Raw genomic sequence first — 54,124 nt, 5'->3', positions numbered from 1 at the left:
CTTCGGCGAAAACTACCTGCAGGAAGCGCTCGACAAGATGCAGGAAGTGGCGCGCCTGCAACCGGATACCCCCATCGGCTGGCATTTCATCGGTCCGATCCAGAGCAACAAGACGCGCCCGATCGCCGCCCATTTCGATTGGGTGCACACGGTGGAGCGCCTGAAGATCGCCCAGCGCCTGTCCGAACAGCGTCCGGCGCAGCTGGGCGCGCTCGACATCTGCCTGCAGGTGAACATCAGCGGCGAAGCCAGCAAGAGCGGCGCCAGCGAAGCGGAACTGCCGGAGCTGGCGCGCCAGGTGGCCGCCTTGCCGAACCTGCGCCTGCGCGGGCTGATGGCGATCCCGGAAGCGAGCAATGAGCCGGCGCAGCAGCGCGCCGCCTTTGCCCGCCTGCGCGGCCTGTTCGACGATTTGCGCGCCGGCGGCCTGGCGCTCGACACCCTGTCGATGGGCATGTCGGGCGACCTGCCGGCCGCCATCGCGGAAGGCGCGACCATCGTCCGCATCGGCAGCGCCATCTTCGGCGCCCGCCATTACGAGCAATAAAAAAGGAACAGCATGAAGATTGCATTCATCGGCGGCGGCAACATGGCCACCGCCCTGATCGCGGGCCTGGCCGGACAACTCACCGGTGCCGGCAGCCTGCATGTGGTGGACCCGAACCTTGATGCGCTCGCGCGCCTGGCCAGCCAGTACGGCGTGAGCACGGCAGCCGCCATCGACGTGCAGGTGGGAGCGGCCGACGTCGTCGTGCTGGCCGTGAAGCCCCAGCAGATGCGCGAGGTCGCGGTGGCGCTCGAACCCTTGTTGGGCGCCCAGCCGCTGGTGCTGTCGATCGCGGCCGGCATCCGCATCGCCGACCTTTCGCGCTGGCTGGGCGGCTACACCCGCATCGTGCGCGCGATGCCGAACACCCCGGCGCTGATCGCCATGGGCATCACCGGCATGGTGGCCGGGCTGGACGTCGACGAGGCCCAGCGCCAGGCCGCCGACCAGGTGATGCGCGCGGTCGGCCAGACCGTGTGGCTGGAGGACGAGAGCCTGATCGATCCGGTGACGGCAGTGTCGGGCAGCGGCCCGGCCTACGTGTTCTACTTCCTGGAAGCGATGCAGCAGGCGGCGCTGGAAATGGGCCTGGACGCGCAGCAGGGCAGGCAGCTGGCGCTGGCCACCTTCACCGGAGCGGCCCAGCTGGCGGCGCAATCGGGCGACCCGGTCGAGGTGCTGCGCCAGCGCGTGACCTCGAAAGGGGGCACCACGCATGCGGCGATCAGCAGCATGGAAGCGGCGGGGGTGAAGGAAGCGATCGTCGCGGCGATGAAGGCGGCGGCGGATCGCGGGCGCGAGCTCGGGGACGAACTCGGCAAGGATTGACGTAGGGTGGACGGCACAGCCGTCCACCCTACAAAAGCCTCAGTGGACTTCGAAGCCTCGCCAGCGCAGCACAGGCAGCAGCTTCTGCGCGAACTTGTACGCCGAAACGACCGCCGTCACGCTGCCCACCGCCCACTTGGGCTTGGTGAGGAACAGGCCGGCGGCCACGCCGGCCACGATCAGCGCCGTTTTCCGGTGCCTTGCCGCATAGGCCGGGATCAGGCCCAGCGTCTGCGGCGAGGAGAGCATGGCCACTTCCTGCGCCACCAGCGCGCGCTGGTCGGCGCACCTGGCCACCAGCGCCTCGCGGCGCGCGGCCAGGTCCGTTGATTTAGAAGCCATCGGCCGCTCCTCCCTTGAGCGCCTCGGCATCCTTGCGCAGTTCCGCCAGGGTGGCCGGCAGCATCGGCGGGCGCGCGGCCAGGCCGGCGCGCAGCCTGGCCACGGCGAACAGGGTGCCCACGATGAACAGGACCGCCATGCCGCCGACCGCCGCCAGGCGATGGGTGTCCCAGAACAGGACCAGCACGAACAGGATGACCAGGCCCACCGCGAACAGCCCCAGCACCGCGGCCGCGATGGCCCAGGCGAGGTAGCCGAACAGGCGGTGCGCGCCTTCCTGCAGCTCGATGGCGGCCAGCTCGAGGCGCGTGCGCGCCAGGTCGAGCACGTTGGCCGCAATTCGTCCAACCGCCGCCGTGATACTCATCTTAGCGGCGGGCGATCAGCATGCCGATCACGACGCCGACGGCGGCGCCCAGGCCCACGGACTTCCATGGGTTCTCGTGCACGTATTCGTCGGTGACGCGCGCCGCTTCCCTGGTCTTCTCGACCACGGTGTGCTGGTATTCGCCCAGGCTTTCCTTGGCCGCCGACAGGGTCTGCTCGAACTTGGCCTTGGCGGCCTTCAGCTCGTCACCGGTCAGCTGGCCGCCGTTGCGCAGCCAGACTTCCGCGTCCTGGATCACGGTCTTCAGGTCGGACATCAGTTGCTCGCGGGTGCCGGTTTGGGTCGGGATTTTTTCCATCATGGTAGGCCTCGTCAAAGGTGGAATAAATGGGAGTGAATGCATTTTGTGCAATATTACCTGAATGCATAGTCTAGCGCGACACCAATGAACAGTGCGGCGCCAAGCCAATTGTTGTGGCGAAAAGCCTTGAAGCAGGCCATGCGTTCGCGATCGCGGATCAGGGTGTAGTGGTAGAGCGCCATGCAGGCCGCGACCACGACGCCGCCCACGAACCACCAGCGCAGGCCCAGATACCAGCCGCACACCAGGTCGATGGCCAGCGCCGCCCCGTAGCACAGCATGACCGCGGCCACGTCGAAGCGCCCGAAGGTGATGGCCGAGGTGCGCATGCCGATCTTGAGGTCGTCGTCGCGGTCGACCATGGCGTATTCGGTGTCGTAGGCGACGGCCCAGAACACGTTCGCCAGCAGCAGCCACCAGGCCACCGCCGGCACCGTGTCCTGCACGGCGGCCCAGGCCATCGGGATGCCGAAGCCGAACGCGATCCCGAGGTAGGCCTGCGGGATCGCGAAGAAGCGCTTGAAATAAGGGTAGGTCCCAGCCACGATCACGGCCGCCACCGACAGCTGCTTGGTCAACGTGTTCAGCGGCAGGATCAGCAGGAAGGAAAGCAGCGCCAGCACCGCCGCCACCATCAGCGCTTCCCAGGCGCGGATCTTGCCGCTGGTGAGCGGGCGGTCGACGGTGCGCTTGACATGCTTGTCGAAGTCGCGGTCGGCGTAGTCGTTGATGGCGCACCCGCTTGACCGCATCAGGGCGGTGCCGAGCACGAAGATCGCCAGCACGGTCATGTCCGGTACCCCGCCGGATGCCATCCACAAGGCCCACAGGGTGGGCCATAGCAGCAGGAGAATCCCGATCGGCTTGTCGGCACGGATCAGGCGGAAGTAGAGCGCCAGCTTGTTCATGATGTTGCGTCTTGTCGAGTAAGAACTGTTGAGCAGAAGACAGGGATTCTAAAGCCTTTTGGCGAAAGCAGCGGCTGAGCGCGTCCAATCCGGGAAGTTGCCATTTTGTTGTCATTGAGCCGACATTTTTGTTTGTTCTAATGCATCAGCCGCACCTTTCGACCCATCACACATCGGAGAAGCACAGCATGACTGACAAGGACATTTCGCCAGAAGTGAGTTCGCCAACCCGGCGCAATCTGCTCAAGGGACTGGCCGGCTCCACCGCGCTGCCCTTCATCGGCGCCTTTGCCGCACTGCAGGCGCAGCAGGCCATGGCCGCCAATGGCGCCACCACCCTGGTCGACAGCCCCTATGGCCCGATCGCCCCGGTCAGGGACCTGACGACCGGCCTGCCGCTGCTGCAGCTGCCGGCCGGCTTCACCTACAAGAGCTTTGGCTGGCGCGGCGACCTGATGACCGACGGCAAGGCCTGTCCGGGCGGCCATGACGGCATGGGCGTGGTCCTGTCGCGCAAGCTGGGCCGCAGCACGGAATTGGTACTGGTGCGTAACCACGAAATCGGCAGTGCCTCCCCGGGCAACTTCCTGGATGCGCCCGGCGTCTACGACAGCGGCACCGTGAGCAGCGGCACGAGCAACCGCTTCGGTGGCGGCACCACCAACCTGTTGTTCCGCGACGGGAACTGGGTCGGCATGACCCCCAGCCTGGGCGGCACCCAGACCAACTGCGCGGGCGGCATCACTCCCTGGGGCACCTGGCTCAGCTGTGAGGAAGTCGGTTCGGACAATGTCAGCGCCTCCGGCAAGAAACACGGCTATGTGTTCGAAGTCCATGCGGACCCGGCGCTCACCACCGGCCAGCCGATCAAGGGCATGGGCCGCTTCGCGCACGAAGCCGCCGCCGTCGACCCGGTCACCGGCATGGTCTACCAGACCGAGGATTCCTCGGGCAAGTCGGGCTTCTACCGCTACGTCCCGGACATCCGGACCGGCGCCTACGGCTCGCTGGCCCTGGGTGGCGTACTGCAGATGGCCAAGGTCAAGGGCGTCAATAACGTCAACCTCGCCACCATGCCGGTCGACGCCACCGTGGAACTGGAGTGGGTGAACATCGCCGACCCGGACGCCAACCGCGGCGACGCCATCGGGCCGAGCGGCGTGCGCATCCTGAACGCCGCCGGTCCTTTCGTGCAGGGCTGGGTGCAGGGCGCCGCGCGCATGAATCGCGGCGAGGGCATCTGGTACGCGGCCGGCAAGGTGTACGTGATGGACACTGCCGGCGGCGCCGTGTCGCGCGGCACCATCTGGGAACTCGACCTGGCCACGCAGGTGCTCAAGTGCATCTACTCGAGCCCGAGCGCCCTGGTGGGCAACATGGGCGACAACCTGACCGTCAGCCCGCGCAACGCCATCCTGATCTGCGAGGATGCCTCGACCGCCGCTACCGACGCCTTCGGTTTTGGCCAGCGCCTGATGGGCCTGACCGGCGCGGGCGACGCCTATATCTTCGCCAAGAACAACATCAACCTGAGCGAAGCCCAGCTGACAGGCGCCGGCAAGCTGGCCTCGCTCGCGGGCGACCGGCGCGGCAACGAATTCGCCGGCGCCTGCTTCGACCCGACCGGCCGCTACCTGTTCGTCAACATCCAGACCCCGGGCGTCACGTTCGCGATTACCGGTCCGTGGGCCCTGGGTCCTTTGTGAGCGCATTCCAGACCAATCGGAGAACCCCATGAAATTGACTCAACTGTGTGCATTCGCCGGCGCCCTGCTGCTGTCCGGCGCCGCCAACGCCGCCCTCCTGACCGGCAGCGCCGGCGCCAATCCTGTCGAGGATTTCAGCGGGGCGGGCAGCGTGGCCTTCAACCTCGACCTGCGGGACTTCAGCAGCACTACGCTGAACTTCGTGCTGGAAGCCGATGACCTGCAGGGCCCGCTCAGCTTCGATGCGCTGGTGCGCAACCTGGCCGGCGCCGACCTTGGCCGCTTCACTTTCAGCCTGCAGGGCATCCGCTTCGCCGGCGCCGGCAGCGTCACGCCAGCCTTCGGCAGCATCAAGGCGATCGAAGCGGGCGCCACCGCCGCAGTGATCGACTTCGCCACGCCGGAGTACGCCGAGTTCCAGTTCGGCGACGTGTTCGGCGCTACCGGCCAGGCCGACTGGCTGCTCGACACCGCCGGCCTGCAGGCAGGCGACCGCTTCAGCATCACCGCCACCGTGCCGGAACCATCGACCGCCGCGCTGGTGCTGCCGATGCTATGCATGGGTCTGATGGCCGCCGCGCGCCGCCGCAAGAAGGACTGAGTACGCGCCAGGAGTGCAGGGAAGGGCTTGCCGGTACAATCGGTCTCCTGCCGACAAGCTCTTTTTCATCATGCATATCTGGGTCGATGCCGACGCCTGCCCTGGCGTCATCAAGGACATTCTTTTCCGCGTGGCCGAGCGCCTGCAACTGGACGTCACGCTGGTGGCCAACCAGCTGATCCGGGTACCCGGCTCGCGCTTCATCCGCGCCCTGCAGGTGCCGAGCGGCCCGGACGTGGCCGACGCCGAGATCGTCGCGCGCGTGCACCCGGGGGACATCGTCGTCACCGGCGACATCCCGCTGGCGGCGCAGGTGCTGGAAAAGGGCGGCCTGCCGCTCAATCCGCGCGGCGAGTGGTACACCAAGGACACCATCGCCCAGCAACTGACGATGCGGGCCTTCATGGAAGAGCTGCGCGGCAGCGGCGTCGACACCGGCGGGCCGGCGGCCTTCAGCCAGGCCGACAGCCGCAATTTCGCGAATGCGCTGGACCGGCAACTGGCCCGCTCACACACCCGTAGGGCGGGCGGCTCCACTCCTACGACTTGACCATCCGCGCCACTGCTGCCGCCCACGCGTTCAGCTCCCTCTTGAGCAGACGCGCCGGCTGTTCGTATTGTGCTTGAACGCGTGGGCGGCTCCACCATGCTGGCTGATCCAGCCATCAGGTATAGCCGCCCACCCTACAAAAGCGATAGCGCTCCGGTCAGGCGGCCGCTTCGAGCGCCACCATGTCCACGCCGGGCAGCTTGCACTCGCCCACCGCCGCCGCCACCGCGTCGATCGCCGCGCGGCGCGTGAAGCTCTTGCGCCAGAGGATGACGACCCGGCGCGAGGGTGCCGGATGGGAGAAGGGCACGTAGGTCAGCAGGCCGTTGGGGTCGTGCATGTCGGCCACCGAGGCGCGCGGCAGCACGGTCAGGCCGATGCCGCTCGCCACCATGTGGCGGATGGTCTCCAGCGACGAGCCTTCGAAGGTGCGCTGCATGCCGTTGCCGGGAGACGAATAGCGCGCCATCTCCGGGCACACTTCCAGTACCTGGTCGCGGAAGCAGTGGCCCGCGCCCAGCAGCAGCATGGTTTCCAGCTTCAGGTCGTCGGCCGGGATTTCCTTGCGCTTGGCCCAGGGGTGCGAGCGCGGCATCGCCACCACGAAGGGCTCGTCGTACAGGGTCTGCATCGACATGCCGTGGTCGGGCAGGGGCAGGGCCACGATGGCGGCATCGAGCTCGCCCTGGCGCAGCAGTTCGAGCAGCTTGTGGGTGTAGTTCTCCTGAAGCACCAGCGGCATCTGCGGCACGGTGTCGATCAGCTTCTTGACCAGCGGCGGCAGCAGGTAGGGGCCGATGGTGTAGATCACCCCCAGGCGCAGCGGCCCGGCCAGCGGGTCCTTGTTCTGTTTCGCCAGTTCCTTGATGGCGGCGGTCTGCTCCAGCACGCGTTCGGCCTGGGCCACGATCTGCGCGCCCAGCGGCGTGACGGAGACTTCGGAGCCGCCGCGCTCGAACAGCGTCACCCCCAGTTCGTCCTCGAGCTTCTTGATGGCGACGGAGAGGGTGGGCTGGGCGACGAAGCAGGCTTCGGCGGCATGGCCGAAGTGCTTGGCGCGCGCCACGGCAACGATGTATTTCAGCTCGGTCAGTGTCATAGGTTTTTTCCACGATGTCACGGCTGGTATGCCGTTTATCCTGACACAATGTTGGCATTTAGTCAGCCAGGATTTCATCACCCCCTCATCATAGTCGATATAATTGCCGGGCAGGATTTCCGCCTGCGTTTACGCGAGGTACCCATGTCGTCGACCTTCGGCCCGGCGGAAGCCCAGGCCTACATCCACAAGCTGCTGACGGTGATGCACCACCAGGGCGGCTCCGACCTGTTCATCTCCAGCGATTTCCCGCCCAGCATGAAGCACCAGGGCGCCATGAAGCCCCTGAGCCAGCAGCGCCTGTCCGGCGAGGTCACGCGTGCGCTCGCCCTGTCCTTGATGAACGAGCGCCAGCGCGCGGAATTCGAGGCCGAGATGGAGTGCAACTTCGCGATCTCGCTCCCTGGCGTGTGCCGCTTCCGCGTCAACGTCTTCGTGCAGCAGCAGAGCGTGGGCATGGTGGTGCGCACCATCGCCTCCGAGATTCCGAACTTCGAGAAGCTCGACCTGCCCGAGGTGTTGAAGGACGTCGTGATGACCAAGCGCGGCCTGGTGCTGGTGGTCGGCGGCACCGGTTCCGGCAAGTCCACCACGCTGGCGGCGATGATCGACTACCGCAACAGCCACTCGCACGGCCACATCATCACCGTGGAAGACCCGGTCGAGTACGTCCACAAGAACAAGCATTGCCTGGTCACGCACCGCGAGGTGGGGGTGGATACGCATTCCTGGCACAACGCCCTGAAGAACACGCTGCGCCAGGCGCCGGACGTGATCCTGATCGGCGAGATCCGCGACACCGAGACCATGGAGCACGCGATCGCCTTCGCCGAGACCGGCCACCTGTGCCTGGGCACCCTGCACGCGAACAACGCCAACCAGACCCTGGACCGCATCATCAACTTCTTCCCGGAAGAGCGCCGCAACCAGCTCCTGATGGACCTGTCGTCCAATTTGCGCGCGGTGGTCTCGCAGCGCCTGATCCGCACGGAAGACGGCAAGGGCCGCAAGGCGGCCATCGAGATCCTGCTGAACACCCCGACCATCGGCGAGATGATCCTGAAGGGGAACTTCCAGAACATCAAGGAGATCATGCACAAGTCGCGCGAGCTCGGCATGTGCACCTTCGACCAGGCCTTGTACGAGTTGTACAACAAGGGCTACATCGGCTACGACGAAGCGATCCGCAATGCCGACTCGGCCAACGGCCTGCGCCTGCAGATCAAGCTCTCGGGCGAGCGCAAGGGGCCGGACGGCGGCGGGGGCAAGGCCACCGAGCTGTCGATGGCGATCGAGGAAGAACCGGAAGACGACGCACCTGCCACAACCTGAATTTTGTAGAAACCATGCCAGCATTCGAAAACAAGATCTGCACGCGCGCCGAACTGGCGCAGCGACTCTCCCAGTTGCCCAAGCCGGTGGTGCTGACCAACGGCGTGTTCGACATCCTGCACCGCGGCCACGTGACCTACCTGGCGCAGGCGCGCGAACTGGGCGCGTCGCTGGTGGTCGCGGCCAACACCGACGCATCCGTGAAACGCCTGGGCAAGGGCGACGACCGCCCGCACAATACGCTGGCCGACCGCATGGCGGTGCTGGCGGCGCTGGAATCGGTGAGCCTGGTGGTGGACTTCGACGAGGACACCGCGCTCGAGGTGGTGCTGGAAAGCCGCCCGGACATCTATGCCAAGGGCGGCGACTACGACATGACCCAGATCCCGGAAGGGCAGGCGGTGCTTGGCTACGGCGGGCGCGCGGTGGCGATCGATTTCGAGCACGACCGCTCGACCACCAAGCTGGTGGCCAAGATCCGGGGCTGAATACCCCATTGCCGCATCCGGATGTGGAGGAAGAGATGAAGGAAGCGCCATGCTGATCGCCCAAGTCACCGACCTGCACCTGCACGCGGATCCCGGACATCCGAACCTGGCGCGCTTCACGCGCGTGCTCGACCACCTGCTCTCGCTCCAGCCGCGGCCCGATCTGCTGGTGCTGAGCGGCGACCTGGCCGACGACGGCGCGCTGGAGAGCTACCGGCATCTGGAGGGCGCGCTGGCGCGCTGGCCGCATCCCGTGCGGTTCGCGCTGGGCAACCACGACAGCCGGGCGCACTTTCGCGCCGTGTTCGGCGAAGGGCAGGTCGCCGGCGGTTTCGTGCAGGGACGCGACCGGTTCGATTCCTTGCAGGTGCTGGTCCTGGACACCCTGGAAGAAGGCCGCCACGGCGGCGCCTTCTGCGAGGCGCGCGCCGACTGGCTGCGCCAGGCCGTGCGCGACAGCCGGGACGCGCCGCTGCTGGTCTTCCTGCACCATCCTCCCGTCGACGTCGGCATCGCCTGGATCGACCCCGGGCCGCGGCAGGACTGGATCGCCCGCCTCGACGACGCGCTGCAAGGGGCGCAGGTCGCGGCCATCTGCACCGGCCACGTGCACCTCGGCGGCGTGTTTTGCTGGCGCGGGCGGCAGGTCGTGACCTGCCCGTCCTCGTCCTCGGACCTGAGCCTGGGTTTCGCGCCGATGCCGGCCGGGCAGCCGGATGGCCGGCCGCTGGTGGAGCAGGGCGAGCCGGCTTTTGCCCTGCACCGCTGGCAGGACGGCGCGCTGGCGACGATCTTCGGCCGCTGCCCGCAGCGCCTGCTGGCGCGCTGGGATGCGGCCACGCAGCCCATGGTGGCGGCCATGCAGGCCGAAAAAAACCTTCCCTAGGCGCCAATGGCGTTCAGTTAGCGTATGAACGTCATTCCGGCGAAGGCCGGAATCCAAGTTGTGCGTACGCTATCGAAGCGCTTGCCTTGGGCTCCGGCCTTCGCCGGAGCGACATTTTTTCTGTTAACTGACCGGCATTACCCCTAGGTGCGCCTGTCGCTCTCGATGCGGCCGTCCACCAGGGTGATGGTGCGGTCGCATTGCTCCGACAGGCGCGGATCGTGCGTCACCAAGAGCACCGCGCAGCCGAACTCCCGGTTGAAGCGACGGAACAGCTGGAACACTTCGGCGGCGGATTTGCTGTCGAGGTTGCCGGTCGGTTCGTCCGCCAGCAGCAGGGCCGGGCGGGTGACCAGGGCGCGCGCCACGGCCACGCGCTGCTGCTGGCCGCCCGAGAGCTGGTCGGGCTTGCGCGCTTCCATGCCCGCCAGCCCCACCTCGGCCAGCAGGGCGCGCGCGTGATCGGCTTGCGCGCGGGTTGGCTTGCCGCTCACGGCCATCAGGGGCATCAGGACGTTCTCCAGCGCGGTGAAGGCCTGGATCAGGTGGTGGAACTGGAACACGAAGCCGATCGTGCCGCCGCGCAGGGCGGTGCGGCGGGCGTCGTCCATGGCGCTGGTCGGCTCGCCGAGCAGGAGCAGCTCGCCCGCCGTGGGCCGGTCCAGCAGGCCGATCAGGTTGAGCAGCGTGCTCTTGCCGGACCCCGAGGCGCCCACCAGGGCGGCGAAGTCGCGCCGCTCCAGGCGCAGGTCGATACCGTGCAGCACCTCGACCTCGGTCGGCTTGCCGACGTTGTAGCTCTTGCGCAGGCCGTCCAGGCGCAGCACTTCCTGGCCGGCGTCGTGCCGGGAATCGGGTTCAGACATGGCGAATCGCCTCCACCGGATCGAGGGCCGCCGCGCGCCGCGCCGGCACCGCCGCCGACACGATCCCGGTCACCGTCGCCAGCGCCGCCGCGCCCGCCAGCAGCGCGGGATCGAGCGGGATGGTGAACAGCTTCGGCCCGAAGGTGTTGAACGCGCCCACCAGGGCGTAGCCGGCGGCGCCGCCCAGCAGCGAACCGGCCAGTCCGAGCAGCGCGCCCTGCACCAGGAACACGCGCAGCATCTGCCCGCGCGTGATGCCCATCGCGCGCAGGATCCCGATCTCGCGGGTGCGCTGCACCACGCTGACCGACAACACGCTGGCGATGCCGAGGGCCACGCTCAGGGCCACGAAGGTGCTGATCATCCGCGTCGACAGGCTCTGCGAGCGCAGCGCGTTCATCAGTTGCGCATTGGTCTCCATCCAGCTCTCCACCTTCAGGCCGGTCAGGCGGGCGGTGCGCGCGGCGATCTCGCGCGCCGCGAAGATGTCGTCCACCGTCAGGTCGATCACGGTGGCGGCGCCCGGCAGGTCGAGCAGCGACTGGGCCTGCTTCATGTCCAGGTAGACGTAGCGCGCATCCAGCTCGCGCACGCCCAGTTCGAAGATGCCGGCCACGTTCACCACGCTCTCGCGCCCCTGGCCGCCGTCCAGCCGCAGCTTGTCGCCGACCCGCATGCCGAGGTCCTTGGCCAGCTGGCTGCCGATCACGGCGTCGCCCGCGCCGATGCGAAAGGCGCCTGCCACGATGTCGTCCTGGATCGGGATGATGCGCTGGTAGCGCGGTGGGTCGATGCCCACCAGCGCCACCGACTGCAAGGCATCGCCGCGCCGCGCGAAGGCCGGTCCCGAGATCAGGGGCGAGACCGCCGTGATGCGCGGCAGGGTATCGAGCACGTCGCGCACCTCCTGCCAGTTGTTGATCGAGCGCAGGCGCTGGGCGCGCTTGCTCTCCAGTACCAGCTGGGTGGTGCCGGCGGCCGGCGCCAGCACCTGGTTGTGCTCTTCGGTGGGCTGGACCTTGATGTGGGCCTGGGTCCCCAGGGTACGGTCGATGATGTTGGCCTGCAGCCCGTTGATCAGGGCGGTCAGGAACACGATCACGGCGACGCCGACGCCGATCCCCACCAGGATCAGGATGCTCTGCGCCCTGCCTTCGCGCAGGAAGCGGGTGGCGATGGTCCACTCGAGCCACATGGATCAGTCCAGTTTGGCCGGCAGTTCCCTGCGGGTGGACGCGTCGGCCGGCATCGCGGCCTGCGCCAGCCGTACCCGGTCGCCGGCCTGCAGGGTGGCGGGCGGATCGGCCAGCACCCAGTCGCCGGCGCGCAGGCCGGCCGTGACCTCGGTCTGGACCAGACCGCGCAGGCCGAGCTGGACGCGGCGCCGCTCGGCCCGGCCATCCGCCACCACCCAGGCCTCGGCTTGCCGGCCCTGCACGGCAAGCAGGGCGTCGTTCGGGACCACGATGGCGCGCGCGCGCCGGCCGGTTTCCACGTTCACCGAGACGGTCATGTCCTGGCGCAGGAAGGCCGGCGCCGGATGCACCGCAAGGCGCAGGTCCACGGTGCCGCGCTGGGGATCGACGGCGGGGGCGATGAAATCGACCCGCGCCCCGAAGGGCTGCAGGGGATAGGCGTCGGCGACGCAGGCGGCCTCCTGGCCGACGGCCAGCACTTCGAGGTTCTTCTCGTCCACCGGCACCAGGATCTCGGTGTCGCCCACGCGCGCGATCTCGAACAGGATGCGGCCCGGCTGCACCAGGTCGCCCGGCTCGGCGTTGCGGGTCAGGACGGTGCCGGCGACTTCGGCGCGGATGGTGGTCTTGGCCAGCTGGGCCCTGGCATTGGCGAGCCGCGCGCGCGCCGCCAGTTCGCCGGGATTGCCCGGCACCAGCGCGCGCGCCGCCAGGCGCGCCTGCTCGGCCGCGATGCGGGCCACGGTTTCGGCCTGCGCCGCCTGTTCCATGGCTTCGCGCGTGATCATCTGGCGCTGGAACAGGTCGCGCCGGCGCGCCGCTTCGCGGCTGGCCTGGGCCAGCCGCGCCTCGGCTTCGCGCAGGCTGGCCTGGGCCTGCGGCCGGGTCGACTGCTGCAGCTGGGCCAGCTCCGCCTCGGCTTCGCGTACCGCCGCCTCGAGGTCGTCGGCGCGCAGGATCGCCAGCACGTCGCCCGGACGCACCGCGTCGCCTTCGCGCACGCGCCGTTCGAGTACCACCGCGGTCACCGAACTGCCGACCTGGGCGCGCGAGACCGCCGCCACCCGGCCGGTAGCGACCACGGTCTGCACCATCGGCCGCTCGCGCAACTGGTAGGCGGCCAGCGCCGGGCCGCGCGTGACGTGGAACAGCCACCAGGCCAGCGCAGCCAGGACCAGGGCGAAAGCAATGACGAGCAGTCGGCGTCGTTTCACGGCATTCTTTTTATTGGAATTGATGAACTTCATTCTAAACGAAGGAGCGCGGGGCAGGAGCCTGCAGCTCGTCGGCAAGCCCGGTATAGACAAGCGATGTCCCTTCGCTGACCCGGTTTCGTATGAAGTTTTAAGCGTGCGTCGCGTGTATGAACCTATATTTAATGTCAGAGCACCGTAATGAACCGCTTACATATACAAATCGCCATGATGTATCACTTCACCGGAGAGTCGACATGACACTGCAAGGTTTCCTCAAATACGGGCTGGTGGTCGTTGCCTTCGCGGGCATCCTGGCCGGATGCGGCAGCAGCGACGACGACGACATGGCGCCGGTGGCGATGCAGAAGAACATCTCCGAGGTCGCGCGCGAGCAGGGCTTTACCGCGTTGCTAGCGGCGTCCAGCAAGGCCGGCATCGCCACCACGCTGGCCGACCCGAACGCCCAACTGACCGTGTTTGCGCCGACCGACCGTGCATTCGGCGACCTGGCCACCCGGCTCGGCTTCGCCAGCGCGACGGCGATGGTCGAGGCGCTGCCCGCCAGCGCCTTGCAGAACATCCTGAACTACCACGTGCTTACCAGCCGCAAGGCTTCCGGCGACCTGGCCGCGGGCGGCGCCACCCAGCAGACCGCCTATACCTATGCGGGCGCGCCGAGCCGCCTGAACTTCGACTTCGGCAGCGGCGTGAAGATCACCGACGCCGCCCTGACCAGCGCCACCGTCACCACCCCGAACGTCGGCGCCAGCAACGGCGTGATCCACGTGGTCGACAAGGTGCTGGTGCCGCCCGGCGTGCTGAACATCGTGCAGATGGCCCAGGCCAATCCGGTATTCAGCTCGCTCGTCAATGCCGTGGTCGCGAGCAACCTGCAGGGCACGCTCGCCGGCGCCGGCCCCTTCACGGTGTTCGCGCCGACGGATGCCGCCTTCGCCGCCGCGCCGCAAGGCTTGACTGCGGCCCAGCTGCGCACCGTCCTGACTTATCACGTGGTGGCCGGCCAGGTGCTCTCCACGCAGCTTCCCTTCGGCGCGCCGGTGGCGACAGTGGCCGGACAGAACATCGTGATCTCGGCCGGCACCCCGCCGACCATCCGCGACAGCACCGCGGTCCCGGCCCGCATCACGGCGGTCGACGTCAGGGCCAGCAATGGCGTGATCCACGTGGTCGACAAGGTCTTGATCCCTTCCTTGTGAGCGCCGCATCCGGCGCGGCGCCGTGCGCCCGGCGTCCCGCCATCCGTGGCAAGATGCCGCATACCGACACGGATAAAAGGCATCGATGCGCATCCTGCTGGCCGAAGACGACAGCTCGCTCGGCGACACCATCCAGGCCTGGCTGCGGCTCGACGGGCACGCGGTCGACTGGGTGCGCCGCGGCGACTCGGCGCGCACCGCGCTGGCGACCCACCACTACGACTGCGTGCTGCTCGACCGCGGGCTGCCCGGCATCCCGGGCGACGCGCTGCTGGCGGGCCTGCGCGCGGCCGGCGACACCGTACCGGTCATCCTGATCACCGCCTTCAATGCGTTGTCCGACCGGGTCGAGGGCCTGGACCTCGGCGCCGACGACTACCTGGTCAAGCCCTTCGAACTGGAGGAGATGTCGGCGCGCATCCGGGCGGCGGTACGGCGCGGCGCCAGCCAGGCCAGCAACCGGCTGGCGCACGCCGGCATCGCGCTCGACCTGGAAACCCGCCAGGCCAGCCTGCACGGCCACCCCGTGGCGCTGACGGCGCGCGAATACCACGTGCTGCTCGCGCTCCTGCAGCGCAGGAACGGCATCGTCACCCGCGCCCAGATCGAGGAAAGCCTGTACGGCTGGGGCGAGGAAGTCGAGAGCAATGCCATCGAGGTCTACATCCACAACCTGCGCAAGAAATTCGGCAGCGACAGCATCGTCACCGTGCGCGGGCTCGGCTACCGGCTGAAGGAAGAAGGGCAGAGCGGCCATGCCTGAGGCGGCGCGCGCCTGGTCGCTGCGGCGGCGCCTCTTGGCCGCCATCCTTGCCGCCAGCACGGTGCTGTGGCTGGCCGGCCTCGGGACCCTAACAGCCATCGCCTGGCAGGAGACCGGCGAGGTGTTCGACGATGCGCTCGAAGAATCGGCCTATATGCTGATGGCCGCCACCACCGACCTCGATGCGCGCGGCCTGCTGGCGCCCTTGCCGCCGATGGAGGGGGGCGGGGTGCGCCGGGTCGACATGCAATACCAGGTGGTGGCCGGCGGCCATGTGCTCCAGCGCAGCGCCGGCGCCCCGGCGCGTCCTTTCGTGGACGGCTTCGACGCCGAACACGGTTTTGCCGACCTGCGGGTGGAGGGCGAATCCTGGCGCGTCTTCGTGGTGCGCGACGAGGCGCGCCGCTTCGAGGTGCAGGTCGGCCAGCGCGCCGGCAAGCGCTTCGAGATCCTGGAAGACCTGGCCGAAGCTCTGTGGCTGCCGGCGCTCGGCATCCTGTTGCTGCTGGCGCTGGTGTGCTGGTGGCTGACCGGGCGCGTGCTGGCGCCGCTGCGCCGTACCGCCGCCAGCATCGCCGCCAAGACCCCGGGCGACCTGACCCCCGTCGCGCTCGACGGCCAGCCGCGCGAACTGCTGCCGATCGTGGGCGCCCTGAACGAGGTGCTGGGGCGCCTGGACCAGGCCCTGCAGGCCGAGCGGCGCTTCACGGCCGACGCGGCCCACGAACTGCGCACGCCGCTGGCGGGCCTGCACATGCACGTGCAACTGCTGCAGCGCCAGCATCCCGGCCTGGCGGACTCTTTCCACAAGCTGCGCCAGGACGTCAAGCGCCTGACCGCGCTGGTCGACAGCCTGCTGGCCCTGGCGCGCCTCGATCCGCTGGCGCGCGCCCAGCTGGCGAGCCAGCCGGTGGCGCTGCAGCCGCTGTTCGACAGCCTGCAGGCCGAGTTCGCGGCCGCGGCGGCGCGGCGTGGCATCACGCTGCATTTCCAAGGCAGCATCGCAGCGGTCGGCGCCGACCCGCAGATGCTGGAGATCGTGCTGCGCAACCTGGTCGGCAACGCGCTGCGCTATTGCCCCGCCGGGAGCCGCATCGAGGTCGAGGCGCTGCGCGATGCGGGACGCGACCGGATTGCCGTGCGCGACGACGGCCCCGGTGTCGATGCGGCCAGCTTGCGGCGCCTGGGCGAGCGCTTCTTCCGGGTGCTCGGCCAGGAAGAGGGCGGCAACGGGCTTGGCCTGTCGATCGTGCGGCGCATCGCCGAGCTGCACGGTATCAATCTCGCCTTCGGGCCGGGCATCGGTGGACGCGGGCTCGGGGTGACGCTCGACTGGCCGGCGGCGCCTCCCTGGCATCCTTAAGATCGGTTTAATGTCCGGCCGGTGTAATGCCCCTGTGTCCCATTTTTATTATCCAGACCAGGAGCCAACATGAAACGCATTGTCCAGATTTCCGCCGTCACAACCCTCTTGGCCGCATCGGCCTTTGCCATCGGCCAGCCGGCCGGCTATACGGGACCGTCCGTCAAGCAGGCCGCGCCGTCCGGCTATACCGGCCCGTCGAGCGTTCCGCTGATGACCGCCAAGGCCCTGCTCGACAAGGGCAAGGACGACCAGCATGCGCGCCTGCAGGGCAAGCTGCTCAGCCACAAGGGCGGGGACGATTACGAATTCGCCGACGCCAGCGGCAAGATCACCGTCGAGATCGAGCCCGAGCTGTTCCCGGCGGGCGTGAGCATCGACCAGAACACCGTGGTCGAGCTCACCGGCGAATTCGACAAGGAGACCTTCGGCGAGTCGAGCTTCGAGGTCAAGCAGATGAAGGTCGCTGGGAAGTAAGCCTTTCCGGGCCCGTGCCGATGTCGGCGCCCCCGCGGTCCGGCGTCGCCGGCGCTTCCGGCGCCGCCTCGGCCCGGGCCAGCCGGATTTCCGGATTGCCCAGGTGGACGGTCTGTGTCGGATAGGCGAAGCCGATGCCCTCCTGCTCGAAGCGCTCGAACAGGGCGATATTGATGGCCTGCTGCACATCCATGTAGACGCCGTAGTCCGCGGTCTGCACGATGTATACCACCTCGAAGTCGAGCGAGGAGGCGCCGTAGGCCTTGAAGTGCGCGCGGTCGAACTTCGCCTGCGCCTGCGCCTGCACTGCCTCGCGCAAGATGCCCGGGATCGCCAGCAGCTGCTGCTTGCTGATCTCGTAGACGACGCCGATGCTGAACACGATGCGGCGTGTCTGCATCCGCTTGTAGTTGCGGATCCGGCTGCTCAGCATGTCGCTGTTGGAGAACACGATCTGCTCGCCGCCGAGGCCGCGGATGCGGGTGGTCTTCAGGCCGACGTATTCGACGGTACCGGACAGGTCGTCCACGCTGATGAAGTCGCCGACGACGAAAGGCTTGTCGAGCACGATCGACAGCGACGAGAACAGGTCTCCCAGGATGTTCTGCATGGCCAGGGCGACGGCGACGCCGCCGATGCCGAGGCTGGCCACCAGGGTCGTGATGTTGACGCCGAAGTTGTCGAGGATCATCAGGATGATCACGGCCCAGATGAAGGTGCGCGCCACGAAGCCGAGCGCGGCGGTCGAGGTGGTGGCGGCGGCATCCTGCTCGTTGCGACGGGTGCGGTAGAGTTGCAGCCAGCCGTGCACGCCGACGTCGCCCCAGCGCGCCATCTGCAGCAGCAGGGCGGTCACTACCAGGTGCGACAGCAGGGTGACCGTCTTGTCGGGCAGCGTGAGCCAGTGCGAGCCGACATACAAGCCGACCGCGAGCATGAATAGCGGATGGGTGGCAGCCAGGACGCGCCCCGCAAGGTCGTCGACCCAGGTGCTGGTATGGGCGGCAAAGGCCTCGATGCGGCGTACCAGTGTCACGCGGGCCGCGTGCAGCACGAGATATACGGCAGTGGCGATGCCGAAGGCAACTGCCCAGGTGAGCAAGTCATTGTTCCAAAACAGGTAATCCATTGCCTTCCTTGTTCGGTCTTCACCGCATCAGGCTGCCACGGGCGCTGGCAATGTGACGCACGGCTCGGCTTGCCGGATTCTTCAGTGCAACAGTGTGAACTCATTGGCACAAATATAGCTTCCTTCATGTAAATGAAGGATGATTTCCACAAATGCATTTTTTCGGTAGAAACACGCTGGTATGATCCCGGCTTGCCGGGCGCCGGGCGCGCCCACCAGGAACACACCATGAGCGAAACCGAAAAATTCTTTGCACCTCAAAGCGAGGGGCCCATTACCAACCGTTTCAGCCTGCTGCTCGACAAGGCCGACGACGACGTCATCGATTCGAGCCTGCGTTCCGGCATCGAGTTGCGCGGAGCGACGCCCTGGATCCTGATGTTCGCGATTTTGGTCGCCTCGATCGGCTTGAACATCAATTCGCCGGCCGTGATCATCGGCGCCATGCTGATCTCGCCGCTGATGGGGCCGATCGTGGGGATCGGCTACGGCATCGGCATCTACGATTTCGCGCTGATCCGCCGTTCGCTTGCCAATCTCGGCATCGCCGCCGCCATCAGTCTGGCGACCTCGACCCTGTACTTCCTCCTCACCCCGCTCGAAGAGGCGCAGTCGGAACTGCTGGCGCGCACCACGCCGACCCTATGGGACGTCCTGATCGCGCTGGCCGGCGGCCTGGCCGGCATCATCGGCATGACCCGGCGCGAGAAGTCGAACGTGATTCCGGGCGTGGCGATCGCCACCGCCCTGATGCCGCCGCTGTGCACGGCCGGCTACGGCCTCGCCAACGGCAACTGGGCGGTGTTCGGGGGAGCGTTCTACCTGTTCTCGATCAACTGCGTGTTCATCGCCGTCTCGACCGTGATCGTCATCGAATACCTGCGCCTGCCGCATCGCAAGTTCGTGGACCAGACAGTCGAACGGCGCGTCAAGCGCACCCTGCTCACGGTGGTGCTGTTGACCGCGCTGCCCAGCATCTACCTGGCGATCCAGCTGGTCGACAACGAAGTGTTCGGCCACCGCGCGCGCGCCTTCGTGCGCGAGGAATTCAGCGGTGGCGCCTCGCACGTGGTCGACACGCAGCTCAGTCCGGTGCAGCGGCGCATCGAGCTGACCCTGATCGGCGCCCGCATGCCGCAAGCGGCGATCGCCGCCATCGAGAAGAAGCTGCCGCAGGCCGGCCTGGAAGGCACTACCCTCATAGTGAACCAGGCCGAGGACAGCCGCGTCGACGTCGGCGTGCTCAAGGCCGACATCCTGGCCGAGATCTACCGCGACACCCAGCAGGGCCTGCGCGAGCGCGACGCCACCATCGCCCAGCTGCGCGAAGAGCTGGCCAGGCGCACTACCGAGCGCAATGCCTGGCGCGAGACTGCGGCCGACATCGGCGCCGAGTTTGTCGCCCAGTATCCGGCCTGTAAGGACCTCTTGATGGGCGTCGCCCTGGTTCCCGGGCAGGAGGGCAAGCCTGCGAGCGAGGTGCCGACCCTGACCGCCCGCTGCACGCGCGCACTGGCGCCCGCCGATGTCCAGCGCGCCCAGGCCTGGCTGGTGGCGCGCACCAAGGCGGCGGGCGCGCAGCTGGTGCTGGTACCGCCGGCGCGCCGGCGCTGATCAGCGTTTCCTCTTCCCGCCGCTGGCGAACAGCTCGATGTTCTTGGTCGGGCCCGACACGATCAGGAGGTCGGCCGGCAGGATGCGGGTCTCCGGCTGGGCGTGCTGGAAATCCTCGTTGGCGCGCTTGACGCCGACCACCGTGACGCCATGGCGGGTGCGCACCTGCGACTCGGCCAGGACCTGGTGGTGGGTGTCGGGCGGGGCGTGGATCTTGGCGATGGCGAAGCCGTCCTCGAATTCGATGAAGTCCATCATGCGTCCGGTGATCAGGTGGGCCACGCGCGCGCCCATGTCCGCTTCCGGGAAGATCACGTGATGGGCGCCGATGCGCTGGGCGATCTGGCCGTGGTCCGGCGTCTGCGCCTTGACCCAGATGTCCTTGATGCCGAGCTCGGTCAGCACCATCAGCGTCATCAGGCTGGCCGCGAGGTCCGAGCCGATCGCCACGATGGCGTGCGAAAAGTCGGCCACGCCCAGCTGCAACATGGTGCTCTCGTTGGTGGAGTCGGCCTGCACCGCATGGGTCAGGCGGTCGCCCCAGAACTGCACCAGGTCCTCGCGCTGGTCGATGCCCATGACGTCGTGCCCCAGGCGCATCAGGGACTGGGCCACGGCGCCGCCGAAGCGCCCGAGGCCGATGACGACGACGCTGTCGCTCGCCGAGAAGGCGAACTGCTCTGTAAAAATCCTACCCAACAATTGGATGTTCCTCCGGATAACGATAAGGCATGCGCCGTTCGCCCAGCACGAGCGAGGTGGCGAGCGTGATGGTGCCGACCCGGCCGATGAACATCAGCACGGCGAGCAGGAGCTGGCCGGCCGGCGGCAGCTCGTGGGTGATGCCGGTCGACAGTCCCGCGCTGCCGAAGGCGGCGATCACCTCGAAGATGATCTGGTCGGTGGGGAAGTGCGTGATGCGCAGCAGGATCACCGTGCCCAACGCGACGATGATGCTGCCCAGCACCAGCACCGTGATCGCCTGGCGCTGGGCCGAGGCGCCGACCCGGCGCCCGAAGGCTTCGGTATCGGTGTGTCCTTTCGCTTCGGCGATCACCAGCAGGGCCAGGATGGCGATGGTGCCGACCTTGACGCCGCCCGCGGTGCCGCCGCTGCCGCCGCCGATGAACATCAGGAAGTAGTGCACGGCCCAGGTTTCGGGCGTGAGGGCGCCGATGTCCACCGTATTGAAACCGGCGGTGCGGGCCGCGACCGACATGAACATGCTGTTCAATAGTTTATCGAAGAGAGACAATGGGCCGATGGTGCGCACATTGTTCCACTCCAGGATAACAATCGACAGGAAGCCGCCCAGCAGCAGGATGAGCGAGCCGGTCAGCGTCAATTTGGTGTGCAGCGACCAGTGGCGCGGGTCGCGCCAGCGGTGGCGCAGGTCGTGCAGCACGGGAAAGCCGATGCCGCCGATGACGATGGCGATCATGATCGGCCCCAGCACCAGGGCATCGCCGGCGTAGCGCATCAGGCTGTCCGCATGGGTCGAGAAGCCGGCATTGTTGAACGCCGATGCGGCGTGGAACAGCCCGCCCCAGGCGGCATCGGCCCAAGCGAGGCCGTGCCCGAAGTGCAGCCTGAGCATGAGGACCGCGAACAGCAGCAACTGGCAGATGAGGGCGACCTTGAACACGATCCTGGCCACGCTGGTGATGTCCCCGAGGCCGAGCAGGCGCGTTTCGGTCTGCGTCATCATGCGGGTGCGTAAGCGCGGCGAACGGTTGACCATCAGCCCGAGCAGGGTGGCGGCGGTCATCAGGCCGAATCCGCCGAGCTGGAACAGGAACATGATGATGGCCTGCCCGAAGCCGGACCAGTAGGTGCCTGTGTCGACGATGGCCATGCCGGTCACGCATACCGCCGAGACCGAAGTGAACAGGGCGACCAGGGGCGGCGTCGCCAGGCCGTCGGCGCGCGCCGCCGGCAGCATGAGCAGCAGCGTGCCGGCCACGATGGCCAGCAGGAAGCCCAGGGCGACCGCCCGTGCGGGATGGATCAGTGTCTTCATGCGCGCATCCGTTCGGGCGCGCGGGGGAGGGCGGTGTCGTGTCGAAATTCCATGGGTGTCGGGGGCTTGACCGCTTGTCGCCGGTACTCATTGCCTTTAATCACCCGAACCCTAACACATCGAGCGGGGGTGGTGCCGCGAAAACCGCCGGCTAGCGCCGGCGCCGCGCGCGCCAGCCCAGGCCGAGCAGGCCGGCGGCCAGCATCGCCCAGGTCGATGGTTCCGGCGCCTGGGACATCATGGTCAGGCGGGTGTCGCTGGTCCAGTACAGGTGGCGCTCCTGGGTCATGCCCGGGTTGAATTCGTAGGCATAGTGCTGGTCGCCGGTGGTGATCAGGCGCCCGCCGCCGACCCAGCCTTCCGGATCCTGGCCGTAGCTGCCGACGCTGAAATGCAGGCCGGCATCCCGGGAGAAGGAAAAACTGGTCGCGCCGCACTGGTAATACGGGTTGCTGGCGGCGGCGCAGGCAATGTAGTCGAGTTCGCCGACGACCAAGGCCAGCAGTTCGTCTTTCTCCAGTAGGCCATTGCTGTCCAGATCATGGCCCTTGAACGAGCCGGAGATGACTTCCTCGGGCAGGAAGCTGTTCGACACGCTGTCGTAGAAACCGCTGAAGGAAAAGCCCCAGGAAATGGTGTCGCCGGGAGCGGCGTGGGCGACGTCCGCGTACGCGGCGGTGCAGCACAACAGCAGGGCGCCGGTGGAAACTAACTTCTTCATGTAAAACCTCGAGCAAAAACAGGGGGCGCCGATCAACAACGCCACGTACTCAGCCTACTCCTGTTCGCCGGATACTGTCGCGCTACATTGTAGATATTTCCACATTGTGTCGTAGCTTCGCGACAGTCGGTAACATTGCTGCAAGGAATGCTCGAGGCAGGCCCTCATGCGCCGCCGGCGTAGCCGTTCTGGCGCCAGGCCTCGTAGACGACTACCGCCACCGTGTTGGACAGGTTGAGGCTGCGGTTGTCCGGCATCATCGGCAGGCGGATGCGCTGGGCCGGCGGGAAGCTTTCGCGCAGGGCCGGGTCGAGGCCGCGCGACTCGGCGCCGAACACGAACACGTCGCCCGGCAGGAAGCCGGCCTCGGCGAAGGGCGAGGAGCCGTGGGTGGTCAGCGCGAACATGCGCGCCGGGTCCGGCCGCGCATTGGCCAGGAACGCGTCCCAGTTCTTGTGCACCTTCATGCTCGCGTAGTCGTGGTAGTCCAGGCCGGCGCGGCGCATCTTGGCATCGTCGAGCGGGAAGCCGAGCGGCTCGATCAGGTGCAGCTGGACGCCGGTGTTGGCGCACAGGCGGATGACGTTGCCGGTATTCGGCGGAATTTCTGGTTCGACCAGGACGACGTGAAACAAAACAAGTTCTCCTTCAATCAGTGGGGTGGCGTGCGCGCGAACACCAGGTTGGTGACGCGTGCCGCACCGGCGCGCTTGAGCACGCCGGCCAGTTCATCGAGTGTGTGGCCGCTGGTCATGACGTCGTCGACCACGCCGACATGCATGCCTTCCAGGCTCGGCCGGCCATCGGCCAGGGCGAAGGCGCCGCGCACGTTGCGGCGCCGCTCGCCCGGCGCCACCCCCGACTGCGCGGCCGTTTCCAGCTGCCGCTCCAGCAGGCGCGGCGCCAGCGCAATGCCGAGGCTGGCGGACAGCGGCCGCGCCAGCTCGAGCGCCTGGTTGTAGCCGCGCTCGGCCAGGCGGCGCGGCCCCAGCGGCACCGGGCACAGCAGCTCCGGCAGGGCGTGCAAGTCCGGTCCGCGCGCCAGCACGGCGCCGCGCAGCCGCCCCGCCATCCAGGACGCCAGCGCCAGTCGGCCGGCGAACTTCAGCTGCAGCACCAGGCGGTCGACCGGCGCGGCATAGTCGCAGGCCGCCACGGTGGCGTCGAACGCCGGCGGATCGGCAAGGCAGGCGCCGCAGCGGCGCGCGCCGTCCCCGCTTGCGACCGGGTTGGCGCAGCAGGGGCAGCGCGTGTGGACGTCGCGCGCATGGGCCGCGGTACAGGCCGGGCAGACCGCTTCCCGTCCCAGGCCGCCGCACAGCACGCAGCTGGACGGCAACAAGGCCTGGAGCAAGCCCGGCAGCAGGGAGCGGAAAAGCAGGGGCATCTACTCGAATCCCCGGGAGCATGTACACTCCGCCATTATCTCACCAAGTTATCGCAGCGAGCGCTTCACCACCATGGCTTCACCTCAACCTTCCCGCATGAGCGCGCCGATCGACCTGGCGCGCGTCCGTTCCCTGTTCGCCCAGCCCGGCCGCGTCCAGGCATCGAGCTTCCTGCGCCGCGAGATCGCCGCGCGCATGCACGAGCGCCTGCAGCTCGTGAAGATCGCGCCCAGGCAGGTGCTCGACGCCGGCTGCGGCGAAGGCAGCGACCTGGCCCTGCTGCAGAAGACCTATCCGGCCGCCCAGATACTCGGCATCGACGCCGCGCCCGCCATGACCACGGCCGCCAGGGCGCCCGCGCCGGCCACCCGCTCGCTGAACCAGATGCTTAGCCGTTTGCTGCCGGCCAAGGCCGGCGTGGACATCGTCTGCGGCGACTTCGGCAATCTGCCTTTCGGGACGAACTCGCTCGATCTGCTGTGGTCGAACCTGGCGCTGCACTGGCATCCGCAGCCGGACCGCGTGTTCGCGGAATGGCGGCGCGTGTTGCGGGTGGACGGGCTCCTGATGTTCTCGAATTTTGGTCCGGACACCTTCGTCGAACTGCGCAGCGCCTTTGCCGCCATGGACGAAACGCCGCACACGCTGCCTTTCGTCGACATGCACGACTTCGGCGACCAACTCGTGGAGGCGGGGTTTTCCACCCCGGTCATGGACATGGAGCGCATCACGGTCACCTACGACGACGTCCCGGCCTTGCTGGCCGACGTGCGCGCCTTCGGCGGCAATCCGCTCGACACGCGCCGGCGCGGCCTGATCGGGCGGGCCGCATGGGGGCGCATGCGCGATGCCTTCGAGGCCCAGCGTCGCCCGGGCGGCAAGCTCGGCCTCACTTTCGAAGTCATCTATGGACACGCTTTCCTTCCGGCCCCGCGCACCACTGCGGCAGGGGAGGCGATCGTGCGTTTCCAGCCACGCAAGCCTTAATAACCTACAGCAAGAATAGCGCCCGATTTTCCTTGAATAAAAATTACTGATTTGATTATAATCAGTAGCTATTTTTGTCGTCCGGACGAGGAAAACGCTGAAAAAAGCAGCAGTCCCGGCGCAAAAATAGAAATACAACGAGAAATGAATTGCAGCATTAGCAGAGCCGTTGATGGCCGGTAGCACGAAGCGACCAGTCCCCAGCGTGTAGGTTCCCACCGATTCCGCAGCGCAATTTCGCGGTACTGGTATGAACCGTTCTGCGAAATACGTTTCGGAGCGGCGCCAGTTCGTTCATGGAGCTGTCGACCGTTAAAAAATATTTTTATTTTGGGTGGTTGGGGACAACATGACATACGCATCGCGACTTGGGGCCTGGATGTTCGGCCTCGCAGCAACGGCCGGCATCCCAGCATGGGCGGCACCGGAAATCACGGGCCGGCCGGTGGAACACCAGTTGAACATGCAGCCCCCCGTGACCGGCGTCGGCGCCGACATCTACGACCTGCACAACTGGATGATGATCGTCTGCCTGGTGATTTTCGTCGGCGTGTTCGGTGTCATGTTCTATTCGGTGTTCAAGCACCGCAAGTCGCTCGGCCACAAGCCCGCCACCTTCCACGAATCGACCGCCGTCGAGATCGCCTGGACCATCGTTCCCTTCCTGATCGTCATCGGCATGGCCCTGCCGGCCACCAAGACCGTGGTCGCGCTGAAGGACACCTCGAACGCCGACATCACCATCAAGGCCACCGGCATGCAGTGGAAGTGGGGCTATGACTACCTGAACGGCGAAGGCGCCGGCATTTCCTTCCTGTCCAACCTGGCCACCCCGCGCGCCCAGATCGGCCTGCCGGGCCAGCCGGCAACCGAGAAGAAAGGCGAGAACTACCTGCTGGAAGTGGACAACGAGATGGTGGTCCCGGTCGGCAAGAAGATCCGCATGGTGTTCACCGCCAACGACGTGATCCACGCCTGGACCATCCCGGCCTTCGCCATCAAGCAGGACGCGATTCCCGGCTTCGTGCGCGACGGCTGGTTCAAGGCCGACAAGATCGGCGTCTACCGCGGCAACTGCGTCGAGCTGTGCGGCAAGGACCACGCCTTCATGCCGATCGTGGTGCGCGTGGTGTCCGCCGAGGACTACACCGCCTGGGTCGCCGGCGAGAAGAAGCGCATGGCCGCCCTGGCCGACGACCCGAACAAGGTCTGGACCATCGACGAGCTGAAGACCCGCGGCGAGCAGGTCTACAACGCCAACTGCGTGGCCTGCCACCAGGCCAATGGCAAGGGCGTGCCGAACGCGTTTGCCCCGCTCGACGGCTCGCCGAACGTGCTCGGCGCCAAGGTGCACCAGATCGACATCCTGCTCAACGGCCAGGACACCCCGGCCTACCCGTCGGCGATGCCGGCCTGGAAGCAGCTGTCCGACACCGAGATCGCCGCCGTGATCACCTATACCCGCAATACCTGGTCGAACAAGGCTGCGGAAAACATCGTGCAACCGGCCGAAGTGCTGGCTGCACGCGGCAAGTGATTTAGCTATCTAAGCTTCAGGGAATCGACATGACTACCAGCACCATCGATCACGCACACGACCACGGCCACGACCACGCGCACGACCATCCGCACGGCTACCGCCGCTGGCTGTTCGCCACCAACCACAAGGACATCGGCACCCTGTACCTGTGGTTCTCCTTCATCATGCTGCTCTCGGGCGGCGTGCTGGCGCTGATGATCCGCACCGAACTGTTCGAGCCGGGCCTGCAGTTCTTCCGTCCCGAGTTCTTCAACCAGCTGACCACCATGCACGGCCTGGTGATGGTGTTCGGCGCGATCATGCCGGCCTTCGTGGGCTTCGCCAACTGGATGCTGCCGCTGCAGGTCGGGGCCTCGGACATGGCCTTCGCCCGCATGAACAACTTCTCGTTCTGGCTGCTGCCGCCGGCGGCGATCCTGCTGGCCGCTTCCTTCCTGGTGCCGGGCGGCGCCACCGCGGCCGGCTGGACCCTGTACGCACCGCTGTCGACCCAGATGGGCCCGGGCATGGACATGGCGATCTTCGCCATGCACATCATGGGCGCCTCCTCGATCATGGGCTCGATCAACATCATCGTCACCATCCTGAACATGCGCGCGCCGGGCATGACCCTGATGAAGATGCCGATGTTCGCCTGGACCTGGCTGATCACCGCCTACCTGCTGATCGCCGTGATGCCGGTGCTGGCAGGGGCGATCACCATGACCCTGACCGACCGCCACTTCGGCACCTCGTTCTTCAACGCGGCCGGCGGCGGCGACCCGGTGATGTACCAGCACATCTTCTGGTTCTTCGGCCACCCCGAGGTCTACATCATGATCCTGCCGGCCTTCGGCATCGTCTCGCAGATCATCCCGGCCTTTGCCCGCAAGCCCCTGTTCGGCTACGCCTCGATGGTGTACGCGACCGCCTCGATCGCGATCCTGTCCTTCATCGTGTGGGCGCACCACATGTTCACCACCGGCATGCCGGTGACCTCGCAGCTGTTCTTCATGTACGCCACCATGCTGATCGCGGTGCCGACCGGCGTGAAGGTGTTCAACTGGGTCGCCACCATGTGGAAGGGCTCGATGACCTTCGAAACGCCGATGCTGTTCGCGGTGGGCTTCATCTTCGTGTTCACCATGGGCGGCTTCACCGGCCTGATCCTGGCCGTGACCCCGATCGACATCCAGGTGCACGACACCTATTACGTGGTGGCGCACTTCCACTACGTGCTGGTGGCGGGCTCGCTGTTCGCGCTGTTCGCGGGCTTCTACTACTGGGCGCCGAAGTGGACCGGCCACATGTATCCGGAATTCCGCGGCAAGATGCACTTCTGGCTGTCGCTCATCACCTTCAACATCACCTTCTTCCCGATGCACTTCCTGGGTCTGGCCGGCATGCCGCGCCGCTATGCGGACTACGCCACCCAGTTCACCGACTTCAACATGATCGTGTCGATCGGCGCTTTCGGCTTCGGCCTGTCGCAGGTCTACTTCCTGTTCGCGGTCGTGCTGCCGACCATCCGCGGCGGCGCCAAGGCGCCCGCCAAGCCGTGGGAAGGCGCGGAAGGCCTGGAGTGGACCGTGCCGAGCCCGGCGCCGTTCCACACCTTCGAAACCCCGCCGCTGGTGAAGTGATCATGGTCCAGGAACCACGCAAGCCCCGCAACCTGCGTACCGCCCTGATCCTGGGCGGGCTCGCACTGTTCTTCTTCGCCAGCGTGTTCGTCAAGTTCACCTGGCTGAGCTGATCGGGAGCCGAGATGAGCGCGAGCAAGCGGCTGTTGCAACTGAACCGCACCACCCTGATGAAACTGGTGGTGGTGGCGGTGCTGATGTTCGGCTTCGGTTACGCGCTGGTGCCGGTGTACCGCCAGATCTGCGAGGTACTCGGCATCAACGTGCTGACCCAGGGCGAGTTCGTGGAAGCGCCCAAGAATACCCAGATCGACAAGAGCCGCAAGGTCGTCGTCGAGCTGGATGGCAACTCGCAGGGACCGTGGCGTTTCCGCCCGGTCCAGCGCAGCATCGAAGTGCATCCCGGCGAGCTGGCCACCGTCACCTACGAGGTGGTCAACACGCAGCCGCGGGCGGTCAAGGCGCAGGCGATCCCGAGCTATGCGCCCTATAGCGTCACGCCGCACTTCAAGAAAGTCGAATGTTTCTGCTTCCAGGAGCAGACCCTGCAGGCCAATGAAGCACGCCAGATGCCGGTGGTCTTCTTCATCGACCCGGCGCTGCCGCGCGAGGTGAAGAACATCACGCTGTCGTACACCTTCTTCGAGATCGGCGGCGCGGTGCAGACGGCGTCGGCGAAAGCGGCGACAGTCAAGTAAGCGCAGTACGACAAGACCCAGCGACACAATAGAATCACCCGAACAACAAAGAGTCAGATGAGGAGATGAAAATGAGTTCGCCACAAACCGCGCCTTATTATTTCGTGCCAGGCCCGTCGCGCTGGCCGATGCTCGCCGGCATTTCGCTGCTGGTGACCATGACCGGCGCTTCCGGCTGGGTCAACAGCGCCCCCTGGGGTCCGGCAGTGTGCCTGGCCGGCATCGCCGCGACCCTGCTGGTGCTGTACTTCTGGTTCGGCGACGCCATCAAGGAATCCGAATCGGGCATGTACGGCAGGCGCATCGACCTGTCCTACCGCTGGTCGATGAGCTGGTTCATCTTCTCGGAAGTGATGTTCTTCGGCGCCTTCTTCGGCGCGCTGTTCTACGCGCGGGCAGTCAGCATGCCCTGGCTGTCCGACCTCGACCACAAGATCATCTGGCCGGATTTCACCCCGACCTGGGGCAACACCGGCCCGGCCGGCGTGGTGGACCAGTTCCAGACCATGGGCCCGTTCCCGATCCCGACCATCAACACCGCGCTGCTGCTGCTGTCGGGCGTCACGCTGACCATCTCGCACCACGCGCTGCGCGCCGGCCACCGCTCGAAAACGGCGTTCTGGCTGTTCGCCACCATCCTGCTGGGCGCGATCTTCATGGGCTTCCAGGTCTATGAATACATGCACGCCTACGCCGACCTGAACCTGAAGCTGACCTCGGGCATCTACGGCTCGACCTTCTTCATGCTCACGGGCTTTCACGGCTTCCACGTGACCATGGGCGCGATCATGCTGTCCGTGATCCTGTACCGTGTGCTCAAGGGCCACTTCACGGCGGACAACCACTTCGGCTTCGAAGGCGCGGCCTGGTACTGGCACTTCGTCGACGTGGTGTGGCTCGGCCTGTACGTGGTGGTGTACTGGCTGTAAGATGAAATGCGCGGCGCTGCCGCTTTCGTAGGGTGGGCGGCTCGTAATTCGGGCCACTGGCCCGAATTACCCCGCGCGGTCAAATAACGTTGTCGAGCCGGCGTTGCGGTCATTTCCCGTCCGCTGACCGCGTGGGCGGGGAACCCGCCCACGCTACGTTATAGTGATGCCTCAGCGAATACCCGTCGGCGCGATCCACCCCATCTTGTAGGCGGCGAGCAGGCACAGGAACAGGGTAATCGACAGCCCGACCCGCAGCGCCAGCGCATGCACCGTCCGGTTGCTTTGGCCTTTGTCGCGCATCAGGAAGAAAAGGGCCGACGCAAGGCTGGCTAGGATTAGGATGAAGGCAATCGCAACAAGCAGTTTCATGGTCGGCCCAGTCAAGGTTGAGGCATCATTGTAATGCGCTTCCCCTTCCATTTTCGCCCCATTCCCTTCATCGCCGCAGTCCTTGTTGCCTTGGTGGGTATTGCGCTGGGTAACTGGCAGCAGGGCAGGGCAGAATACAAGCTGGCCGTGCAGGAAAAGCTTGCCACCCTCGCCACCGAAGCGCCCGTGGCGCTCGGCTCCGCCCTCACGCCGGCCGCCAGTCTCGAATACCGCCACGTGAGCGTCACCGGCGAGTTCGTCGCCGACTGGCCGCTGTTCCTGGCCAACCGCCCGATGGCCGGCCGTCCTGGCTACTACCTGGTCATGCCGTTTAAAATCGCGGGTTCGAACACACATGTGCTCGTGATGCGCGGCTGGTTGCCGCGCGCGGCGGAATACGGCAAGCTGCCGGCGTTTGCCACGCCCTCGGGCACGGTCACCGTCGAGGGCATCGTCGTGTCCTCGGCCGGGCATGTGATGGAGTTGGGCGAGGGCGCGCCGCTGGCGCCGAAGGCGATCGTCCAGAACATCGAGCCGAAGCTGGTGGCGAAGGCCACCGGGCTGGCGCTGCAGCCTTTCTTCGTGCAGCAGACCGGTCCGGATCTGCCGGGCGAGCTCGACGACATGCTGCTGCGCGTCTGGCCCTCGCCCTCGAGCGGCATCGACAAGCACCGCGGCTATGCCTTCCAGTGGTATGCGCTGGCGGCCATGGCCATCCTATTCTTTGTGATGACAGGGTTCCGAAGTGGAGCAAAAAGTGGAGCAAAATCAGCTGATGCAGGAAAACCTGAAGCAGAAACAAGTGATGCAGGCAACTGACCCCGCCAAGGACCCGGTCAAGGCCCGGCGCTCGGGCCGCTGGAAACTGTTCGCCGTGCTGCTGGTCTGCGCGGCGCCGATGATCCTGTCCTATCTTACCTATTACGTCATCAAGCCGACCGGCCGCACCAACTACGGTACCCTGATCGACCCGCGCAGCAGGCCGATCCCGGCCATGGCCAGCACCACGCTCGACGGCCGCCCCGAAACGCTGCAGGCGTACGCGGGCAAATGGATCATGCTGAAGGTCGGCGGCGGCGAATGCCTGGAAGCCTGCCAGAAGCAGCTGTTCGCGATGCGCCAGTGGCGCCTGATGCAGGGCAAGAACATGGACCGCGTGGAACGCGTCTGGCTCGTCACGGATGCCCAGCCGCTCGACACCATGACGATCCGCCAATACGACGGCATGCACCTGCTGCGCGCTCCCAAGGAGGCCGTCGACCAGTGGCTGCCGGCCGACAAGGACACGCAGCCGTCCGACCACATCTACCTGATCGACCCGCTCGGCAACCTGATGATGCGCTTCCCCGTCGATCCGGACCCGAGCAAGGTACACAAGGACATCGCCAAGCTGCTCAAGGCTTCCGCAATCGGCTGAGGCCGGCGACTCCCCGGACATCACGATCACGTACAGGGCCACGCGCATGGCCCGCAACACCCTGATAGACAATGCAAGCTTCTTCCCTGATTCAACTGGCCCTGATGGGCGTGCTCGTGGCCATCCTGCCACTGTCGATGGTCTGGATGTCCTCGGACCCCAACAAGTTCCGCAAGCTGGTCTGGGTCGCCGTCTTCCTGACCTTCGACCTGATCGTGTTCGGCGGCTTCACGCGCCTGACCGACTCGGGCCTGGGCTGCCCGGACTGGCCGGGCTGCTACGGCATGGCCAACCCCTTCCTGGCGCACGAGCAGATCGCCGCGGCCGAAGCGGCGATGCCGACCGGGCCGGTGACCGTGGTCAAGGCCTGGATCGAGATGACCCACCGCTACCTGGCGATGGGCATCGGCGTGATCATCATGGCCCTCTTGATCACCGCCATCGTCCAGTGGCGCAAGACGAAGATGCAGGCCTTCAAGCCGGGCATCCCGCTGGCCCTGTTCATCTTCGTGTGCATCCAGGGCGCGTTCGGCGCCTGGACGGTCACCCTCAAGCTGCAGCCGGTGATCGTGACGATTCACCTGCTGCTGGGCATGGGCCTGCTGGCCCTGATGACCTGGCTCGGCGGACGCGAAGACTACCTGATGCACAAACCGCCTCCGTCCGGCGACGATGCCGCGCTGCGCGGCGTGCGCACCCTGGCGCTGCTGGCGGCTGTCGTCATCACCGTGCAGATCGCGCTGGGCGGGTGGGTGAGCACTAACTATGCGACCCTGGCCTGCGACGAGTTCCCGCTGTGCGACGGCCGGGTGGTGCCGGAGATGGACTTCGAGCACGGCTTCCACCTGTGGCGCGAGCTGGGCAAGACGGCCGCCGGCCACTACCTGCCGTTCTCGGCCCTCGTGGCGATCCATTGGGTGCACCGCAACTTCGCCATTCTGGTCGTGGCCGTCGTCGGCCTGCTGGTGTGGCGCGCATGGCGCCATGCCTACCTGGCGAAACATGCGAAGTGGATGGCCGCGGTGTTGTTCGTCCAGCTGCTGACCGGGGTGGCCACGGTCTACTTCGACTTCCCGCTCGCCATTGCCGTAATGCATAACGCGGGGGCGGCCCTGCTGGTCCTGCTCGTGACCATGTTAAACTATCGGGTGAACCAGCAACTTGAAGTGAACCGCGCCGGATGAGCAGGGACATGGGCCTCGACGAGGGCCGCGACCTGGCCGGTGCGACCGCGACCCCGGCCTTGCCGCGGTTCGAGCCCTCACGCCCCCATCGATGACGACCCAGACAGCCCTCCATAAACCCCCGAGCCGCATCGCCCAGTACTGGGCCCTGACCAAACCACGGGTCACGCAGCTGGCCGTGTTCTGCGCGGTGATCGGGATGTTCCTTGCCACCGACGGTTTCCCGGGCTGGCAGGTGCTGCTCGCCGGCACCGCCGGCATCTGGCTGCTGGCGGGCGCCGCCTTTGCCGTGAACTGCCTGGTGGAGGCCGAGATCGACGCGCGCATGGCGCGCACGGCGCGCCGCGCCACCGCCATGGGCGAGCTCACCAGCACCCAGACGATCATCTTCTCGACGATCATCGGCGGCCTGGGCATGGCCATCCTGTATACACTCGTCAATCCGCTCACCATGTGGCTGACCTTCGTGACCTTCGTCGGTTACGCGTTCATCTACACCATGCTGCTCAAGCCGGCCACGCCGCAGAACATCGTCATCGGCGGCCTGTCGGGCGCCATGCCGCCGGCCCTGGGCTGGGCCGCCGTCGCCAATGACGTGCCGATGGAAGCCTGGCTGCTGGTGCTCATCATCTTCGTCTGGACGCCGCCGCACTTCTGGGTGCTGGCCATGTACCGCCGCGAGGACTACGCCCGCTCCGGCCTGCCGATGCTGCCGATCACCCACGGCATGCAGTACACCGGCCTGCAGGTGTGGCTGTACACCATCGCGCTGGCGGCGACCACCTTGCTGCCGTTTGCCGTCGGCATGAGCGGCCTGATCTACCTGGCCGCCGCCGTCGTGCTCAACGCGGTCTTCCTGCGCCACTCGTGGCGCGTGCACAAGCATTACAGCGACATGGCTGCGCGTAATGCCTTCACCTGGTCCATCGTCTATCTGTCGCTGCTGTTCGCCGCGCTGCTGGTCGACCATTACTTCAAGTTCTGACCATGAAAAAACTGCTGACTGCCCTGATGCTGTCCGCGGCGGTGCTGGCCGCCGGCTGCGACAAGCTGTCCACCAAGACCCCGGCCTTCGTCAATACCGACATCACCGGCCTCGATTACGCCAAGGGTTTCTCGCTGACCGACCACACCGGCCAAGCGCGCACGCTGCAGGACTTCCGCGGCAAGCTGGTCGTGGTGTTCTTCGGTTTTACCCAATGCCCGGACGTGTGCCCCACCACGATGGCGAAAATGGCCACCGTGATGAAGGAACTCGGCCCGGCCAGCAAGGACGTGCAGGTGCTGTTCATCACGCTCGACCCGGAGCGCGACACCCAGGAACTGCTGAACGCCTACGTGCCGGCATTCCACCCGAGCTTTATCGGCCTGCGCGGCGACGCCGAAGCCACCGCACGCACCGCCAAGGAGTTCAAGGTGTTCTACGCCAAGACGCCGTCCGGCGACGACCCGAAGAACTACACGGTGGATCACATGACCGGCAGCTATGTGTTCGACCGCGAGGGCAGGGTGCGCCTGCTGGTGCGCCACGAGGCCGAGCCGGGCGCGATCGCGTCCGACCTGCGCCAACTGCTGTAAGCGCATGGGCTTCCCAGTCATCCTTGAATCCTCTCCTGTTATGATGGTGTAAACACCACTCGACAGGGACGGCATGGAACAAGGCCAAGGCAGGAACTACACCCGTATCGCCATTGTCGTCCTGCTGACGCTGGGCTGCCTCTACGTCCTCAAGCCTTTCCTGGCCGCGATCCTGTTCGCGGCCTGCGTCGTGATTTCGTCCTGGCCGCTGTACCTGCGCCTGCAGGTCGCCATGCGCGGGCACCGCACCCTGGCGGCGCTGACCATGACGCTGTCGCTCACCTTGCTCGTGATCATTCCGCTGTCGATGGTCGCCTACAACCTGGCCGACGACGTCGCCCGGGGCTTCAGCGAACTGCGCACCGCGGTCGAGCACCGTGAACTGACCCCGCCGACCTGGATCCGCGAACTGCCGCTGGTCGGTGCAACGATCGACAACTACCTGCGCGAGCTGGTCGCCAGCCGCGAGCAGATGATCGCGCTGGCCCAGCGCATGCTGGAGCCGGCGCGGCGCTACCTGATCGCCGGCGGCCTGATGCTGGGCACCGGCGTCGTCCAGCTCAGCCTGGCAGCCTTCGTCAGCTTTTTCTTCTACCGCGACGGCAAGGCCCTGCTCGAAGTGATCGCCGTGACAATGCGGCGCGTGATGGGCGAGGGCGCCGAGTCGGTCGCCAACACGGTGAGCCAGACGGTGCGCGGCGTCATGTACGGCCTGCTCGGCACCGCCTTGGCGCAGGCGGTGGTGGCGGCGGTCGGTTTTACCATCGCGGGCGTGCCGGCGGTGCCGCTGCTGTCGGTGATGGTCTTCATTTCGTCCCTGATCCCGGTTGGCCCGCCCCTGATCTGGGGCGGCGCGGCCTTCTGGCTGTTCCTGCAGCACGAGACCGGCTGGGCGATCTTCATGCTGATCTGGGGCACCTTCCTGATCAGCGGCGTCGACAACGTCGTGCGCCCCATGCTGATCAGCCGCGGCAGCTGCCTGCCTTTCCTGCTTACCCTGCTGGGCGTGCTGGGCGGAGTGATCGCCTTCGGTTTCGTCGGCATGTTCATCGGGCCGACCCTGCTGGCGGTGGGCTATTCCCTGATGACCGACTGGACCGGCACGCCCGACCGGGTGATCCGGCAGGATACCAACAACGAGGGTCAGGTCTGACATTCGGACACGGCCGCGTCCGCACCCATGTCGAGTCCGTGTCTCGATGTCAGACCTGACCCCGACTCTTAAATCCGGGGCAGCGCGGCCTTGCGCTTGGCGCGCGCCCGGATATTCAGCGCTTCCACCGCCAGCGAGAAGGCCATCGCGGCGTAGATATAGCCTTTCGGGATATCCGCTTCGAAGGCTTCCGCCGTCAGCGCCATGCCGACCATTACCAGGAAGGCCAGCGCCAGCACTTTCACGGAAGGGTGGCGGTCGACGAAGTCGCCGATCGGCTTGGCCGCGACCAGCATCACGATGACCGAGAAGATCACGGCCGCCACCATGACGCTGATCTGGTCCACCATGCCAACCGCGGTGATGACCGAGTCGAGCGAGAACACGATGTCGATGACGGCGATCTGGCCGATGATGTTCCAGAACAGCTTGTTGGTCGCCGCGGCCGCGGCGGCGGCGCCGGCGACGTCCTGCGGCCCGGCCTGGTCCTTGGCTTCCACCTCGATGAAAATCTCGTGCGTGGCCTTGTAGAGCAGAAACAGGCCGCCGAACAGCAGCACCAGGTCGCGCCCGCTGATGCCCTGGCCGAACATGTTGAACAGGTCTGCCGTCAGTCCCATCACCCAGCTCAGCGAGAACAGCAGCAGCAGGCGCGACACCATGGCGAAACCCAGGCCCAGGCGCCTCGCCTTGTCGCGCATCTCGGGCGGCAGGCGGCCGACCAGGATCGAAATGAAGATGATGTTGTCGACCCCGAGCACGATCTCGAGGGCGCTCAGCATGAGGAAGGCGATCCAGACATTCGGGTCCGTTAGCAGTTCCATGGCCGCTCCGTTATGAAAAACGCCATAGTAGCAGCCCGCGGCTTCATGCGGAGCACGTTCGCCGGCGCCGGTCCGGCGCCGCGTCTAGGCGGGCAGGGCCGCGACGATGCGCGCGGCGATCTCGCGCAGCTGCTCGGTGTCGGCCGGCACCGCGGCGTGCGGCCTGAGCGCCGCCGCCTGCTCGCGCGGCACGATATGGAAGTGCACGTGCGGGACGGTCTGGCCGGCCGCGCTGCCATTGAACTGGGCCACCATGATGCCCGGCGCGCCCAGCGCGGCCTTGACCGCGGCCGCTACTTTCTTGGTGCTGCGGATGCAGGCCGCGGCGGATTCGTCGGACAGGCCGAACAGCTCGACGGCCGGCTCCTTGGGCAGCACCAGCACATGGCCCGGGGCCTGCGGCATGATGTCCATGATGGCGAGCGTGTGCTCGTCCTCGAACACCTTGATGCAGGGCAATTCGCCGCGCAGGATGCGGGCAAACGGGTTCTGGGGATCATATTCCATGGATAGCTCGTCGACGCATGGGGTTCAATGAATGCGTCATTCTCTCATGACAGGCGGGGTGAGCCCAGCACGCCGCGCAGCCGCTCGAAATCGATCGGCTTGGTCAGGTGATGGTCGAAGCCGGCGTCGAAGGCGCGCTGGCGGTCCTTTTCCTGGCCCCAGCCGGTGGCGGCGATCAGGCGCATGTGCCGGCCGGCCTCGGTCGCGCGCAGGCGCCGCGCCAGCTCGTAGCCGTTCAGGTCCGGCAGCCCGATGTCGAGCAGGGCGACTTCGGGCGCGAATTCCTGCGCCATGGCCAGCGCCGCACTGGCGCTGTGGGCCGCGCGCACCTCGCAGCCGAAGGTTTCCAGCGCCATCAGGAGCATCTCGGCGGCGTCGGCATTGTCGTCCACCACCAGGATGCGCGCCGGCGCCAGCGCCGGCGCGGGCGCCGCTACCGGTTCCCGCCGCGCCGCGGCCTGGGCCAGCGGCAGGCGCACCGTGAAGCAACTGCCGCGGCCTTCGCCCTCGCTCTCGACGCCGATCGTTCCGCCATGCAGGTCCACGATGCCGCGCACCAGCGACAGCCCGATCCCCAGGCCGCCGCGCGAACGCTGCAGCGCCGGCTCCAGTTGCGAGAACATGTCGAACACGGTCGCCAGCGCCTCCCTGGGCAGGCCGATGCCGTTGTCGCGCACCGCCAGCACCGCCATGCCGTCGCCGGTCGAGAGCGACAGCGCGATGCGCCCGCCGTCGGGCGTGTACTTGGCGGCGTTGGTGAGCAGGTTGACGACGACCTGGTTGATGCGCGTGGGGTCGGCATCGACCGTGACCGGATGCGGCGGCAGCTCGACCGCCAGGCGGTGCCCCGCCTGCTCCATCAGGCCGGCGGTGTCGCACACGGCGGCGCGCGCGAGCTGGGCCAGGTCGACGCTCTCGCGCCGCAGTTCCATCTTGTCCTGGGTGATGCGCGAGACCTCCATCAGGTCGTCCACCAGGTGGGTCAGGTGGTGCAGCTGGCGGTCGAACACCGACAGCAGGCGCGCGCCGGCGCTGCCGTCCAGCGGGGTATGGCGCATCACCTCGAGCGCGCTGCGCAGCGGCGCCAGCGGGTTGCGCAGCTCGTGCGAGAGCGTGGCCAGGAATTCGTCCTTGCGCCGGTCGGCCTCGGACAGCGTGGCGTTCAGGGCCTGCAGCTGCAGTTCGGCGCCGCGGCGCGCTTCCAGCGCTTCCTCGGCGGCGCGGCGCGCGTTGCGCAGCTCGCGCTCGTAGGACTGGCGCTCGGTGGCCATGAACAGGGCCCATTGGTCGAGGGTCCTGCCGCCTTCGCGGCGGTGCGCGATGTTGACCAGCATCGGCAGGCGGGTGCCGTCGCGGTGGCGCAGGTCGATCTGCAGTTCCGCCACCGATCCGCGCGCCTGCAATAGCGGCTCGCAGTGGGTGTGGTGGAACAGGCGCGCGCCGACGGTCATCAGGTCCTGGATGCGCACGATCCCGGCCAGTTCCGGCAAGCTGAAGCCGAGCCAGGCGCAGGCGGTCGCATTGGCATGCAGCAGCAGGCCGTCGGCGTCGGCCAGCAGCAGGCCGCAGGGGGCGTCGTCGTACAGCGCGTCGGGGGAGGGGGTGGCGCGCATGGCGTCAGCCGCGGGAAAACAGCATGGCGGCCCCATCCTGGCCGGGAACATGGACCTTGTTGCGCACTTGCAGGGACATCATGGCTCCTCGTGGTCGCTACCGCCGGGAATCCCGTCATCCACGAGTATGCGCTACGAATATTGCAAGCGCAACAACTTTGTGGTTTCGTGGTCCGGAAGCGTGTCAGTCGCGCTCGTCGTACCCGCCGTCGCGCTCTCCCTTCGGAAAGACCTTCACCAGGAGGATGCGCGGACCGTTCATCTTCTTGACCACCACGTCGAACTGCGGGAAGCCGATGCGCTGCCCCTGCTTGGGGATGTCGCCCAGCTTGGCCATCAGGAGGCCCCCCACCGATTCGACGTCGTCCAGGCCCATTTCCTCGTTGTCGATGTCGATCCCCAGCAGGCGCTCGAGCGAGAAGATCGGCAGGCTGGCCTTGCCGATCCAGGTGCCGTCGGGCTGGGACATCCAGTCGTTCTCGTTCATGCGGAACTCGTCGCGGATCTCGCCCACCATGGCGCCGAGCAGATTGTCGAGCGTGATGAAGCCGACCGGGCGCTTGCCTTTTTCGCCGATCAGGGCGAAGTGCGGGGCGCCGCTCTTGAAGCGGCGGAAGATGTCCTGCGCCTTGGTGCGCGCCGACATGGTCTCGACCGGGCGCAGGTGCTGGGTCAGGTCGGTGATGGTGCGGCCGGCCTGCTGGGCGAAGAACAGGTCCTTCAGGTGGATCACGCCCAGCACTTCCTCGCCTTCCTCGTCGAAGTAAGGGTAGCGCGAAAAGCGGTTGCGCCGCACGGTCTCCATGTTTTCCTCGAGCGAGCGGTTGGCGTACAGCGCGCTGACCTCGTTGATCGGCCGCATCAGGTCGGACACGGCCAGTTGGCTGAAGTCGAGCGACTGCGCCAGGATGTTGCGCTCGTCGTTCGTGAATTTCGCTCCCGGCGCGCTGGTGTTGGAGCGCAGGATCATCTTCAGTTCGTCGGTGGAGTAGTGGGTGTCGTGGCTGCCGCTGCCGGCCAGGCCGGCGACGCGCAGCACCATGTTGGCGCTGGCGTTGAGCAGGGCGATCGCCGGGTACATCGCCCAGTAGAAGGCGTACAGCGGGATGGCGCACCACAGCGCCACCGATTCCGGCAGGCGGATCGCGAGCGACTTGGGCGCCAGTTCGCCGATCACGATGTGCAGGAAGGAGATGACCGAGAAGGCCACCACGAAGGAGACGCCGTGGATCACTTCGGGCGAGGTGACGCCGAGCATGGCGAACACCGGTTCGAGCAGGCTGGCAAAGGCCGGCTCGCCGACCCAGCCCAGGCCGAGCGAGGCCAGGGTGATGCCGAGCTGGCAGGCCGAGAGGTAGGCGTCGAGCTGGCCGTGGACCTTGCCGAGGATGCGTCCGCGCAGGCCGGTGGTCCTGGCGATGGCGTGGACGCGGGTCTTGCGCAACGTGACGATGCTGAATTCAGCCGCCACGTAGAAGCCGTTCAGCGCCACCAGGAACAGGGCGAGAACGACAAACAGGAAGTTTTCCATTGAAGAGATTTCGTTAAAAAATGGCAATAGCCGACATCATTGTACCGTTCATGCCTTCCTCATGTGCCGGCCAGCACCCCCTGGTAGACCGCGGAGAGGATGGCTTCGACGGCCGGGTGCTTGATCTTGCGCTCGTTCGAGATCGCGTAGAAGTGCTCGCGCACCTGCGGCACCCGCCCGACCAGCAGCGCATTGAATTGGTCCTCGAGGTCGTGGGCCAGGGCGGCTGGAGCGAAGAACAGGCCCAGGCCGCGCCGGCCGAAGGTATTGAGCAGGGCATTGTCCATGAACTCGCCGACCACGTCCGGACGCACGCCCTGCAGCTCGAACCATTCGTCGATCTTGCCGCGCAGGGCATTATTGCGGGTCGGTAGCAGGAAGGGCGCGCCGTTCAACGAGCGCGGGAAGTCCGCGCCCCAGTCCTTCACCAAGGCGGGCGCGCCGACCACGATGGTCTCGCTGTCGCTCAGCAGGTGGCTGAACACGCGCAGGGTCGTGCCCGAGCGCACCGCGCGGTCGGTCAGCACCACGTCGAGCTTGTGCAGGGCCAGGTCGGCCAGCAGTTCGTCGAATTCGCCTTCGTAGCAGACCAGGCGCACCGGGCGCGGCAGCTGGGTGGCGATCTCCAGCAGCCGGTAGGCGGTCAGCTTGGGCAGCGAATCGGAAATGCCGACCGTCAGGCGGGTGCGCGCGCTGTCGGACTCGGCCAGCGCTTCCTGCATCTGCTCTCCCAGAAGGAAGATCTGGTCGGCGTAGGACAAGGCCAGGCGCCCGGCCTCGGTTAAAGTCAGTCTCCGGCCCTGCTGGGTGAACAAGGACTTGCCCAGGGACATCTCGAGCTGTGCCAGCTGGGTGCTGACGGTCTGGATCGCCAGGCTCAGGCGTTCGGCGGCGCGCGTGATGCTGCCTTCCTTGGCGACGACCCAGAAGTAATATAGGTGGCGGAAATTCGGGGGCGTATGGTTCATTTCTTCTGTTTTTTCGAAGCAATTCTTCGATTATCTTCGCTTTTTCAATATTCGCACAGCCCTCATACTTGCGTGAGTCTTCTGGACGAAAAAATGATACTGACACAACAACTCATCGCATAAACTAAAAATCTAACTTAACAACAAGGGGAAACGACAACATGAAGCACTTTACGTGGTCATTCATCGTGACCGCCGTCTGCATGGCATTGGCAGGCTGGTGGGGTTACGACCATGGCGGCATTGCCGGCATGGTCACGGCGCTCGGTGTCTGCGCAATTCTGTCGGTCATGGAAGTCTCACTGTCTTTCGACAACGCGGTGGTCAACGCCTCGGTGCTGAAAGGCTGGGACGAATTCTGGCTCAAGCTGTTCCTGGGACTCGGCATGATCATCGCCGTGTTCGGCATGCGCCTGGTGTTCCCGCTGGTGATCGTCGCCGTGGCGGCCGACCTGGGCATGACCGAAGTCTGGAACCTGGCGCTGACCAATCCGAAGGAGTTCTCCGGCCACCTGACCGAGCACCATGCGGAAGTGGCGGCCTTCGGCGGCATGTTCCTGCTGCTGGTGTTCCTGAACTTCATGCTCGATGACGAGAAGGAAGTGCACTGGCTCGGCAACATCGAGCGCAAGATCGGCTCGCTCGGCAAGGTGTCCTCGATCTCGGTGCTGGTGGCGCTGGCTGCGCTGATGTACTCGACCAGCTGGATCGCCGAAGGGCAGAAGATGATCGTGCTGGTCGCCGGCCTGTGGGGCATCCTGGTCTACATCGGCGTGGACATGCTTTCCAGCCTGCTCGAGAAGAGCGAGTCGGACGCCGGCAGCGACGTGGGCGAGATGGTCAAGCGCGGCGGTATCGGCGGCTTCCTGTACCTCGAAGTGCTCGATGCTTCGTTCAGCTTCGACGGCGTGATCGGCGCCTTCGCGATCACCAGCGACGTCGTGATCATCATGCTGGGCCTGGCAATCGGCGCGATGTTCGTGCGTTCGATGACGGTTTACCTGGTGCGCCAGGGCACGCTGGACGAGTTCGTCTACCTGGAGCACGGCGCGCACTACGCGATCGGTATCCTGGCCGTGATCATGCTGGTCAGCATGCACATGCACGTGCCCGAGCTGATCACCGGCGGCGTGGGCCTGGCCTTCATCCTGGCCTCGCTGTGGAGCTCGATCCAGTACAAGAAGAAGCACGCGGCAATCGAAGCATAAAACCGGCGGGCCTGGCCCGCCTGCAAGAACCGCACGGCGAGTGGCAGAACACCAGCTCGCTGTGCTCATACCCCCGGTGTTCACAAGCAGTAACTTTTAGGAGAGTCACAATCATGGCAATCAGTCTGCAAAAAGGCGGCAACGTCAACCTGTCGAAAGAAGCTCCCGGCCTGACCAATCTGAAGGTCGGCCTCGGCTGGGACACCCGCGCCACCGACGGCGCCGGTTTCGACCTCGACGGCGCGGTGTTCCTGCTCAATTCGCAGGGCAAGGTGCGTTCGGATAGCGACTTCATCTTCTACAACAACCTGAAGTCCTCGGACGGCTCGGTGGTCCACTCGGGCGACAACCTCACCGGCGAAGGCGAGGGCGACGACGAATCCGTGTCGATCGACCTGTCCAAGGTGCCGGCCGACGTCGACAAGGTGGTGCTGGCCGTGACCATCCACGACGCGGAAGCGCGCCGCCAGAACTTCGGCATGGTCGGCAAGGCCTTCATCCGCTGCGTCAACGCGGCCAACAACAGCGAGATCGCGCGCTACGACCTGTCGGAAGACAGCTCCACCGAAGCAGCGATGATCTTCGGCGAGGTGTATCGTAACGGCGCCGACTGGAAGTTCCGCGCCATCGGCCAGGGCTTCAACGGCGGCCTCGGTCCGCTGGCCCGCAACTACGGCGTCAACGTTTAAACAATAAAACAGGTAAGCGGCCCGCACGCGCGGGCCGCTCCGGAAAGGAAGTCCACATGCCAGTATTTACCGTGACCGGGGATGTCGATCCCTTCCTGCATGTCTCGATGCGACGCGGCGAAACCATCTATTGCGAATCGGATGCGATGGTGATGATGGAATCGACGCTCGACCTGAAGGGCAAGATGAAGGGCGGCCTGGGCAGCGCGCTGATGCGCACTTTCGCCAACGGCGAGTCCTTCTTCCAGCAGCACATCGAGGCGGCGAGAGGCGACGGCGACTGCCTGCTGTCGCCGACCCTGCCGGGCGCGATGCAGGTCATCGATTGCGGTCCGAACCAGTACATCATCAGCGACGGCGCCTTCGTTGCCGCCACCTCGGGCGTGGACCTGAAGGTCCGCACCCAGAGCCTGGGCAACGCCCTGTTCGCGCAGAGCGGCGGCTTCTTCGTCACCGAAACGACCGGCAGCGGCCAGGTGGTGGTGTCGGGCTTCGGTTCGATGTCGATGCTGGAGGTCGAGCCGGGCAAGGACGCGATCATCGACAACTCGCACGTGGTGTGCTGGGACAGCGGGCTGCGCTACGAGATTTCGGTCACGACCGGCGGCAACAGCGGCTTCCTGGGCAACCTGATCAACAGCCAGACCAGCGGCGAGGGCATGGTGTTGCGCTTCTCGGGCAAAGGAAAGGTGTATGTATGTTCGCGCAACCGGATGGCATTCAAGGCCTGGATGCAGACGCCGGCGCGCTGAAGTTAACAAATTAGGGAGAATGATATGTCAGTAAACCTGAGCAAGGGCCAGAAGATTTCGCTGGACAAGGAAGCAGGCGGCGCACTGAGCCGCGTGACGATGGGCCTGGGCTGGGACGTGGCCAAGTCGAAGGGTTTCTTCGGCTTCGGCGGCGGCGCCGGCCAGCCGGTCGACCTGGACGCCTCGGTCGTGATGTTCGACGAATCGAACCGCCCGATCGACGTGGTCTGGTTCCGCCAGCTCAAGAGCAAGGACGGCAGCATCACCCACACCGGTGACAACCGCACCGGTGCCGGCGACGGCGACGACGAGCAGATCCAGGTCGACCTGTCGCGCGTGCCCGCCAGCGTGAAGTCGCTGGTGTTCACCGTGAACAGCTTCACCGGCCAGAACTTCTCGACCGTGGAAAACGCCTACTGCCGCCTGCTCAACGCCGGCAACAACCAGGAAGTGGCGCGCTTCAACCTGTCGGTGCAGGGCTCGCACACGGCCCAGATCATGGCCAAGCTGTACCGCCACAACGGCGAGTGGAAGATGCATGCGATCGGCGAAAACGGCTCGGGCCGTACTTTCGACGACCTGATGCCGCTGATCACGCCGCACCTGTGATCCATCCCTGATGGAAGCGCAGAGCCGGGCTGGTCCCGGCTCTTTTTTTGCCGGGGTCAGGTCTGACATTTAGACACGGACTGAGCAGTAAAGCACGCTCATGCTCGAGCTCGTGTCCGAATGTCAGACCTGACCCCTATGAGTGCTATGAGTGCATTGACGTATTGAAGAGCCGGGGCTTGCCCCGGCTTTTTTGTATTCACGCCAGCGGCAGCCAGACGGTAAAGGTGCTTCCCTTGCCCGGTCCGTCGCTGTGCGCCTGCACCTCGCCGCCGTGCAGCGCCACCATGGTCCGCACCAGCGCCAGGCCGATGCCCAGGCCGCCCTGCGAACGGTCCGGCGTACGCTCGGCCTGGGTGAACAGGTCGAACACCTGCGGCAGCAGCCCGCTATCGATGCCGATGCCATTGTCGGTCACGCACAGCCGCACGCGGGCACCGACACGCGCCGCGTCGAGGACGATCGTGCCGCCGCTGGGGGTGTACTTGGCGGCGTTGTTGAGCAGGTTGGCGATCACCTGCACCAGACGCGTGGCGTCGCCATGCACCCGGGCCGCGGCCAGTTCCGGCGCCACCTCGACCGTCAGGGTATGGCCGCGCGCGGCGACCAGCGGCCGTGACTGTTCCACCGCATTGGCGAGCACCGGCCCGATCCCGACCAGGGCCTGGTCGAGCTTGATCAGGCCGCGGGTGACGCGGGATACGTCCAGCAGGTCGTCCACCAGCGAGGTCATGTGCCGCACCTGGCGCGCGATCACCTCGCTCGATGCGCGGATGCGCTCCGGACTCGTGGAAATCTTCAGCAGCTCCGCCGCGGAGGCGATCGGTGCGAGCGGATTACGCAACTCATGGGCGAGCATGGCCAGGAATTCGTCCTTGCGCCGGTCCTGCTCGCGCAGCGAACCGTACAGACGGGCGTTCTCGAAGCCGTTGGCCGCGATCGAGGCCAGTTGGACCAGAATGGCTTCGTCCTGTTCGGTGAAGTCCCCCTGAACCTTGTCCGACACCTGGATCAGACCGATGTTGTGTCCCTTGCGGTTGATGAGCGGCACCGCCAGCCAGCCACGCATGGCCGGATGGCGGGCAGCATGCCGGCCAAAACCCTTCCAGGCGGGGTGCGCCTCCAGTTCCGCCTGGGTGAGGCGCATCGGCGTGTTGGTGCGGCACACCTCGGCGTAGATGCCGCTGCCGTCGGTGCGAGCGTCGAAGGCGCGATACGCCGCATATTTTTCCGACAGGGACACCGCATTGATGGCCTGTGTCCAGTTGTCGCCTTCCGTCAGGGAGACGACCGCCTGGTGGACGTCGAGGAGCGCACGGACCTCCTGCACCAGCACCTCGGCGATGTCGGGTACCGACAGTACCGTGTGCAGCGTGCGCGACGCGCTTGCCACCTTGGCCAGCAGGGCCGACTGGCGCTGCTCGCGGTCGAGCCGCTCGGCCAGGGCCTCCTGTGCCATGACGGTATCGTGGATGTCGCGGTTGGCGCCGACCCATTCGCGCACGCCACCCCGTCCATCGAGGATGGGGATGCCCTTGACCGCGGTCCAGCGGTACACCCCATCGGCGCGGCGCAGGCGGTATTCGGTCTCGTAGACCGAGCGGCTGGCGACGCAGTCGATCCATACCCGGTAGGCGCGCTCGCGGTCATCCGGATGGACTGCGTCGAGCCAGCCGAATTCCTTCCATTCCTCGTAGGTCTGTCCGGTGTAGGCGCGCCAGGAGGGCGAATCGTTCAGCACGCGCCCGTCGGAGGTATTGGTCCAGACGATCTGCGAGCTTGCCATCGCGAGCGTGCGAAAACGCTCCTCGCGCTCGCGCAATGCCGTCTCGGCCTGGACGTGTTCGGTGATGTCCTCATGCATCAGCATGACTTCGACGACGCGTCCTTCGCCATCCTTGATCGGGTGAGCGCGCGCGGTGACCCAGCGCGAGCGTCCCGGCACACCGATCGCAGTCGTATCGTAGTGGATCGCCGGGATGGCGACGGATTCGCCGTCCAGGGCGCGCCGGAGATAAGGCGTGATGCCCGCCTCGACGACCTGAGGATCGCGCAGCACGTTGTACTCCCTGCTCAGCACGTGGCGTTTCACCTCGCTGCCTTCGTGGATGTGCCACAGCGCTTCCCAGGCCTTGTTCACCCGGATGGTGTAGCCCTCCGGGTCGAGCAGCTGGATGCTGCCCGGCCCCTGCTCGAACAGTTCGCGGAAGCGGACCTCGGGATAGGTGGGGGAGGCGGCACTCAGGCCCGTTTCTGGGGTGGAAGACATGGTTCGTTGGTGTTGTCAGGTAGGTGCGCAAGCCGCGGTGCGTGCGGCGTCGGCGTGCGCATGATGTCACAGTTTTGTTTGCAATGGGACATATACCTATCGCATATCTTTGCGTCGGAGTATTGACAGAAAGAACGCCTCGGGATAGTGTATTACTCAATTAATACACATATACGGCCTAGACACCATGGCAGTCCATACATCCCAGCTGTTTTCGATCACGCCCGGCTCGACCGAGCCGATCTACCGCCAGCTCGTCGAGCAGGTGCGACGCCTGGTGGCCGGCGGCCAGATGGCGCCCGGCGACGAGCTGCCGTCGGTGCGCGACGTGGCATCCAGCCTCGCCGTCAATCCCATGACCGTCTCGAAGGCCTACGGCCTGCTCGAGACCGAGGGCCTGCTGGCGCGCCGGCGCGGCCTGGGGATGCTGGTGGCCGAGCGCCCGCGCAGCAGCCGCAGCCAGTCCGAGCGCGCGGCGCTGCTGCGCCCGACCCTGGAGCGCGCCGCCCGCGAGGCGCGCGAGCTCGAACTCGACCCGGACACCGTCCTGAATCTTTTCACCCACCTCTTGAAGGAAGCATCGTGACCGCACCCATCATCCAATTGCGCGACGTAGCCAAGCACTACGGCAGCAGCATCGTGTTAAGTGGCCTTCACTGGGACATCGGGCAGGGCCAGGTCATCGGTCTGCTGGGCCGCAACGGCGCCGGCAAGTCGACCCTGATGGAGTGCCTGCTCGGCCTGCGCGAAACCGACGCCGGCAGCGTGCGCCTGTTCGGCGAGGACGTGGCCGCGCTGTCCGAGGCGACCCGCGCCCGCATCGGCTACGTGCCGCAGAAGCACGGCCTGTTCGAGTGGATGACGCCGCTGCAGATGCTGGACTACTTCAAGGCCATGTACCCGCGCTGGAACGCGGTGAAGGTCGAGGCCTTGCTGGAGCGCTGGGGTTTCGGCCCGCTGGAACTGGGCAAGCCGATCGGCCGCCTGTCGGGCGGCCAGCAGCAGCGCCTGTCGATCATCCGCGCGCTGGCGCACGATCCGGAACTGCTGGTGCTGGACGAACCGGTTTCGGCGCTGGACCCGGCTGGCCGCCGCGCTTTCCTGTCCGAGCTGGTCGACGGCGTGATCGAGCGCGGCACCACGGTGCTGTTCTCGACCCACATCCTGACCGACCTGGAGCGGGTGGCGCTGGACGTCGCCTTCCTCAAGGACGGCCGCATCGCGCTGCAGGGGCCGCTCGACGATCTGCTGGAAGGGGCGCGCAGCACGACCGAAGGGCGCCGCGCCGAGCCGCTCAGCCTGGAAGACCTGTTCATCGAGGTGACCCAATGAACGCGACGATGAGCGCGCGCCTGCGCGACTACCGGATGCTGTGGCGCGCCGCGGTGACGCATGCGAACCCGCGCATGTCGGGCGTGATCCGCTGGGGTGCGATCGTCATCGCGATCGTTTTCGCCGCCGCGCAAGCGGTGAACGAGGGGCCGCGCGAAGGCCTGGCCACGCTGTGGACCGCGGCCTCCGTGCTCCTCCTGCTGAACTGGGCATGGCGCTTCATGCCGGGCGCCATGAAGCTCAATACGCCGGTGAATGCCTGGCTGGTTCCGCAGATGCGCCGGCGCCTGGTCGAGCTGTCCTGCCTGGTGTGCCTGGCCGGTATCGCCGGCTTCGCCAGCGCGCCCCATGCCGATACGGGCGAGCTCGGGTTCTGGTTGTTGTGGCTGGTGATCTTCGTCGCGGGCATCGGACTGGGCGCGGCAGGACACCGGGCAGCCGAACCGATCATCACGTCACTGTGCTTCACCTGGTTCCTGGTGGAGTGGCTGCCGGAAGACCTGGTCGCGCTCCTGTCCCATCCTGTGGCCATCGTCCTGGCGCTGCCCATCTATGCAGGCGTCATCGTGGCGGCGGTAAGCGCCATGTTCCCGCAAGGAGGCGAGCGCCACTGGGAGATGGTGGCCAAGCGCCTGCGCTGGGTCGCCTCGTCCGGCCAGCCGGATCCGCTGATCGCGCAGGTGGCCAGCAAGCAGACCAGGGGCTGGTATGGCAGGACGCTGCGCCGCGACAGTGCAAGGCGCGACGGCCGGCGCCTGGCGCTGCATGCGCTCGGGCCCACCCGCCACCTGGCCGAAACCGTGGCGGTGCTGGCCGTCCTGGCCGTGGTCGTGATCTGTACCGGCATCCTCGCCACCTGGCGCGCCGATCGCGAGGTCACGGCGGGCATCGGCTGGCTGTTCGCCTGCACGCTGTTCGTCGTTCCTCTCCTGCACAGCGTGCGCCTGGCCCAGCTGCCGGCGGAACTCGCTGCCGAACAGGCTCTGGTGCGGCTGGCGCCCGCCATGCCGGGCGGAGCGGCAGCGTTCAACGTCCAGCTCGGCCGCAGCCTGCTGCTGCAGGCGCTCGCAGGCTGGGCGCTGGCCACCGGCGCCGCACTACTGCTGGCGGCCCTCGGGCAGGCGGGACCGGAGGCGCTGCTGCGCGTGCTCTGCGTGGCCTGCATCATCCTGCCGGCGGTGGCGGCCCCGCTGCGCAATCACGCCAGCCGGACCGGCAGCGCCGCCGGCGCGGCGGCAATGCTGCTGCTGGTGTCGATGCTCAACGCATTGAGCGGCATCCCGGCGCTGCCGGTAGCCGCCCTGGCCAGCATCGGCCTCACGGTGGTCGCCGTGGTGCGCGGACTGCGCACGATGCGGCGCGCGCCCTGCGCCTTCCCGGCCGGACGCCTGGATTGAACAAGTCTCAGCTGGACGCCGGCGCCGCGGCCCCGGCCGCTGCTTTCCTGCCCAGGATCAGGAAGCCGAAGGCGGTGGCGAACACGTACATGCTGACCGAGTAGATCGCCGCCGGCAGCATCAGCTGGAAGTCGCCCAGCACCGACACCGCGACAAAGATCGCCAGGGTCGAATTGTGGATGCCGATCTCGTAGCCGATCGCGATGGCGTTCGGTTTGTCCAGGCCCAGCATGCGCGGCACGTAGTAGCCCAGGCCCAGGCTCAGGATGTTGAACAGGATGACGGCCAGGCCGATCGAGGCGAACGAGGTCGAGATGGCGGTCCACTCCTTGGCGATGGCGATGATGGCGAGCAGGGCCAGCACGGCCATCGAGAAGCGCTTCATCGGCTTGTCCATGCGCGCGGCAAAACCCGGGGAGCGGCTCTTGACGAACATGCCGATCGCCACCGGGATCAGCACGATGACGATCACCTCGATCACCTTGGCGGTCTGCATCGGCACCACTTGCCCGCTCTTGGCGAAGCTGGCGATGGCGAAGTTGGCGATCAGGGGCAGGCTGACGATCGACAGCACGGTGTTGATGGCGGTGAGCGAGATGTTCATCGCCACGTTGCCGCCGAACAGGTGGCTGAACAGGTTGGCGGAGACCCCGCCCGGCGAGGCCGCCAGCAGCATGAGGCCGACCGCGTAGACGGGCGCCACGCCCAGGCCGAGGATCAGGCCGTAGCAGATCGCCGGCAGCACCATGGCCTGCAGGACCAGGGCCAGCACCACGGCCTTCGGGTGGCCGAGCAGGCGGCGGAAGTCGGCGAGGGTGAGGGACAGGCCCAGCCCGAACATGATCAGCGCCAGCGCGCCGATCAGGAGGGTGGGCAACAGGGTAATGAAGTTGCTCATGCGTTGTCTCCGTTATTGTCGTTGTCGCGGTCGCGCATGGGATGCGGCCGTCGTCACAGTGTAGAGCTTTGCTGGGCCGTATGGACAAAAAGATGGCCGGCGTCGCCCTGCTCGAAGGGCGCAGGGACCGGCTCGGCGCGCGCGAACGACAGCATGCCGCGTCCGCCATGCTTGGACGCGTAGAGCGCCTCGTCGGCGGCCTGCATCACCGCCTCCAGGTCGGCGCCGTTCAGCGGGAAGCCCGCGGCGCCGATGCTGGCGCCGACCGCGTTGTCCGCCAGCTTCGGATGCAGGGACGGGTAGAGGCAGTCGATCAGGCGCCGTCCGACGCTGGTGACTTCGTTGCGCGAGAACTCGCCATCCATCAGCACCACGAATTCGTCGCCGCCCACCCGCGCCAGGAATTCGCCGCTGCGCAGCACCGACTGGAAGCGGCGCGCCACTTCCTTGAGCACCTCGTCGCCGGCCGGGTGGCCGTGGCTGTCGTTGACGTTCTTGAAGCGGTCCAGGTCGATGGACAGCACGGTGAAGGGCTTGCCGCTGCGCTGGCTCCTGGCCACCAGGCGGCGCGCCCAGCGGTCGAAGAAGCGCCGGTTCGGCAGGCCGGTGAGGACGTCGTGCGAGGCTTCCATGGCCAGGCGCTTGGCCAGTTCCTTGTTGCGGCGCGCGGCCGCCGACAGCGAGCGCCAGGCGTGTACGGTCATGGCGACCACGGTCGAGAGCATCAGCGCCAGGATCACGGAGGCGCGCAGCAGGCGCTCGTTGAAGCCGTCCACGACCGCCTCGCGGGCCAGGTGCAGCCGCACCACCTCTTCCTGCACCAGGCGCCGGGCTTCGCGCATCTTGGCCTGGCCGAAGCCCTCGCGCACCATGGCCAGGGCGGCGGCGTCGTCGCCGCGCTTCTTGAGCTGCACTGTGCGCTCGAGTTCGTCCAACTTGCTTTCCGTGACCAGGGCCAGCTGGCGCACGCCGGCAAGGAATTGCGCCTCGTGGTAGCCGGACTGCTCGGCCTGGGCCAGGTTGTCCCGGACGCTGCTGCGTCCGAGCTGGTAGGCCTCGAGGTAGGCCGGATCGCCGGTGAGCAGGAAACCGCGCTGCCCGGTTTCGGCGTTGAGCAGGTTCATCAGGACGTTGCGGACCTGGATGCGCGCGGCGTCGTTCTGCCTGAGCTGGATCATCGTCTGGCGCAGGTCGATGACCTCGCGGACGAAAAAGATGCTCATCGCCGCGATGATCAGGAGCGCGAGGCCCAAGGGCAGGGAGCTTCCCCGGACCGGCAGGCCGGGCACGATATGGGAGGTAGGCATAACCATATGAACAGTGCTAATGCTCGCATGTTATCCCAATGTAAGATCATTCCTACATGGAATTGTCATTTTTTCTATGAAAGATTTTGAACGTGTAACAAACGCCCAACGCTGCTTCTTTAGTGGGCGCGGCGCTGCACCAGGGCGGCGCCGACGCCGTGGCGCTTGCCTTCGCTGACGGCCGTGACGGTGCCGTCCGGGTTGAACACCAGCGCATTCGCCGCACCGATTTCCTCGGGGTCCGCTTCCCAGCGGTGGCCCAGACGCTCGAGTGCGCGCGCCGCTTCGGTGCCGGGAAAACCCGGCTCGACCGAGGTGGCGTCGCCGTTGCGCTCCGAGATGCGCGGCGCGTCCACGGCCTGGTCCATCGGCATGCCGAGGTCGAGGTGGTTGAAGATGGTCTGCAGCACCGTCGTGATGATGGTCGAGCCGCCCGGGCTGCCGATGGTGAAGGCCGGCTTGCCGTCCTTGAGGACGATGGTCGGCGCCATGCTCGAGCGCGGGCGCTTGCCGGCTTCCGGCACGTTCGGGTGCGGGCCGCCGAAGTCGAAGTCGGTCAGCTCGTTGTTCAGCAGGAAACCGTAGCCCGGCACCACGATGCCGCTGCCGCCCCAGGATTCGATGGTGAAGGTATACGACACCACGTTGCCGTCCTTGTCCGAGACCGTCAGGTGGGTGGTGTGGGCGTTTTCCATCTGGAGCTTCGCTGATCGTGGGCGCAGCGGCACGCTCAGGTCGCGCTGGTAGCCGTAGGGGTCGCCGGCTGCCACATTGCGCGCCGCCTGCGCCCCGATCAGCTTGCGGCGCTGGGCCGCGTAGTCCTTGGACAGGATGCCGGCCACGGGCGCGTCGACGTATTCCGGGTCGGCCAGGTAGGCGTTGCGGTCGGCGAAGGCCAGGCGGCTGGCCTCGATGTACAGGTGCTCGGCCTGGGCGCGCGGCAGTTCTTTCAGGTCGTAGCCTTCGAGGATGTTGAGCGCTTCGGCCACCGTCGCGCCGCCGCTGCTGGGCAGTGGCATGCCGACGATCTCGTAGCCGCGGTAGGTGCTGCGCAGTGGCGGGCGGATGCGCGCCTCGTAGTTGGCCAGGTCGGCCATGCTCATGCGCCCCGGGCGGGCGCGCTTGCCGGGGGCCAGGGGCGGCTTGTTGACGGCATCGACGATGGCGCGCGCCAGCGGCCCTTCGTAGAACGCCCTGACGCCGCCCGCGGCGATCTCGCGGTAGGCCCTGGCCATGCCGGGATTGCGGATCAGGGTGCCGGGCTGGACGGCCTTGCCATTGCGCAGGTAGAGCGCACTGGTCGGGGCGTACAGCTGAAATTTTCTTTCATTTTGCGCCGTTAAATGACTGAATATTTCAGTCGCGCGGAAGCCCTTGTCGGCCACTTCGATGGCCGGCGCCAGCACCTGCTTGAAGCGCATCGTGCCGTAGCGCTCGAGCGCCTCGTGCCAGCCGCGCACGGTGCCGGGCACGCCCACCGCGGCGCCGCTCGCCACCGCCGTTTCGAAATCGATCGGCTTGCCGTTCTCGAGGAAAGCCTGGGGCGTGAAGCTGGCCGGCGCGGTCTCGCGGTGGTCGATGGTGATGGCGCGCTTGTCCCTGGCCAGGTAGATCACCATGAAGCCGCCGCCGCCGATGCCGCAGCTGAACGGATCGGTGACGCCCAGCGTGGCCGCGGCCGCGACCGCCGCGTCGACGGCATTGCCGCCCGCGTTCAGGATCGCCATGGCCGATTGCGAGGCCTGCTCGCTGATGGTGGCGACCGCGCCCCCGGTCCCGGTGGCCACCGGTGTCTTTGCCGCTGCCGGGGCCGGGTGCAGGACGATGGACAAAGCCAGCCCGCAAGCGAGCAGGGTCGCCTTCATGTGGTCTTCCCCGTGCGGGCGCTTATTGCGCGTACATGTTGAAGGTCACCGGATACGACACCGGGGCCGCCCCGGCCACGGCGCGTGGCGGCGGCGGCGTCAGGTGGTCGAGTTCGATGCGCGAGCCGCGCAGCGCCGGCGACATGTAGCCCGGCCGGCCCGGCACAAGGTAGAAGCCCTGCGCCACGCTGCCGATGCGCATCGTGAAGCGGTAGGCCAGCTGGCCCGGCCAGAGGCAGCGCGCATCGTCGGGGCAGCGGCTGTCATGCGCGCCTTCGTAGGTGATGCTGAGGCGGTCGCCCAGCGGCAGCACCTGGCGCTCGGTCATGGTGTAGCGCGCTTGGGGCAGGCGGTCGGGGGCGGCGCAGCCGGCCAGCGCAGCGGCGGCGCAGCTGAGGGAGAGAACACGGAGCAGGGTGTGCATGCGATGTCCACCAGGTTGTTTTTTTGGAATCCTCATCATAGCAAACCTGCCCGGCGCGGTCGCGCACATGCGGTCATGAAGCCGTCACATGGCGGTCATGGTGCTGTCATATCGGCGGACTAGACTTTGCCGCGTGGTCCAAACACATCTCCATCAACCAGGAATAGGAATAAGAAGCCCATGTTCAAGAAGATCCTCGCCGCCGCCGCCACTACTGCCGCCGTGCTCGCGATGTCGAGCGCCCACGCCGCCGACATCACCGGCGCCGGCGCGACCTTCCCGTACCCGATCTACGCCAAGTGGGCCGAGTCGTACAAGGCTGCCACCGGCAATGGCCTGAACTACCAGTCGGTCGGTTCCGGCGCAGGCATCAAGCAGATCAAGGCCCGGACCGTCGACTTCGGCGCGTCCGACATGCCGCTCAAGGCCGAAGACCTGGACGAAGCCGGCCTGATGCAATTCCCGGCCATCATGGGCGGCGTGGTCGCCGTGGTCAACGTCGAAGGCGTCCAGCCGGGCCAGCTC

At 66.6% G+C, this 54,124-nt stretch carries 58 protein-coding genes (2 of these 58 only partly in view); 33 read left to right on the top strand and 25 right to left on the bottom strand.

From position 1 onward, the window contains the following. Positions 1-547: the 3' portion of a YggS family pyridoxal phosphate-dependent enzyme gene (locus ACK4S9_RS00775; RefSeq protein WP_409720303.1), read on the top strand. The gene continues 158 nt to the left of window position 1, outside the view; 547 of the gene's 705 nt are visible here — the last part of the coding sequence; its start codon lies beyond the left edge, outside the window; its stop codon occupies positions 545-547. A gap of 12 nt (positions 548-559) precedes the next feature. Continuing rightward, complete coding sequence (gene proC / locus ACK4S9_RS00770; RefSeq protein ID WP_409720301.1) at positions 560-1,375, top strand: pyrroline-5-carboxylate reductase; 816 nt, start codon at positions 560-562, stop codon at positions 1,373-1,375. Positions 1,376-1,414: 39 nt separating this feature from the next. Here proC and ACK4S9_RS00765 read toward each other — a convergent pair whose 3' ends face one another. The 4 genes from ACK4S9_RS00765 to ubiA are packed head-to-tail and all read right to left on the bottom strand — an operon-like array spanning position 1,415 to position 3,314. Continuing rightward, positions 1,415-1,717 (bottom strand): hypothetical protein, encoded by a 303-nt coding sequence (locus ACK4S9_RS00765; RefSeq protein WP_409720299.1) that lies wholly within the window; start codon positions 1,715-1,717, stop codon positions 1,415-1,417. Next, positions 1,707-2,084 (bottom strand): phage holin family protein, encoded by a 378-nt coding sequence (locus ACK4S9_RS00760; RefSeq protein ID WP_409720297.1) that lies wholly within the window; start codon positions 2,082-2,084, stop codon positions 1,707-1,709. The genes ACK4S9_RS00765 and ACK4S9_RS00760 overlap by 11 nt, the downstream gene beginning before the upstream one ends. Position 2,085: 1 nt before the next feature. Then, positions 2,086-2,406: a YqjD family protein gene (locus ACK4S9_RS00755; protein ID WP_409720295.1), complete on the bottom strand. Its 321-nt coding sequence runs from the start codon at positions 2,404-2,406 to the stop codon at positions 2,086-2,088. Between the two features lie 53 nt (positions 2,407-2,459). Then, complete coding sequence (ubiA, locus tag ACK4S9_RS00750) at positions 2,460-3,314, bottom strand: 4-hydroxybenzoate octaprenyltransferase (protein WP_409720293.1); 855 nt, start codon at positions 3,312-3,314, stop codon at positions 2,460-2,462. A gap of 188 nt (positions 3,315-3,502) precedes the next feature. Here ubiA and ACK4S9_RS00745 point away from each other — a divergent pair, with 188 nt between their 5' ends. The 3 genes from ACK4S9_RS00745 to ACK4S9_RS00735 all read left to right on the top strand — a co-directional run bounded on the left by ACK4S9_RS00745 (position 3,503) and on the right by ACK4S9_RS00735 (position 6,171). Beyond that, positions 3,503-5,020: a PhoX family protein gene (locus ACK4S9_RS00745; RefSeq protein WP_409720291.1), complete on the top strand. Its 1,518-nt coding sequence runs from the start codon at positions 3,503-3,505 to the stop codon at positions 5,018-5,020. A 28-nt stretch (positions 5,021-5,048) separates the two neighbouring features. After that, entirely contained in the window at positions 5,049-5,621 is a 573-nt protein-coding gene (locus tag ACK4S9_RS00740; protein ID WP_409720289.1) for a PEP-CTERM sorting domain-containing protein, read from the top strand. Between the two features lie 70 nt (positions 5,622-5,691). Continuing rightward, positions 5,692-6,171 (top strand): YaiI/YqxD family protein, encoded by a 480-nt coding sequence (locus tag ACK4S9_RS00735; protein ID WP_409720287.1) that lies wholly within the window; start codon positions 5,692-5,694, stop codon positions 6,169-6,171. Positions 6,172-6,328: 157 nt separating this feature from the next. On the opposite strand, the gene ACK4S9_RS00730 is transcribed toward ACK4S9_RS00735, so the two are convergent. Next, positions 6,329-7,270, bottom strand: coding sequence for a hydrogen peroxide-inducible genes activator (locus ACK4S9_RS00730; protein ID WP_409720285.1), 942 nt, complete (start codon positions 7,268-7,270; stop codon positions 6,329-6,331). A 144-nt stretch (positions 7,271-7,414) separates the two neighbouring features. On the opposite strand from ACK4S9_RS00730, the gene ACK4S9_RS00725 reads away from it, so the two are divergent. Genes ACK4S9_RS00725 through ACK4S9_RS00715 form a run of 3 tightly spaced genes read left to right on the top strand, consistent with a single transcriptional unit; the run spans position 7,415 to position 9,976 of the window. Next, on the top strand, positions 7,415-8,602 hold the full coding sequence (locus tag ACK4S9_RS00725) for a PilT/PilU family type 4a pilus ATPase (RefSeq protein WP_409720283.1): 1,188 nt from the start codon (positions 7,415-7,417) through the stop codon (positions 8,600-8,602). Between the two features lie 14 nt (positions 8,603-8,616). Then, complete coding sequence (locus tag ACK4S9_RS00720; protein WP_409720281.1) at positions 8,617-9,090, top strand: adenylyltransferase/cytidyltransferase family protein; 474 nt, start codon at positions 8,617-8,619, stop codon at positions 9,088-9,090. 49 nt (positions 9,091-9,139) lie between these two features. Further along, positions 9,140-9,976, top strand: coding sequence for a metallophosphoesterase (locus ACK4S9_RS00715; protein WP_409720279.1), 837 nt, complete (start codon positions 9,140-9,142; stop codon positions 9,974-9,976). A 143-nt stretch (positions 9,977-10,119) separates the two neighbouring features. On the opposite strand, the gene ACK4S9_RS00710 is transcribed toward ACK4S9_RS00715, so the two are convergent. From ACK4S9_RS00710 to ACK4S9_RS00700, 3 genes are read right to left on the bottom strand one after another with little or no spacing between them, the layout of a single operon-like run. Next, on the bottom strand, positions 10,120-10,842 hold the full coding sequence (locus ACK4S9_RS00710) for an ABC transporter ATP-binding protein (protein ID WP_409720277.1): 723 nt from the start codon (positions 10,840-10,842) through the stop codon (positions 10,120-10,122). Then, positions 10,835-12,037, bottom strand: coding sequence for an ABC transporter permease (locus ACK4S9_RS00705; RefSeq protein WP_409720275.1), 1,203 nt, complete (start codon positions 12,035-12,037; stop codon positions 10,835-10,837). Before ACK4S9_RS00705 ends, ACK4S9_RS00710 begins: the two co-directional genes overlap by 8 nt. Positions 12,038-12,040: 3 nt before the next feature. After that, entirely contained in the window at positions 12,041-13,252 is a 1,212-nt protein-coding gene (locus ACK4S9_RS00700; RefSeq protein ID WP_409720273.1) for an efflux RND transporter periplasmic adaptor subunit, read from the bottom strand. A gap of 236 nt (positions 13,253-13,488) precedes the next feature. Here ACK4S9_RS00700 and ACK4S9_RS00695 point away from each other — a divergent pair, with 236 nt between their 5' ends. From ACK4S9_RS00695 to ACK4S9_RS00680, 4 genes are all read left to right on the top strand, one after another. Continuing rightward, entirely contained in the window at positions 13,489-14,451 is a 963-nt protein-coding gene (locus tag ACK4S9_RS00695) for a fasciclin domain-containing protein (protein ID WP_409720271.1), read from the top strand. Between the two features lie 85 nt (positions 14,452-14,536). Further along, complete coding sequence (locus ACK4S9_RS00690; RefSeq protein WP_409720269.1) at positions 14,537-15,214, top strand: response regulator transcription factor; 678 nt, start codon at positions 14,537-14,539, stop codon at positions 15,212-15,214. Continuing rightward, complete coding sequence (locus ACK4S9_RS00685) at positions 15,207-16,577, top strand: ATP-binding protein (protein ID WP_409720267.1); 1,371 nt, start codon at positions 15,207-15,209, stop codon at positions 16,575-16,577. Before ACK4S9_RS00690 ends, ACK4S9_RS00685 begins: the two co-directional genes overlap by 8 nt. Before the next feature lie 69 nt (positions 16,578-16,646). After that, a complete protein-coding gene (locus ACK4S9_RS00680; protein ID WP_409720265.1) occupies positions 16,647-17,054 on the top strand; it encodes a YgiW/YdeI family stress tolerance OB fold protein in 408 nt (135 codons plus the stop codon). Here the strand turns inward: ACK4S9_RS00680 and ACK4S9_RS00675 are convergent. After that, positions 17,026-18,183, bottom strand: a complete 1,158-nt coding sequence (locus tag ACK4S9_RS00675) for a mechanosensitive ion channel family protein (protein ID WP_409720263.1) — start codon at positions 18,181-18,183, stop codon at positions 17,026-17,028. The genes ACK4S9_RS00680 and ACK4S9_RS00675 overlap by 29 nt on opposite strands. A 228-nt stretch (positions 18,184-18,411) precedes the next feature. On the opposite strand from ACK4S9_RS00675, the gene ACK4S9_RS00670 reads away from it, so the two are divergent. Continuing rightward, the gene (locus ACK4S9_RS00670; protein WP_409720261.1) at positions 18,412-19,797 is read left to right on the top strand and encodes a DUF389 domain-containing protein; all 1,386 of its coding nucleotides are present in this window, start codon (positions 18,412-18,414) and stop codon (positions 19,795-19,797) included. Here the strand turns inward: ACK4S9_RS00670 and ACK4S9_RS00665 are convergent, their stop codons facing one another. The 5 genes from ACK4S9_RS00665 to ACK4S9_RS00645 form a co-directional block, all read right to left on the bottom strand. After that, entirely contained in the window at positions 19,798-20,499 is a 702-nt protein-coding gene (locus ACK4S9_RS00665; protein ID WP_409720259.1) for a potassium channel family protein, read from the bottom strand. Beyond that, on the bottom strand, positions 20,489-21,817 hold the full coding sequence (locus ACK4S9_RS00660) for a TrkH family potassium uptake protein (protein ID WP_409720257.1): 1,329 nt from the start codon (positions 21,815-21,817) through the stop codon (positions 20,489-20,491). The genes ACK4S9_RS00665 and ACK4S9_RS00660 overlap by 11 nt, the downstream gene beginning before the upstream one ends. A 151-nt stretch (positions 21,818-21,968) precedes the next feature. Then, complete coding sequence (locus ACK4S9_RS00655) at positions 21,969-22,538, bottom strand: PEP-CTERM sorting domain-containing protein (RefSeq protein ID WP_409720255.1); 570 nt, start codon at positions 22,536-22,538, stop codon at positions 21,969-21,971. Between the two features lie 164 nt (positions 22,539-22,702). Then, a complete protein-coding gene (gene trmL / locus ACK4S9_RS00650; protein WP_409720253.1) occupies positions 22,703-23,173 on the bottom strand; it encodes a tRNA (uridine(34)/cytosine(34)/5-carboxymethylaminomethyluridine(34)-2'-O)-methyltransferase TrmL in 471 nt (156 codons plus the stop codon). Between the two features lie 17 nt (positions 23,174-23,190). Further along, complete coding sequence (locus tag ACK4S9_RS00645) at positions 23,191-23,925, bottom strand: double zinc ribbon domain-containing protein (protein WP_409720251.1); 735 nt, start codon at positions 23,923-23,925, stop codon at positions 23,191-23,193. 97 nt (positions 23,926-24,022) lie between these two features. Between ACK4S9_RS00645 and ACK4S9_RS00640 the strand changes: the two genes are divergently transcribed. The 6 genes from ACK4S9_RS00640 (at position 24,023) to ACK4S9_RS00615 (ending at position 29,702) form a co-directional block, all read left to right on the top strand. After that, the gene (locus tag ACK4S9_RS00640) at positions 24,023-24,913 is read left to right on the top strand and encodes a methyltransferase domain-containing protein (protein WP_409720249.1); all 891 of its coding nucleotides are present in this window, start codon (positions 24,023-24,025) and stop codon (positions 24,911-24,913) included. A 349-nt stretch (positions 24,914-25,262) separates the two neighbouring features. Then, positions 25,263-26,450 carry a cytochrome c oxidase subunit II gene (coxB, locus tag ACK4S9_RS00635; protein ID WP_409720247.1) on the top strand — a complete coding sequence of 396 codons (1,188 nt, stop codon included), beginning with the start codon at positions 25,263-25,265 and terminating at the stop codon, positions 26,448-26,450. Between the two features lie 29 nt (positions 26,451-26,479). Next, positions 26,480-28,075: a cytochrome c oxidase subunit I gene (gene ctaD, locus ACK4S9_RS00630; RefSeq protein WP_409720245.1), complete on the top strand. Its 1,596-nt coding sequence runs from the start codon at positions 26,480-26,482 to the stop codon at positions 28,073-28,075. 2 nt (positions 28,076-28,077) lie between these two features. Further along, positions 28,078-28,188, top strand: a complete 111-nt coding sequence (locus ACK4S9_RS00625; protein ID WP_409720243.1) for a cytochrome oxidase small assembly protein — start codon at positions 28,078-28,080, stop codon at positions 28,186-28,188. A 12-nt stretch (positions 28,189-28,200) separates the two neighbouring features. After that, positions 28,201-28,773 (top strand): cytochrome c oxidase assembly protein, encoded by a 573-nt coding sequence (locus tag ACK4S9_RS00620; protein ID WP_409720241.1) that lies wholly within the window; start codon positions 28,201-28,203, stop codon positions 28,771-28,773. Positions 28,774-28,844: 71 nt separating this feature from the next. Then, entirely contained in the window at positions 28,845-29,702 is an 858-nt protein-coding gene (locus ACK4S9_RS00615; RefSeq protein ID WP_409720239.1) for a cytochrome c oxidase subunit 3, read from the top strand. Positions 29,703-29,873: 171 nt separating this feature from the next. Here the strand turns inward: ACK4S9_RS00615 and ACK4S9_RS00610 are convergent, their stop codons facing one another. Next, positions 29,874-30,074: a twin transmembrane helix small protein gene (locus ACK4S9_RS00610; protein ID WP_281913015.1), complete on the bottom strand. Its 201-nt coding sequence runs from the start codon at positions 30,072-30,074 to the stop codon at positions 29,874-29,876. A gap of 33 nt (positions 30,075-30,107) precedes the next feature. Between ACK4S9_RS00610 and ACK4S9_RS00605 the strand changes: the two genes are divergently transcribed. The 6 genes from ACK4S9_RS00605 (at position 30,108) to ACK4S9_RS00580 (ending at position 35,406) form a co-directional block, all read left to right on the top strand. Beyond that, on the top strand, positions 30,108-30,893 hold the full coding sequence (locus ACK4S9_RS00605) for an SURF1 family protein (RefSeq protein WP_409720237.1): 786 nt from the start codon (positions 30,108-30,110) through the stop codon (positions 30,891-30,893). After that, entirely contained in the window at positions 30,880-31,491 is a 612-nt protein-coding gene (locus ACK4S9_RS00600; protein ID WP_409720235.1) for an SCO family protein, read from the top strand. The genes ACK4S9_RS00605 and ACK4S9_RS00600 overlap by 14 nt, the downstream gene beginning before the upstream one ends. 71 nt (positions 31,492-31,562) lie before the next feature. After that, entirely contained in the window at positions 31,563-32,675 is a 1,113-nt protein-coding gene (locus tag ACK4S9_RS00595; protein WP_409720233.1) for a COX15/CtaA family protein, read from the top strand. 91 nt (positions 32,676-32,766) lie between these two features. Then, the gene (cyoE, locus tag ACK4S9_RS00590; protein ID WP_409720231.1) at positions 32,767-33,660 is read left to right on the top strand and encodes a heme o synthase; all 894 of its coding nucleotides are present in this window, start codon (positions 32,767-32,769) and stop codon (positions 33,658-33,660) included. Positions 33,661-33,662: 2 nt separating this feature from the next. Beyond that, positions 33,663-34,253 carry an SCO family protein gene (locus tag ACK4S9_RS00585; RefSeq protein WP_409720229.1) on the top strand — a complete coding sequence of 197 codons (591 nt, stop codon included), beginning with the start codon at positions 33,663-33,665 and terminating at the stop codon, positions 34,251-34,253. Between the two features lie 73 nt (positions 34,254-34,326). Beyond that, entirely contained in the window at positions 34,327-35,406 is a 1,080-nt protein-coding gene (locus ACK4S9_RS00580; protein ID WP_409720227.1) for an AI-2E family transporter, read from the top strand. A gap of 68 nt (positions 35,407-35,474) precedes the next feature. On the opposite strand, the gene ACK4S9_RS00575 is transcribed toward ACK4S9_RS00580, so the two are convergent. The 5 genes from ACK4S9_RS00575 to nhaR all read right to left on the bottom strand — a co-directional run bounded on the left by ACK4S9_RS00575 (position 35,475) and on the right by nhaR (position 40,849). Continuing rightward, complete coding sequence (locus tag ACK4S9_RS00575) at positions 35,475-36,230, bottom strand: TerC family protein (protein ID WP_409720225.1); 756 nt, start codon at positions 36,228-36,230, stop codon at positions 35,475-35,477. Positions 36,231-36,314: 84 nt separating this feature from the next. Further along, the gene (locus tag ACK4S9_RS00570) at positions 36,315-36,737 is read right to left on the bottom strand and encodes an HIT family protein (protein ID WP_409720223.1); all 423 of its coding nucleotides are present in this window, start codon (positions 36,735-36,737) and stop codon (positions 36,315-36,317) included. 44 nt (positions 36,738-36,781) lie between these two features. Then, positions 36,782-38,350: an ATP-binding protein gene (locus ACK4S9_RS00565; RefSeq protein WP_409720221.1), complete on the bottom strand. Its 1,569-nt coding sequence runs from the start codon at positions 38,348-38,350 to the stop codon at positions 36,782-36,784. A gap of 184 nt (positions 38,351-38,534) precedes the next feature. Beyond that, positions 38,535-39,881 carry a hemolysin family protein gene (locus ACK4S9_RS00560; protein WP_409720219.1) on the bottom strand — a complete coding sequence of 449 codons (1,347 nt, stop codon included), beginning with the start codon at positions 39,879-39,881 and terminating at the stop codon, positions 38,535-38,537. A gap of 59 nt (positions 39,882-39,940) precedes the next feature. Then, positions 39,941-40,849: a transcriptional activator NhaR gene (nhaR, locus tag ACK4S9_RS00555; RefSeq protein WP_409720217.1), complete on the bottom strand. Its 909-nt coding sequence runs from the start codon at positions 40,847-40,849 to the stop codon at positions 39,941-39,943. A gap of 161 nt (positions 40,850-41,010) precedes the next feature. Between nhaR and ACK4S9_RS00550 the strand changes: the two genes are divergently transcribed. The 4 genes from ACK4S9_RS00550 to ACK4S9_RS00535 all read left to right on the top strand — a co-directional run bounded on the left by ACK4S9_RS00550 (position 41,011) and on the right by ACK4S9_RS00535 (position 44,107). Continuing rightward, positions 41,011-42,057, top strand: a complete 1,047-nt coding sequence (locus tag ACK4S9_RS00550) for a DUF475 domain-containing protein (protein WP_409720215.1) — start codon at positions 41,011-41,013, stop codon at positions 42,055-42,057. 113 nt (positions 42,058-42,170) lie between these two features. Beyond that, a complete protein-coding gene (locus tag ACK4S9_RS00545) occupies positions 42,171-42,746 on the top strand; it encodes a TerD family protein (RefSeq protein WP_409720213.1) in 576 nt (191 codons plus the stop codon). Between the two features lie 56 nt (positions 42,747-42,802). Next, positions 42,803-43,498, top strand: coding sequence for a TIGR00266 family protein (locus tag ACK4S9_RS00540; protein WP_409720211.1), 696 nt, complete (start codon positions 42,803-42,805; stop codon positions 43,496-43,498). A gap of 24 nt (positions 43,499-43,522) precedes the next feature. Further along, complete coding sequence (locus tag ACK4S9_RS00535) at positions 43,523-44,107, top strand: TerD family protein (protein ID WP_036210757.1); 585 nt, start codon at positions 43,523-43,525, stop codon at positions 44,105-44,107. Positions 44,108-44,306: 199 nt separating this feature from the next. On the opposite strand, the gene ACK4S9_RS00530 is transcribed toward ACK4S9_RS00535, so the two are convergent. Next, positions 44,307-46,376: a PAS domain S-box protein gene (locus ACK4S9_RS00530; protein WP_409720209.1), complete on the bottom strand. Its 2,070-nt coding sequence runs from the start codon at positions 46,374-46,376 to the stop codon at positions 44,307-44,309. 187 nt (positions 46,377-46,563) lie between these two features. Between ACK4S9_RS00530 and ACK4S9_RS00525 the strand changes: the two genes are divergently transcribed. The 3 genes from ACK4S9_RS00525 to ACK4S9_RS00515 are packed head-to-tail and all read left to right on the top strand — an operon-like array spanning position 46,564 to position 49,105. Beyond that, the gene (locus ACK4S9_RS00525) at positions 46,564-46,962 is read left to right on the top strand and encodes a GntR family transcriptional regulator (protein WP_409720207.1); all 399 of its coding nucleotides are present in this window, start codon (positions 46,564-46,566) and stop codon (positions 46,960-46,962) included. After that, positions 46,959-47,708: an ABC transporter ATP-binding protein gene (locus ACK4S9_RS00520; protein WP_409720205.1), complete on the top strand. Its 750-nt coding sequence runs from the start codon at positions 46,959-46,961 to the stop codon at positions 47,706-47,708. The genes ACK4S9_RS00525 and ACK4S9_RS00520 overlap by 4 nt, the downstream gene beginning before the upstream one ends. Continuing rightward, positions 47,705-49,105, top strand: coding sequence for a hypothetical protein (locus tag ACK4S9_RS00515; RefSeq protein WP_409720203.1), 1,401 nt, complete (start codon positions 47,705-47,707; stop codon positions 49,103-49,105). Before ACK4S9_RS00520 ends, ACK4S9_RS00515 begins: the two co-directional genes overlap by 4 nt. A 7-nt stretch (positions 49,106-49,112) precedes the next feature. Here the strand turns inward: ACK4S9_RS00515 and ACK4S9_RS00510 are convergent, their stop codons facing one another. The 4 genes from ACK4S9_RS00510 to ACK4S9_RS00495 form a co-directional block, all read right to left on the bottom strand. Next, the gene (locus tag ACK4S9_RS00510; RefSeq protein WP_409720201.1) at positions 49,113-50,003 is read right to left on the bottom strand and encodes a bile acid:sodium symporter family protein; all 891 of its coding nucleotides are present in this window, start codon (positions 50,001-50,003) and stop codon (positions 49,113-49,115) included. A gap of 53 nt (positions 50,004-50,056) precedes the next feature. Beyond that, positions 50,057-51,310: a diguanylate cyclase domain-containing protein gene (locus ACK4S9_RS00505; protein WP_409720198.1), complete on the bottom strand. Its 1,254-nt coding sequence runs from the start codon at positions 51,308-51,310 to the stop codon at positions 50,057-50,059. A gap of 119 nt (positions 51,311-51,429) precedes the next feature. Then, positions 51,430-53,175 carry a gamma-glutamyltransferase gene (ggt, locus tag ACK4S9_RS00500; RefSeq protein ID WP_409720196.1) on the bottom strand — a complete coding sequence of 582 codons (1,746 nt, stop codon included), beginning with the start codon at positions 53,173-53,175 and terminating at the stop codon, positions 51,430-51,432. Between the two features lie 22 nt (positions 53,176-53,197). Then, positions 53,198-53,599 carry a hypothetical protein gene (locus ACK4S9_RS00495; RefSeq protein WP_409720194.1) on the bottom strand — a complete coding sequence of 134 codons (402 nt, stop codon included), beginning with the start codon at positions 53,597-53,599 and terminating at the stop codon, positions 53,198-53,200. Positions 53,600-53,779: 180 nt separating this feature from the next. Here ACK4S9_RS00495 and pstS point away from each other — a divergent pair, with 180 nt between their 5' ends. Then, positions 53,780-54,124, top strand: partial view of a phosphate ABC transporter substrate-binding protein PstS gene (gene pstS, locus ACK4S9_RS00490; RefSeq protein WP_409720192.1) — the 5' end (the start) only. It continues 693 nt past the right edge of the window; the window shows 345 of its 1,038 coding nt (coding positions 1-345); the start codon lies at positions 53,780-53,782; its stop codon lies off the right edge, out of view.

The organism is Massilia sp. (assembly GCF_046293535.1).
Classification (GTDB): Bacteria; Pseudomonadota; Gammaproteobacteria; order Burkholderiales; family Burkholderiaceae_D; genus Telluria.
The sequence above is the reverse complement of the archived record's forward strand: the minus strand, read 5'-3'. Positions and strand labels throughout refer to the sequence as shown.

Excerpts from the sequence above, each read along its gene's own strand:
- proC (WP_409720301.1), top strand. The coding sequence starts at position 560 with ATGAAGATTGCATTCATCGGCGGCGGCAACATGGCCACCGCCCTGATC.
- ACK4S9_RS00765 (WP_409720299.1), bottom strand. The coding sequence starts at position 1,717 with ATGGCTTCTAAATCAACGGACCTGGCCGCGCGCCGCGAGGCGCTGGTG.
- ACK4S9_RS00760 (WP_409720297.1), bottom strand. The coding sequence starts at position 2,084 with ATGAGTATCACGGCGGCGGTTGGACGAATTGCGGCCAACGTGCTCGAC.
- ACK4S9_RS00755 (WP_409720295.1), bottom strand. The coding sequence starts at position 2,406 with ATGATGGAAAAAATCCCGACCCAAACCGGCACCCGCGAGCAACTGATG.
- ubiA (WP_409720293.1), bottom strand. The coding sequence starts at position 3,314 with ATGAACAAGCTGGCGCTCTACTTCCGCCTGATCCGTGCCGACAAGCCG.
- ACK4S9_RS00745 (WP_409720291.1), top strand. The coding sequence starts at position 3,503 with ATGACTGACAAGGACATTTCGCCAGAAGTGAGTTCGCCAACCCGGCGC.
- ACK4S9_RS00740 (WP_409720289.1), top strand. The coding sequence starts at position 5,049 with ATGAAATTGACTCAACTGTGTGCATTCGCCGGCGCCCTGCTGCTGTCC.
- ACK4S9_RS00735 (WP_409720287.1), top strand. The coding sequence starts at position 5,692 with ATGCATATCTGGGTCGATGCCGACGCCTGCCCTGGCGTCATCAAGGAC.
- ACK4S9_RS00730 (WP_409720285.1), bottom strand. The coding sequence starts at position 7,270 with ATGACACTGACCGAGCTGAAATACATCGTTGCCGTGGCGCGCGCCAAG.
- ACK4S9_RS00725 (WP_409720283.1), top strand. The coding sequence starts at position 7,415 with ATGTCGTCGACCTTCGGCCCGGCGGAAGCCCAGGCCTACATCCACAAG.
- ACK4S9_RS00720 (WP_409720281.1), top strand. The coding sequence starts at position 8,617 with ATGCCAGCATTCGAAAACAAGATCTGCACGCGCGCCGAACTGGCGCAG.
- ACK4S9_RS00715 (WP_409720279.1), top strand. The coding sequence starts at position 9,140 with ATGCTGATCGCCCAAGTCACCGACCTGCACCTGCACGCGGATCCCGGA.
- ACK4S9_RS00710 (WP_409720277.1), bottom strand. The coding sequence starts at position 10,842 with ATGTCTGAACCCGATTCCCGGCACGACGCCGGCCAGGAAGTGCTGCGC.
- ACK4S9_RS00705 (WP_409720275.1), bottom strand. The coding sequence starts at position 12,037 with ATGTGGCTCGAGTGGACCATCGCCACCCGCTTCCTGCGCGAAGGCAGG.
- ACK4S9_RS00695 (WP_409720271.1), top strand. The coding sequence starts at position 13,489 with ATGACACTGCAAGGTTTCCTCAAATACGGGCTGGTGGTCGTTGCCTTC.
- ACK4S9_RS00690 (WP_409720269.1), top strand. The coding sequence starts at position 14,537 with ATGCGCATCCTGCTGGCCGAAGACGACAGCTCGCTCGGCGACACCATC.
- ACK4S9_RS00685 (WP_409720267.1), top strand. The coding sequence starts at position 15,207 with ATGCCTGAGGCGGCGCGCGCCTGGTCGCTGCGGCGGCGCCTCTTGGCC.
- ACK4S9_RS00680 (WP_409720265.1), top strand. The coding sequence starts at position 16,647 with ATGAAACGCATTGTCCAGATTTCCGCCGTCACAACCCTCTTGGCCGCA.
- ACK4S9_RS00675 (WP_409720263.1), bottom strand. The coding sequence starts at position 18,183 with ATGGATTACCTGTTTTGGAACAATGACTTGCTCACCTGGGCAGTTGCC.
- ACK4S9_RS00670 (WP_409720261.1), top strand. The coding sequence starts at position 18,412 with ATGAGCGAAACCGAAAAATTCTTTGCACCTCAAAGCGAGGGGCCCATT.
- ACK4S9_RS00660 (WP_409720257.1), bottom strand. The coding sequence starts at position 21,817 with ATGAAGACACTGATCCATCCCGCACGGGCGGTCGCCCTGGGCTTCCTG.
- ACK4S9_RS00655 (WP_409720255.1), bottom strand. The coding sequence starts at position 22,538 with ATGAAGAAGTTAGTTTCCACCGGCGCCCTGCTGTTGTGCTGCACCGCC.
- ACK4S9_RS00645 (WP_409720251.1), bottom strand. The coding sequence starts at position 23,925 with ATGCCCCTGCTTTTCCGCTCCCTGCTGCCGGGCTTGCTCCAGGCCTTG.
- ACK4S9_RS00640 (WP_409720249.1), top strand. The coding sequence starts at position 24,023 with ATGAGCGCGCCGATCGACCTGGCGCGCGTCCGTTCCCTGTTCGCCCAG.
- coxB (WP_409720247.1), top strand. The coding sequence starts at position 25,263 with ATGACATACGCATCGCGACTTGGGGCCTGGATGTTCGGCCTCGCAGCA.
- ctaD (WP_409720245.1), top strand. The coding sequence starts at position 26,480 with ATGACTACCAGCACCATCGATCACGCACACGACCACGGCCACGACCAC.
- ACK4S9_RS00625 (WP_409720243.1), top strand. The coding sequence starts at position 28,078 with ATGGTCCAGGAACCACGCAAGCCCCGCAACCTGCGTACCGCCCTGATC.
- ACK4S9_RS00620 (WP_409720241.1), top strand. The coding sequence starts at position 28,201 with ATGAGCGCGAGCAAGCGGCTGTTGCAACTGAACCGCACCACCCTGATG.
- ACK4S9_RS00615 (WP_409720239.1), top strand. The coding sequence starts at position 28,845 with ATGAGTTCGCCACAAACCGCGCCTTATTATTTCGTGCCAGGCCCGTCG.
- ACK4S9_RS00610 (WP_281913015.1), bottom strand. The coding sequence starts at position 30,074 with ATGAAACTGCTTGTTGCGATTGCCTTCATCCTAATCCTAGCCAGCCTT.
- ACK4S9_RS00605 (WP_409720237.1), top strand. The coding sequence starts at position 30,108 with ATGCGCTTCCCCTTCCATTTTCGCCCCATTCCCTTCATCGCCGCAGTC.
- ACK4S9_RS00600 (WP_409720235.1), top strand. The coding sequence starts at position 30,880 with ATGCAGGCAACTGACCCCGCCAAGGACCCGGTCAAGGCCCGGCGCTCG.
- ACK4S9_RS00595 (WP_409720233.1), top strand. The coding sequence starts at position 31,563 with ATGCAAGCTTCTTCCCTGATTCAACTGGCCCTGATGGGCGTGCTCGTG.
- cyoE (WP_409720231.1), top strand. The coding sequence starts at position 32,767 with ATGACGACCCAGACAGCCCTCCATAAACCCCCGAGCCGCATCGCCCAG.
- ACK4S9_RS00585 (WP_409720229.1), top strand. The coding sequence starts at position 33,663 with ATGAAAAAACTGCTGACTGCCCTGATGCTGTCCGCGGCGGTGCTGGCC.
- ACK4S9_RS00580 (WP_409720227.1), top strand. The coding sequence starts at position 34,327 with ATGGAACAAGGCCAAGGCAGGAACTACACCCGTATCGCCATTGTCGTC.
- ACK4S9_RS00575 (WP_409720225.1), bottom strand. The coding sequence starts at position 36,230 with ATGGAACTGCTAACGGACCCGAATGTCTGGATCGCCTTCCTCATGCTG.
- ACK4S9_RS00570 (WP_409720223.1), bottom strand. The coding sequence starts at position 36,737 with ATGGAATATGATCCCCAGAACCCGTTTGCCCGCATCCTGCGCGGCGAA.
- ACK4S9_RS00565 (WP_409720221.1), bottom strand. The coding sequence starts at position 38,350 with ATGCGCGCCACCCCCTCCCCCGACGCGCTGTACGACGACGCCCCCTGC.
- ACK4S9_RS00560 (WP_409720219.1), bottom strand. The coding sequence starts at position 39,881 with ATGGAAAACTTCCTGTTTGTCGTTCTCGCCCTGTTCCTGGTGGCGCTG.
- nhaR (WP_409720217.1), bottom strand. The coding sequence starts at position 40,849 with ATGAACCATACGCCCCCGAATTTCCGCCACCTATATTACTTCTGGGTC.
- ACK4S9_RS00550 (WP_409720215.1), top strand. The coding sequence starts at position 41,011 with ATGAAGCACTTTACGTGGTCATTCATCGTGACCGCCGTCTGCATGGCA.
- ACK4S9_RS00545 (WP_409720213.1), top strand. The coding sequence starts at position 42,171 with ATGGCAATCAGTCTGCAAAAAGGCGGCAACGTCAACCTGTCGAAAGAA.
- ACK4S9_RS00540 (WP_409720211.1), top strand. The coding sequence starts at position 42,803 with ATGCCAGTATTTACCGTGACCGGGGATGTCGATCCCTTCCTGCATGTC.
- ACK4S9_RS00535 (WP_036210757.1), top strand. The coding sequence starts at position 43,523 with ATGTCAGTAAACCTGAGCAAGGGCCAGAAGATTTCGCTGGACAAGGAA.
- ACK4S9_RS00530 (WP_409720209.1), bottom strand. The coding sequence starts at position 46,376 with ATGTCTTCCACCCCAGAAACGGGCCTGAGTGCCGCCTCCCCCACCTAT.
- ACK4S9_RS00525 (WP_409720207.1), top strand. The coding sequence starts at position 46,564 with ATGGCAGTCCATACATCCCAGCTGTTTTCGATCACGCCCGGCTCGACC.
- ACK4S9_RS00515 (WP_409720203.1), top strand. The coding sequence starts at position 47,705 with ATGAACGCGACGATGAGCGCGCGCCTGCGCGACTACCGGATGCTGTGG.
- ACK4S9_RS00510 (WP_409720201.1), bottom strand. The coding sequence starts at position 50,003 with ATGAGCAACTTCATTACCCTGTTGCCCACCCTCCTGATCGGCGCGCTG.
- ACK4S9_RS00505 (WP_409720198.1), bottom strand. The coding sequence starts at position 51,310 with ATGCCTACCTCCCATATCGTGCCCGGCCTGCCGGTCCGGGGAAGCTCC.
- ggt (WP_409720196.1), bottom strand. The coding sequence starts at position 53,175 with ATGAAGGCGACCCTGCTCGCTTGCGGGCTGGCTTTGTCCATCGTCCTG.
- ACK4S9_RS00495 (WP_409720194.1), bottom strand. The coding sequence starts at position 53,599 with ATGCACACCCTGCTCCGTGTTCTCTCCCTCAGCTGCGCCGCCGCTGCG.